At 68.8% G+C, this 55,100-nt stretch carries 54 protein-coding genes and 1 riboswitch (1 of these 55 running past the window's edge); of the genes, 21 read left to right on the plus strand and 33 right to left on the minus strand.

All coding sequences use genetic code 11. The features are described 5' to 3' along the window. Positions 1-462: 462 nt before the first annotated feature. From parC to crcB, 11 genes are all read right to left on the minus strand, one after another. The gene (parC, locus tag J7I44_RS00005; RefSeq protein ID WP_209614407.1) at positions 463-2,703 is read right to left on the minus strand and encodes a DNA topoisomerase IV subunit A; all 2,241 of its coding nucleotides are present in this window, start codon (positions 2,701-2,703) and stop codon (positions 463-465) included. An 88-nt stretch (positions 2,704-2,791) separates the two neighbouring features. Continuing rightward, positions 2,792-3,175, minus strand: a complete 384-nt coding sequence (locus J7I44_RS00010) for a DUF3887 domain-containing protein (protein ID WP_209614408.1) — start codon at positions 3,173-3,175, stop codon at positions 2,792-2,794. 132 nt (positions 3,176-3,307) lie between these two features. Then, positions 3,308-3,700, minus strand: a complete 393-nt coding sequence (locus tag J7I44_RS00015) for a hypothetical protein (protein WP_209614409.1) — start codon at positions 3,698-3,700, stop codon at positions 3,308-3,310. Next, on the minus strand, positions 3,697-4,479 hold the full coding sequence (locus tag J7I44_RS00020; RefSeq protein WP_209614410.1) for a M15 family metallopeptidase: 783 nt from the start codon (positions 4,477-4,479) through the stop codon (positions 3,697-3,699). The genes J7I44_RS00015 and J7I44_RS00020 overlap by 4 nt, the downstream gene beginning before the upstream one ends. Before the next feature lie 2 nt (positions 4,480-4,481). Beyond that, on the minus strand, positions 4,482-5,417 hold the full coding sequence (locus J7I44_RS00025; protein ID WP_209614411.1) for a hypothetical protein: 936 nt from the start codon (positions 5,415-5,417) through the stop codon (positions 4,482-4,484). Between the two features lie 187 nt (positions 5,418-5,604). After that, positions 5,605-6,552, minus strand: a complete 948-nt coding sequence (locus tag J7I44_RS00030; RefSeq protein ID WP_209614412.1) for a TraB/GumN family protein — start codon at positions 6,550-6,552, stop codon at positions 5,605-5,607. An 81-nt stretch (positions 6,553-6,633) separates the two neighbouring features. Further along, positions 6,634-8,955 carry a winged helix-turn-helix domain-containing protein gene (locus J7I44_RS00035; protein ID WP_209614413.1) on the minus strand — a complete coding sequence of 774 codons (2,322 nt, stop codon included), beginning with the start codon at positions 8,953-8,955 and terminating at the stop codon, positions 6,634-6,636. A 147-nt stretch (positions 8,956-9,102) separates the two neighbouring features. Further along, on the minus strand, positions 9,103-9,246 hold the full coding sequence (locus J7I44_RS00040; RefSeq protein ID WP_209614414.1) for a hypothetical protein: 144 nt from the start codon (positions 9,244-9,246) through the stop codon (positions 9,103-9,105). A 77-nt stretch (positions 9,247-9,323) separates the two neighbouring features. Then, positions 9,324-10,448 carry a cyclopropane fatty acyl phospholipid synthase gene (gene cfa / locus J7I44_RS00045; protein WP_209614415.1) on the minus strand — a complete coding sequence of 375 codons (1,125 nt, stop codon included), beginning with the start codon at positions 10,446-10,448 and terminating at the stop codon, positions 9,324-9,326. Between the two features lie 29 nt (positions 10,449-10,477). Next, complete coding sequence (locus J7I44_RS00050; protein ID WP_245187815.1) at positions 10,478-10,804, minus strand: DUF190 domain-containing protein; 327 nt, start codon at positions 10,802-10,804, stop codon at positions 10,478-10,480. 19 nt (positions 10,805-10,823) lie between these two features. Continuing rightward, a complete protein-coding gene (gene crcB, locus J7I44_RS00055; RefSeq protein ID WP_342451855.1) occupies positions 10,824-11,213 on the minus strand; it encodes a fluoride efflux transporter CrcB in 390 nt (129 codons plus the stop codon). 73 nt (positions 11,214-11,286) lie between these two features. Continuing rightward, a riboswitch (Fluoride riboswitch) is annotated at positions 11,287-11,367 on the minus strand. A gap of 171 nt (positions 11,368-11,538) precedes the next feature. Between crcB and J7I44_RS00060 the strand changes: the two genes are divergently transcribed. From J7I44_RS00060 to chaB, 4 genes are all read left to right on the plus strand, one after another. Beyond that, positions 11,539-12,795 (plus strand): multidrug effflux MFS transporter, encoded by a 1,257-nt coding sequence (locus J7I44_RS00060; RefSeq protein WP_209614417.1) that lies wholly within the window; start codon positions 11,539-11,541, stop codon positions 12,793-12,795. Between the two features lie 146 nt (positions 12,796-12,941). Continuing rightward, positions 12,942-15,161, plus strand: a complete 2,220-nt coding sequence (locus J7I44_RS00065; protein WP_209614418.1) for a DUF5916 domain-containing protein — start codon at positions 12,942-12,944, stop codon at positions 15,159-15,161. Positions 15,162-15,568: 407 nt separating this feature from the next. Further along, on the plus strand, positions 15,569-16,192 hold the full coding sequence (locus tag J7I44_RS00070) for a DNA-3-methyladenine glycosylase (protein WP_209614419.1): 624 nt from the start codon (positions 15,569-15,571) through the stop codon (positions 16,190-16,192). 58 nt (positions 16,193-16,250) lie between these two features. Beyond that, positions 16,251-16,478 (plus strand): putative cation transport regulator ChaB, encoded by a 228-nt coding sequence (gene chaB, locus J7I44_RS00075; protein WP_209614420.1) that lies wholly within the window; start codon positions 16,251-16,253, stop codon positions 16,476-16,478. 169 nt (positions 16,479-16,647) lie between these two features. On the opposite strand, the gene J7I44_RS00080 is transcribed toward chaB, so the two are convergent. The 5 genes from J7I44_RS00080 to J7I44_RS00100 all read right to left on the minus strand — a co-directional run bounded on the left by J7I44_RS00080 (position 16,648) and on the right by J7I44_RS00100 (position 19,976). Beyond that, complete coding sequence (locus tag J7I44_RS00080) at positions 16,648-17,115, minus strand: hypothetical protein (RefSeq protein ID WP_209614421.1); 468 nt, start codon at positions 17,113-17,115, stop codon at positions 16,648-16,650. A gap of 62 nt (positions 17,116-17,177) precedes the next feature. Then, positions 17,178-17,447: a cell division topological specificity factor MinE gene (minE, locus tag J7I44_RS00085; protein ID WP_209614422.1), complete on the minus strand. Its 270-nt coding sequence runs from the start codon at positions 17,445-17,447 to the stop codon at positions 17,178-17,180. Between the two features lies 1 nt (position 17,448). Then, on the minus strand, positions 17,449-18,264 hold the full coding sequence (gene minD, locus J7I44_RS00090; RefSeq protein WP_245187811.1) for a septum site-determining protein MinD: 816 nt from the start codon (positions 18,262-18,264) through the stop codon (positions 17,449-17,451). 37 nt (positions 18,265-18,301) lie between these two features. Next, positions 18,302-19,087, minus strand: coding sequence for a septum site-determining protein MinC (gene minC / locus J7I44_RS00095; protein ID WP_245187812.1), 786 nt, complete (start codon positions 19,085-19,087; stop codon positions 18,302-18,304). A 256-nt stretch (positions 19,088-19,343) separates the two neighbouring features. Next, positions 19,344-19,976, minus strand: coding sequence for a GNAT family N-acetyltransferase (locus tag J7I44_RS00100; RefSeq protein ID WP_209614424.1), 633 nt, complete (start codon positions 19,974-19,976; stop codon positions 19,344-19,346). A gap of 195 nt (positions 19,977-20,171) precedes the next feature. On the opposite strand from J7I44_RS00100, the gene J7I44_RS00105 reads away from it, so the two are divergent. The 7 genes from J7I44_RS00105 (at position 20,172) to J7I44_RS00135 (ending at position 29,627) form a co-directional block, all read left to right on the plus strand. Continuing rightward, a complete protein-coding gene (locus tag J7I44_RS00105; protein ID WP_209614425.1) occupies positions 20,172-21,401 on the plus strand; it encodes a sensor histidine kinase in 1,230 nt (409 codons plus the stop codon). 88 nt (positions 21,402-21,489) lie between these two features. Then, positions 21,490-22,131 (plus strand): response regulator, encoded by a 642-nt coding sequence (locus J7I44_RS00110; protein WP_091333901.1) that lies wholly within the window; start codon positions 21,490-21,492, stop codon positions 22,129-22,131. Between the two features lie 375 nt (positions 22,132-22,506). Further along, entirely contained in the window at positions 22,507-23,892 is a 1,386-nt protein-coding gene (locus J7I44_RS00115; RefSeq protein ID WP_209614426.1) for an SRPBCC family protein, read from the plus strand. A gap of 676 nt (positions 23,893-24,568) precedes the next feature. Further along, positions 24,569-25,495, plus strand: a complete 927-nt coding sequence (locus J7I44_RS00120; RefSeq protein ID WP_209614427.1) for an ABC transporter ATP-binding protein — start codon at positions 24,569-24,571, stop codon at positions 25,493-25,495. A 151-nt stretch (positions 25,496-25,646) separates the two neighbouring features. Continuing rightward, positions 25,647-26,381 (plus strand): ABC transporter permease subunit, encoded by a 735-nt coding sequence (locus tag J7I44_RS00125; RefSeq protein ID WP_209614428.1) that lies wholly within the window; start codon positions 25,647-25,649, stop codon positions 26,379-26,381. A gap of 1 nt (position 26,382) precedes the next feature. Further along, positions 26,383-28,248 (plus strand): Gldg family protein, encoded by a 1,866-nt coding sequence (locus J7I44_RS00130; RefSeq protein WP_209614429.1) that lies wholly within the window; start codon positions 26,383-26,385, stop codon positions 28,246-28,248. Between the two features lie 524 nt (positions 28,249-28,772). Continuing rightward, positions 28,773-29,627, plus strand: a complete 855-nt coding sequence (locus J7I44_RS00135; RefSeq protein ID WP_342451856.1) for a cytochrome c oxidase assembly protein — start codon at positions 28,773-28,775, stop codon at positions 29,625-29,627. 73 nt (positions 29,628-29,700) lie between these two features. Here the strand turns inward: J7I44_RS00135 and J7I44_RS00140 are convergent, their stop codons facing one another. After that, a complete protein-coding gene (locus J7I44_RS00140; protein ID WP_209614431.1) occupies positions 29,701-30,141 on the minus strand; it encodes a copper chaperone PCu(A)C in 441 nt (146 codons plus the stop codon). Then, positions 30,138-30,740, minus strand: coding sequence for an SCO family protein (locus J7I44_RS00145; protein ID WP_209614432.1), 603 nt, complete (start codon positions 30,738-30,740; stop codon positions 30,138-30,140). The genes J7I44_RS00140 and J7I44_RS00145 overlap by 4 nt, the downstream gene beginning before the upstream one ends. A 71-nt stretch (positions 30,741-30,811) precedes the next feature. Here J7I44_RS00145 and J7I44_RS00150 point away from each other — a divergent pair, with 71 nt between their 5' ends. Both J7I44_RS00150 and J7I44_RS00155 read left to right on the plus strand, forming a co-directional pair. Next, on the plus strand, positions 30,812-31,207 hold the full coding sequence (locus J7I44_RS00150) for a DUF423 domain-containing protein (protein WP_245187814.1): 396 nt from the start codon (positions 30,812-30,814) through the stop codon (positions 31,205-31,207). Between the two features lie 133 nt (positions 31,208-31,340). Beyond that, entirely contained in the window at positions 31,341-31,619 is a 279-nt protein-coding gene (locus tag J7I44_RS00155; RefSeq protein WP_209614433.1) for a hypothetical protein, read from the plus strand. Between the two features lie 83 nt (positions 31,620-31,702). Here J7I44_RS00155 and J7I44_RS00160 read toward each other — a convergent pair whose 3' ends face one another. The 3 genes from J7I44_RS00160 to J7I44_RS00170 all read right to left on the minus strand — a co-directional run bounded on the left by J7I44_RS00160 (position 31,703) and on the right by J7I44_RS00170 (position 34,470). Further along, positions 31,703-31,906, minus strand: a complete 204-nt coding sequence (locus J7I44_RS00160) for a type II toxin-antitoxin system antitoxin (RefSeq protein ID WP_209614434.1) — start codon at positions 31,904-31,906, stop codon at positions 31,703-31,705. A 94-nt stretch (positions 31,907-32,000) separates the two neighbouring features. After that, positions 32,001-32,867 carry an SPFH domain-containing protein gene (locus tag J7I44_RS00165; RefSeq protein WP_209614435.1) on the minus strand — a complete coding sequence of 289 codons (867 nt, stop codon included), beginning with the start codon at positions 32,865-32,867 and terminating at the stop codon, positions 32,001-32,003. A 61-nt stretch (positions 32,868-32,928) separates the two neighbouring features. Then, positions 32,929-34,470: a transglutaminase-like domain-containing protein gene (locus J7I44_RS00170; protein WP_209614436.1), complete on the minus strand. Its 1,542-nt coding sequence runs from the start codon at positions 34,468-34,470 to the stop codon at positions 32,929-32,931. A gap of 111 nt (positions 34,471-34,581) precedes the next feature. Between J7I44_RS00170 and purT the strand changes: the two genes are divergently transcribed. Continuing rightward, a complete protein-coding gene (purT, locus tag J7I44_RS00175) occupies positions 34,582-35,763 on the plus strand; it encodes a formate-dependent phosphoribosylglycinamide formyltransferase (protein ID WP_209614437.1) in 1,182 nt (393 codons plus the stop codon). A 340-nt stretch (positions 35,764-36,103) separates the two neighbouring features. After that, entirely contained in the window at positions 36,104-37,642 is a 1,539-nt protein-coding gene (locus J7I44_RS00180) for an FMN-binding glutamate synthase family protein (RefSeq protein ID WP_209614438.1), read from the plus strand. A gap of 70 nt (positions 37,643-37,712) precedes the next feature. On the opposite strand, the gene J7I44_RS00185 is transcribed toward J7I44_RS00180, so the two are convergent. The 4 genes from J7I44_RS00185 to J7I44_RS00200 all read right to left on the minus strand — a co-directional run bounded on the left by J7I44_RS00185 (position 37,713) and on the right by J7I44_RS00200 (position 40,802). Further along, entirely contained in the window at positions 37,713-38,420 is a 708-nt protein-coding gene (locus J7I44_RS00185) for an arginyltransferase (protein ID WP_209614439.1), read from the minus strand. Positions 38,421-38,489: 69 nt separating this feature from the next. Next, a complete protein-coding gene (locus J7I44_RS00190; RefSeq protein ID WP_209614440.1) occupies positions 38,490-38,882 on the minus strand; it encodes a putative signal transducing protein in 393 nt (130 codons plus the stop codon). Between the two features lie 10 nt (positions 38,883-38,892). Further along, the gene (gene tesB, locus J7I44_RS00195; RefSeq protein ID WP_209614441.1) at positions 38,893-39,759 is read right to left on the minus strand and encodes an acyl-CoA thioesterase II; all 867 of its coding nucleotides are present in this window, start codon (positions 39,757-39,759) and stop codon (positions 38,893-38,895) included. A 488-nt stretch (positions 39,760-40,247) separates the two neighbouring features. Then, positions 40,248-40,802: an N-acetylmuramoyl-L-alanine amidase gene (locus J7I44_RS00200; RefSeq protein WP_209614442.1), complete on the minus strand. Its 555-nt coding sequence runs from the start codon at positions 40,800-40,802 to the stop codon at positions 40,248-40,250. 66 nt (positions 40,803-40,868) lie between these two features. Here J7I44_RS00200 and J7I44_RS00205 point away from each other — a divergent pair, with 66 nt between their 5' ends. Together J7I44_RS00205 and rlmKL are read left to right on the plus strand one after the other, a co-directional pair. Then, the gene (locus tag J7I44_RS00205) at positions 40,869-41,387 is read left to right on the plus strand and encodes an alpha/beta hydrolase (protein WP_245187819.1); all 519 of its coding nucleotides are present in this window, start codon (positions 40,869-40,871) and stop codon (positions 41,385-41,387) included. Further along, positions 41,384-43,573 carry a bifunctional 23S rRNA (guanine(2069)-N(7))-methyltransferase RlmK/23S rRNA (guanine(2445)-N(2))-methyltransferase RlmL gene (rlmKL, locus tag J7I44_RS00210; RefSeq protein WP_209614444.1) on the plus strand — a complete coding sequence of 730 codons (2,190 nt, stop codon included), beginning with the start codon at positions 41,384-41,386 and terminating at the stop codon, positions 43,571-43,573. The genes J7I44_RS00205 and rlmKL overlap by 4 nt, the downstream gene beginning before the upstream one ends. A gap of 3 nt (positions 43,574-43,576) precedes the next feature. On the opposite strand, the gene J7I44_RS00215 is transcribed toward rlmKL, so the two are convergent. Beyond that, complete coding sequence (locus J7I44_RS00215; RefSeq protein ID WP_209614445.1) at positions 43,577-44,599, minus strand: YncE family protein; 1,023 nt, start codon at positions 44,597-44,599, stop codon at positions 43,577-43,579. Between the two features lie 140 nt (positions 44,600-44,739). Here J7I44_RS00215 and chrA point away from each other — a divergent pair, with 140 nt between their 5' ends. Genes chrA through J7I44_RS00230 form a run of 3 tightly spaced genes read left to right on the plus strand, consistent with a single transcriptional unit; the run spans position 44,740 to position 47,207 of the window. Continuing rightward, positions 44,740-46,128, plus strand: a complete 1,389-nt coding sequence (gene chrA, locus J7I44_RS00220) for a chromate efflux transporter (RefSeq protein ID WP_209614446.1) — start codon at positions 44,740-44,742, stop codon at positions 46,126-46,128. 60 nt (positions 46,129-46,188) lie between these two features. Next, the gene (locus tag J7I44_RS00225) at positions 46,189-46,677 is read left to right on the plus strand and encodes a GNAT family N-acetyltransferase (RefSeq protein WP_209614447.1); all 489 of its coding nucleotides are present in this window, start codon (positions 46,189-46,191) and stop codon (positions 46,675-46,677) included. Positions 46,678-46,709: 32 nt separating this feature from the next. After that, entirely contained in the window at positions 46,710-47,207 is a 498-nt protein-coding gene (locus J7I44_RS00230) for an acyl-CoA thioesterase (RefSeq protein ID WP_209614448.1), read from the plus strand. Here the strand turns inward: J7I44_RS00230 and J7I44_RS00235 are convergent. Genes J7I44_RS00235 through J7I44_RS00245 form a run of 3 tightly spaced genes read right to left on the minus strand, consistent with a single transcriptional unit; the run spans position 47,179 to position 49,555 of the window. Next, on the minus strand, positions 47,179-48,297 hold the full coding sequence (locus J7I44_RS00235; protein ID WP_209614449.1) for an acyltransferase family protein: 1,119 nt from the start codon (positions 48,295-48,297) through the stop codon (positions 47,179-47,181). The genes J7I44_RS00230 and J7I44_RS00235 overlap by 29 nt on opposite strands. 59 nt (positions 48,298-48,356) lie before the next feature. After that, positions 48,357-48,947 carry an NADPH-dependent FMN reductase gene (locus tag J7I44_RS00240; RefSeq protein ID WP_209614450.1) on the minus strand — a complete coding sequence of 197 codons (591 nt, stop codon included), beginning with the start codon at positions 48,945-48,947 and terminating at the stop codon, positions 48,357-48,359. Positions 48,948-48,964: 17 nt separating this feature from the next. Beyond that, the gene (locus J7I44_RS00245; RefSeq protein ID WP_209614451.1) at positions 48,965-49,555 is read right to left on the minus strand and encodes a LysE family translocator; all 591 of its coding nucleotides are present in this window, start codon (positions 49,553-49,555) and stop codon (positions 48,965-48,967) included. Positions 49,556-49,650: 95 nt separating this feature from the next. Here J7I44_RS00245 and J7I44_RS00250 point away from each other — a divergent pair, with 95 nt between their 5' ends. Then, a complete protein-coding gene (locus J7I44_RS00250; protein WP_209614452.1) occupies positions 49,651-50,541 on the plus strand; it encodes a LysR substrate-binding domain-containing protein in 891 nt (296 codons plus the stop codon). A 6-nt stretch (positions 50,542-50,547) separates the two neighbouring features. Here the strand turns inward: J7I44_RS00250 and J7I44_RS00255 are convergent, their stop codons facing one another. The 4 genes from J7I44_RS00255 to J7I44_RS00270 form a co-directional block, all read right to left on the minus strand. Further along, the gene (locus J7I44_RS00255; RefSeq protein ID WP_209614453.1) at positions 50,548-51,828 is read right to left on the minus strand and encodes an amino acid permease; all 1,281 of its coding nucleotides are present in this window, start codon (positions 51,826-51,828) and stop codon (positions 50,548-50,550) included. 118 nt (positions 51,829-51,946) lie between these two features. Beyond that, positions 51,947-53,026, minus strand: a complete 1,080-nt coding sequence (locus tag J7I44_RS00260) for an aromatic ring-hydroxylating oxygenase subunit alpha (protein WP_209614454.1) — start codon at positions 53,024-53,026, stop codon at positions 51,947-51,949. A gap of 321 nt (positions 53,027-53,347) precedes the next feature. Beyond that, the gene (locus J7I44_RS00265) at positions 53,348-54,838 is read right to left on the minus strand and encodes a S10 family peptidase (RefSeq protein ID WP_209614455.1); all 1,491 of its coding nucleotides are present in this window, start codon (positions 54,836-54,838) and stop codon (positions 53,348-53,350) included. Between the two features lie 224 nt (positions 54,839-55,062). Further along, positions 55,063-55,100, minus strand: the end of a protein-coding gene (locus tag J7I44_RS00270) for a 3'-5' exonuclease (protein WP_209614456.1). 1,837 nt of this gene lie beyond the right edge of the window; the window shows 38 of its 1,875 coding nt (coding positions 1,838-1,875); the start codon falls outside the window, past its right edge; it ends in the stop codon at positions 55,063-55,065.

The following is a 55,100-nucleotide window of genomic DNA, read 5'->3' on the forward strand; positions in this document are numbered from 1 at the left end:
GGGGCCGGGGCTCGCGGGGGTGTCCGGTCAAGGCCTCACGCACTGGCGGAAGGCTGCCGCAAGAGTGACCCCTCACCCCAGCCCTCTCCCCGGAGGGGAGAGGGAGCACATCGCGTCAGCCGGTGGTTTCGATAGCACCTCTTCCTCTGCCCTCGGGGGAGAGGACCGAGGTGACGGGCGGAGCCTCGCGGGGATGTCCGGTCAGGCCTCACGCCCTGGCGGAAGCCTGCCACAAGAGTGGCCCCTCACCCCAGCCCTCTCCCCGGAGGGGAGAGGGAGCACATCGCCTCAGCCGGTGGTTTCGATAGCCCTTCTTCCTCTCCCCTGCGGGGAGAGGACCGAGGTGAGGGGCCGGGGCTCGCGGGGATGTTCCGATCAGGCCTCATGCACTGGCGGAAGGCTGCCGCAAGAGTGGCCCCTCACCCCAGCCTTCTCCCCGGAGAAGCGAGGGAGCGCATCGCGTCAGCCGGTGGTTTCGATGCGCTCCACGCGCCGCAGGCCACGCGGCAGCAGGCCGCCGCGGGTGGCGCGGTTGCCGCCGTATTCGACCAGGTCGTTCCAGCGCAGCGTGAGTTTGCGCTGGCCGGCGTAGAGCGTGACTTCGCCCTTGCCCTCGGCCACCACGGCAATGCCGGCCACGCGCTCTTCGCCGCTGGTGAGCTTGGTCTTGGGCACCTCGATCAGCTTGTTGCCCTTGCCCTTGTCCAGTTCCGGCAACTCGGCGACCGAGAACATCAGCAGGTGGCCTTCGGTGGTGACCACCACGATGCGGTCGCGCGCCGGGTCGGCACTGGCCTGGGGCTGCAGGATTCTGGCGCCTTCGCTCAGGCTGATGATCTGCTTGCCGGCCTTGTTGCGCCCGGTGAGCGCCTCGAAACGGGTGACGAAGCCGTAGCCGAAATCCGTGGCCAGGATCAGCCGCGTGTCGTTGTCGCCGGCGGTGAGCGCGTCGAAGCTGGCGCCGGAGGGTGGACTGAAGCGGCCGGTGAGCGGATCGCCGTTGCCGCGCGCGGAGGGCAGCGTGTGCGCCGGCGTGGAGTAGCTGCGGCCGGTGGAGTCGATGACCGCGATCTGCTGGGTGGTGCGCGCCTTCACCGCCGCGAGCAGGCCATCGCCTTCGCGGTAATTCATGCCTTCGGGATCGACGTCGTGACCCTTGGCGGCACGGATCCAGCCCTTCTGGGAAAGCACCACGGTGACCGGCTCGCTGGCGACCAGCGCGCTCTCGTCCAGTGCCTGCGCGACCTCGCGCTCGACCAGCGGCGATCGGCGCTCGTCGCCGTACTTGGCCGCGTCGGCCTGCAACTCGCCCTTGATCAGGGTCTTGAGCTTGGCCGGCGACTTCAGCAGCACGTTGATGCGTGCGCGCTCCTCTTCGAGCTGATTGCGCTCGGTCTCGATCTTCATCTCTTCCAGCCGCGCCAGCTGGCGCAGCTTCGTCTCGAGGATGTAGTCGGCCTGTTCCTCGGACAGCTTGAAGCGCTTCATCAGCACCGGCTTGGGCTCGTCCTCCGAGCGCACGATGCGGATCACCTCGTCCAGGTTGAGGTAGGCGATGTGCAGGCCTTCGAGCAGGTGCAGGCGCCGCTCGACCTTGCCCAGGCGATGGGTGAGGCGGCGGGTGACCGTGTCGGTGCGGAAGGTCAGCCACTCGGTCAGGATCTTCTTCAGGTCCTTGACCTGCGGGCGGCCGTCCAGGCCGATCATGTTGAGGTTGACGCGGTAGCTCTTCTCCAGGTCGGTGGTGGCGAACAGGTGCTGCATCACCTCGGCCGAGTCGACGCGGTTGGAGCGCGGCACCACCACCAGGCGGATCGGGTTCTCGTGGTCGGACTCGTCGCGCAGGTCCTCCACCATCGGCAGTTTCTTGGCGCGCATCTGCGCGGCGATCTGCTCGAGGATCTTCGAGGGGCTGACCTGGTGCGGCAGCGCGGTGATGACGATGTTGCCGTCTTCCACCTGGTAAACCGCGCGGGCGCGCAGCGAACCGGTGCCGGTCTGGTAGATCGACAGCAGTTCCTTGCGCGGGGTGATGATCTCCGCCGCGGTCGGATAGTCCGGCGCGGGAATGTGCTGCGCCAGGTCGGCGACGGTGGCGTCGGGGTTCTCCAGCAGGTGGATGCAGCCGGCCACCACCTCGCGCAGGTTGTGCGGCGGGATGTCGGTGGCCATGCCCACGGCGATGCCCATCGAGCCGTTGAGCAATACGTGCGGCACGCGCGCGGGCAGCCAGGAAGGCTCCTCCAGCGTGCCGTCGAAATTCGGCACCCAGTCGACCGTGCCGTGCGCCAGCTCGCCCAGCAGCGCCTCGGCGATCGGGCTCAGCTTCGACTCGGTGTAGCGCATCGCCGCGAAGCTTTTCGGGTCGTCCGGCGAGCCGAAGTTGCCCTGGCCATCGACCAGCGGGTAGCGGTACGAGAACGGCTGCGCCATCAGCACCATCGCCTCGTAGCACGAGGAGTCGCCATGCGGATGGAACTTGCCGATCACGTCGCCGATGGTGCGCGCGGACTTCTTCGGCTTGGCGGTCGCCGCCAGGCCCAGCTCGCTCATCGCGTAGATGATGCGCCGCTGCACGGGCTTCAGGCCGTCGCCCACGAACGGCAGCGCGCGGTCGAGCACCACGTACATCGAGTAGTCGAGATAGGCCCGCTCGGCGTACTCCTTGAGCGGGATCTGTTCGAAATTGGCTTGCAGGTTCATGCGGGGCGTTCTGGCACGGATAACCGGCCGATGGTGCCAGATCGGCCGCGGGCGGGACAGAGCGAGCCTTCGTCCCGCCCGTGCGACGTCACAGGAACGCCAGGCTGCCGATCTTGCCGTGGGTGTCCTTGCTGCATACGACCTGCACGGTCACGGCGTGGTGGGCGAAGGTCATCGGGGTGCGGACGAAGGCGTCCTTGCCGTCGTCCTGAAACACGGTCGGTTTGCCGTGGGAGACGTAGGCGCCGAATTCGCGGTTCATGTCGGCCCAGTCGCTCTTGAGCGACTCGGGCGACGACATGGCGCTGGCAAAGCCGTTCAGTTGCTGGTGGGCGGTGGCGTAGTCGCCGGACACGAACGCCTCGGTGAACTTCGGCGCGAGCGCGAGGCATTGGTCGCCCAGCGTCGAGGCGTGGCTGGCGCCCGCCGTGCAGCAGGCGAGGGACAGGGCGAAAAGTACGCGGGTGCGCATGGGTCGTTCTCCTGAGCGGGTAGGTCAGTGCGGACCGCGCCGAGCACGGGCCTGTTGGAAGTGGTAGCCGGCTCCGCCGTTGCAGCCGGCACCGACGTCGAGAAGGCTGGCGCCAAGGCCCGAGGTCCGTCGCTACAGCAGCGAGAACTCGACGATGGCGCCACCGGCCTTGGGATCGCAGGTAAGCGTCGAGGTGGTCGCGCCGTGGTCGAACGTCAGCGGCAGGCGGACCGTGGTGGTGTGGTCGCCGTTGGCGATTTCCTCGGGCACGCCGTGCGAGCGGTAAGGCCCCCAGTTCTGCTCGATCATGGCGTCCCACATCGGCTCCATTTGCTGCGAGTTCGACTGCAGCACGGCATCCAGGTATCGGCGGGCGCCGTCGTGGTCGTGGTTGGCGAGCGCCTCGATCGTGGCGATGGATCTGGCCGCGCAGCTGACCGGAGCCACCTGCGCATGCGACGGGATGGTGAACGCGCCGAGCGGGGCGAGCAGCGGGAGAAGCAAGTGGCGGGTGCGCATCTTCATGGGTAGGCCTGGACGATGGGGTGGTTGCGTGACGAAGCGCGGGCGAGCGTTGCGTCGAAGGCGCGCTCGGGGGTGAGTCGCGCCATAGCGTTGCCGGCCTCCTGTGGCGCGGACGATGCCTGCGCCAACCGGCGTACAGTGGTTGCCGCCGGTGGGGCGTAGCGCCAGTGCCAGGGCTCGAATGCGATGCCCTGGACATTGCCGGCCGGGTAGGACAGCGCGAAGCCGTAGTCGCCGGCGTGTCGCACCAGCCAGTCGTAAGCGGGCGTCCCCGCGAACGCCGCGTCGGCTGCTGGCACGCCGGGTGTGGTGAGGTCCAGCGCACGGCCGCTGTGGTGTTCGCTGTAACCGGGCAGGGCATTGACCTGCAGCACCGAGGCGAGAGGCTGGCCGCGATCGAGCTTGCGGCGCACCAGGCGTCGTTGGTGTTCGAAGCTGCGGAAGCCGGATATGACCTGCAGGACGACCCCATCGCGTGCAGCGGCAGCGACCATGGCGCGCATGGCGGTTGCGGCCCGGGGCGCCAGCTGAAGGGGTCGGCCGTAGACGTCCCGCCCGACGTGCACCAGGGTCGGCGCCTCGGGCTGAAGGGCCCAACCGTGTGCGGCTGCATAGCCGGGGACGCCCAGGCGTGCCGCGACATGGATCGCCCGCTGGGCGTAGGGGGCCGATCGCGCCGGCGCTTCGGCGCGGGCGCCAGCAGCACCGGCGCACAGCGCACAGGCCAGGGCCAGCGACGCCACCACGCGCCCGCCGCCGCTTCGCAGTTGCGCGCCCATGGTCAGGCCTTGCCGGGCGTGAAGGTCCAACGGATGGTCATGGTGGCGGGGACGTCGCCCGCCTCGACCTGCCGGATCTGCTGGCCGCTCTGTGGCCCCTTGCCGGTCCAGCGCAGGTCATCCAGGGAAACGTCGGGGATGGTCACTTTTGCCGTGTCCGTGTTGCCATCGGAATCGGTGGTCTGCTCGTCCACGGTCAGGCCGGGCAACTGCAGTTGCAGTGTCCGGGTATCGCCGTTCCACTCGGCGCTGGCGCGGGGCACGCTGTCCGCGGCCATGCCGTTGGCGCAGTCCCGGGTTTCCGTGCCGTGGCGCTTTTGCGAGCCGTCGACGTAGCCGCCGTAGCCCTCGCCAGCATCGATCGTGCGGAAATGGGTGGTTCCCTGCGTGAGGGCGTGCAGCGAACACCGCGGGTCGGCCGCGTCGATCGTCCAGTTGCCCAGGCCATGGTGGCTCAGCCTGTCCTTCGCTTTCGTGGCACCTTCGAGCACGCCCGGATGGTTGTGCTTCATGTCGGCCGACAGCTTCATCACCGCTGCGGTCATGCAGGCCTCGTCCTCGCCACAGGTGGCCATGGCCTGCTGGATCGCCGGTCCCATGATCTGCCGCGCAGGGGCGGTCTGTTCGATCATCTGCCGGGCGTTGTCCACGCCCGCCACCGTGCCCTGCGTACCCTTCAATTGCACGGTGCCGTCCAGGTGCCGGTGCACGGTGGTGTCGCGGAAGGTGCCCATCCTGGCGTTGGCCTCGCGGGCGTGCCCGCGGATGTCGATGGAGTAGACCAGCGTGGCCGGGTTCTCCTTCATGTCGTAGGGCGGAATGTCGCCGGCCGCCCCCGCTGGCGACAGGGCCAGGCCGGTGGTGGCGGCAAGGCAGGCGACGATCAGATGGCCGCACCGCCATGCGGCGGCGCGATGGAGGGCGTGCTGGTGGGTCATGTCCGTAGGCCTGGCTGTGTTGCGGGACGCGCCGCCGATCGCGGCGTGCCCCGTATCGCAACCGATCGGTGCCGGCACAGGCTTGATGACCCTCTGAGGGGATCGTTACGAATCCTTACTTTTCCGCCGGATCAATAACTTGCGATGCCAGGCAGTCGCGTGGCCGACTACCGGCCGCGGTCGCTTCCTACAGCCGTTGTGCCTCGATGCCGTCCCCGGCCAGCTGCGACTGCACGCTGTCCGGTCCGGCCAGGTGGGCCGCGCCGACGGCAATGAACACGGTTCCGGGCTGCTGCAACATGCCGGTGATGCGCTCGGCCCAGGCCTTGTTGCGCTCGACCAGCAGGCGTTGGTAGAGCTCCGGCGTCTCGCGACGCATCAGGTCGTTTTCCAGGCGGGCGAGCGCGGCCTCGTCGCCGTCTTTCCAGGCCCGGATGATGGCGGCCAGGTCCGCGGTGGCGCGGTCGGTGTCGCGCAGGGTCGAGCGCAGCATCGCCAGCTGCATGGTCTGGGGCATGTCGGCCAGGAAACGGATCTGCTGTTCGGCCGTCTCCAGCCCGCGCACCGGTTTGCCGGCCTTTTCCATCGTCGCGCGCAGCTGTTTGTCGACGCCTTCGGCGGGATCCAGCCCCGCCTTGGTCAGCGGTGCGACGGTGAGGGTGAGCGCGGCCAGCCAGGGACGCATCATGTTCAGCGCGGCCACGCCGCCGGGAATGTCGGCCAGGCGCGCGGCGCGTTCCAGCCGGCCGCGGTCGAACGGCGTGAGCAGATCGGAAAGCGGGTGCGCCATGTCCATGCCGTAGCGCATCACCAGTGCCGCCATGTTGGCCTGGTCGTCGTCGACGATCTCCACGTACAGCGCCTGGCTGTCGTCCAGTGCCTTGTCCAGCGCGGGAAAGTGCCAATCGGCGTCATGCGGCAGCAGGTGCACCGTGCCGAACAGATAGATCGTGGTGTCCTGGTCCTTGATCGCCCAGAGCGCCGGATGGGCCTGGACCGGCGCGGCGACGGCGAGCGCGAGCACCAGCGCGACAGAGCAGACCTGCCAGCGCCGCGGGGATGGCCGAGGTTGCCGCGGAGCACGGCAGCGGCCGAAGGCGAGCGCAGCAAGCATGCTGGCGAAGCGAGGTTTCATGGCAGTCGTCCGGTCGGTTCCGGAGCCACTATCCGTGCCTGCCGGCGATGCTTCAAGCGTTGCTGCCCGCGCGCCGCGGTCTCATGGCGTGTCGATGGGCACCTTGGCCAGGGCGGCAAGGGCGCTTGCGCGAAGCGAGGCCAGCCGCGCCCGCGCACGCCGAGCACCGGCGGCATCGCCGCGGCGGTCGGCCCAGGCGACATACAGGCGCAACGTATCGGCGGTGGTCTGGGGCGATTCGATATCGAGATCGCCCAGCCATGCCTGTGTCGCGGCGTCCTCGTGCATGGCCAACGCCAGTTGCAGTGCGAGGGCATGAAGGAAGTCGCGCGAGGCGTCCGGGCTGTGCGCGGCGGCGGCGAATGCCGCTTGCATGCCCTTGCGGTCGCCGCGCGCGGCATTCGCCAGGGTCTGCACCACGGCCCGGTTGAACTGCGCCGCGGACGGATCGGGCAGGCGTCGCGCGATCGCTTCGACGCGGCGCTCGATGGTGGCGAGCGACGCCGGGTCCACCGCGATCGCGACGAATGCTTCGATCATGCTGCTCTGGAGTGCATCCTCGGGCCCCTGCGCGGGATCGATCAGGCCACTGGCCTGGCGGCTGAGCGCCAGCGCCTTGTCCGGATGCCCGCTGAAATACTCGCCGCCCGCGCTCATGTCGAGCAGGCGCGCCTGCATGAAGGCATTGTCCTGTGCTCGCGCCAGTTGCGTGGCGGTAGCGATGAGCGGCCGCAGTTCCTCGTAGGCGCCAAGGTCGTAGAGCCCGGTCACCAGCAGGTTGGCGGTGGCGACCTGCAGTGGCGCGTCGTGGTGCTGGCTTGACCAGTTCCACGTGCGTGCCAGTAGCGGCACGCCCTCCAGGGGATGGTCGCTATTGGAGAGCGCATAGGCGAGGTTGAAGCTGGCGATGGCGCTGGAGCGCTCCCTCCCCAGCGCCTCGTCGGCGGCCAGCTCCGCGCGTGCCGCGGCGATCCCGGCGGCGGTATCGCCGCTGGCGTCTGCGATGAAGCCCATGGTGTTGTGCAGCAGGGGCTCCAGCGCACGGATGGCGCCTTGTGCGACGAGCGCGCGTGCCTGCGTGTGCTCCTGCAGTGCGAGCGTGGTCTGCTTCAGGCGCGCATGGATGTTGGCGCTGGCCAGCAGCGCACGAGCCAGCAGCTCGTCGTCCTCCGCCTCGCGCGCAGCGGTCATGGCCCGGGCGGCGATCTTCAGCGCCAACGTGTTCTGGTGCCGGTGGTCGGCCTGATTGACCTGTGCGATCAGGACACGCGCAGCCATTGCGGGCTGGTGTTGGCGTTGCGCCTGGGCGAGCACGGCGGCATAACCGGCATCGGCGTCGTCGGGTTGGTCCGTGCTGGCCTGGGCCTGGGCCAGCTGGAAACGACCGGGCAGGAAGTCCGGTGTCCCGCTGGCCAGCACGACGAAGTAGGGCTTGGCGTCGAGCCAGTCGCCATGCATCGCCAGGTCCATGCCGCGCGCGAACGTGGCGGCCAGGTAGGCGTCTTCGGGGGTGGACTTGAAGGGCGATGCGGCGGGTGGGTCGAGTTTCAGCTCGCGGCGCAGGCGCGCGGTCGCGTTGACGCCGAGCACGGCCGGATCGCTGCCGCTCAGGACGAAGGTCGCGGGCGCATGTCCGTTACCGGTATCGATCCGTAGCGTGAGCTGGTAAAGCTTGTCGGCCAGCTGGGTCAGGCGACCGCCCACCAGTACGTCGGCACCGGTGACGTAGCGCACGTGTGCGGCATGGTCACGGCCTTGCGGTGGCGTGTAGGTCCAGGCGCGCGCGGCCTCCAGCGGATCGACCACGTCGATGTCGCGGCTGGTGCCCAGCAGGCTTGCGACCAGCCCGGACAGGCCGCGCGTGGTCCAGTCCAGCGAGTGGTTGCCGGTGCCGTTTTCTATCGGCAGCAACGCAAGGCGCTGCTTTGGTGGTGCGGGCGGAGCGAAGCTGCGCGGGACGATCCAGATCGACAGCAGGCCGACCAGAACCAGCGCGCCAAGGGCGAACCAGAGCCTGCGTCGGCGCACCGGCCGTGGCGTGACGTCGAGGGGCGCCGACGGACGCTCGGGATCGACGTGGACTGGCTGGTCATGGCCCGTAGTGACCGGGGCAACCCATTGCAGGCCGCGGCCGTAGACGGTACGGATGACCGCCTGCCGGTCGCCATCGTCGTCGAGCGCGCGGCGGGCCTTGTAGAGCAACTGGCTGAGCGCCGCGTCGGTGATCGGGCGGTGACCCCAAAGGGCGGTGACGACCTCCTGTTTGCCGACGGCACGGTCGCGGTTCTCCACCAGCAGCAGGATCAGGTCGAATACCTTGGCTTCCAGATCGACCGGTTCTCCGTTGCGCAGCAGGCGCCGGCAGGCGGGCACGATCGTGTACTCGCCGCATTGCCATGACACCTGGTTTGGCCCCTCTCCCTGCATCGTGCCGCGTCTCTTTCCCTGCGGTTCCCCGCCGGGAGGTTTACCACATTCGCGCAGGGGGTTCAGCGCCGCGCGGCGTCCCGCGGCACGTCGCACCGGTACTTCGCCCGGTGCGCCCGATCGTCAGGCGACGCGGGCCGCCGGCGCGTCATCGGTCTGGTGCAGCAACTGGTCGACCAGCCGGTCGACCTGCGCTTCCGCGGCGGCGAGCGGCCGGGCCAGGGATTCGCTACCGAACTCGTCGTGCTCCGCGGCCACCTGGTGCATGCGCCCGATGCGCCGCGACGAACTGGCAACGCTGGCGGCCTGGCTGCAGGCGGAAACGAGTGGTGCCGCGGACGCGCCTAGCGCGGCACGCGGTAGCCGCCCGGCACGCCGCGGGGGCTGAGCGTGAGCTGCCACAGCTGGTCGCGCCGGCTGCGGAACACGGCGGCGGAGACGGCCAGGTAGTAGTGCCACATGCGGCGGAAGCGCTCGTCGTAGTGGTGCGACAGCGCCGGCCACGCGGCGTCGAAATTGGCGCGCCACGCGGTCAGCGTCCTGTCGTAGTCGGCGCCGAAGTTGTGCCAGTCCTCGACCACGAACAGGCCCTCGAGTGCGCTGGCGGTCTGGCTCATCGCCGGGATCATGGAGTTGGGGAAGATGTATTTCTCGATCCACGGATCCGGCCGCGAGGGCGCGCCGTTGCTGCCGATGCAGTGCAGGAGGAACAGCCCATCCTCGCGCAGGCAGCGTCGCGCCACCTCGAAGTAGGAGCGGTAGTTGAGGGCACCGACGTGCTCGAACATGCCGATCGACATGATCGCGTCGAACGGCTCGTCCAGCTCGTGGTAGTCCTGCAGGCGGATCTCCACCGGCAGGCCGGCGCACAGGGCCTGCGCGTACGCGGCCTGTTCCTGCGAGACGGTGATGCCCACGCCCTCGATGCCGTACTTCTGCGCCGCGTACTTGAGCGCCTCGCCCCAGCCGCAGCCGATGTCGAGCACGCGCTGGCCCGGCTGCAAGCGCAGCTTGCGGCAGATCAGGTCGAGCTTGGCCACCTGGGCGTCGTCCAGGTTGTCCGCCTCGGCCCAGTAGCCGCACGAATACACCAGCCGTTCGCCCAGCATCGCCTGGAACAGGTCGTTGCCCAGGTCGTAATGCGCCTTGCCGATCTCGAAGGCGTGTTCGCCGCGTTGCAGGTTCACGAAGCGCGCTTTGAGGTGGGCGATCAGCGTGTCGAGGGTTTTCAGTTCCTCGTCGATCTGCGCGCGCAGCAGGCGGGTGAACAGGCCGGGCAGGTCGTCGCTGTCCCACCAGCCGTCCATGTAGGCCTCGCCCAGCCCCAGCGAGCCGTGCGCGAACACGCGGGCGTAGAGGCGATCGTCATGCACGCACAGGTCGCAGGGTGGCTTGTCGGCGGCACGCACCCCGGCCAGGGCGAGCAGGTCGATGGCGCGTTGCTTGAGGGACTGCTGGCGGAAGGGCATTACAGCGCTCCTTCATGTGGCGGCACGCCTCACTGCGCGCCCAGAACTCCAAAGCGTATGGTCGAGGTTGCATACACCGCGTGGATGCCTGCCTCGCGCACGTGCGCGAGCAGGGCATCGGCCTGCGCCGGCACGAGCAGGAATTCGACCTTGACCGGCAGGTTGTCCGCGAGGTCGAAGAAGGCTTCCTCATGCAGTACGCCATGGCGGCCGAAACCGGCGGTGGCGCGAAAGACCGAGCCGCCGCCGATGCCCAGCCGCCGGGCCTGCTCCAGCAGCCATTCGGACAGCAGTCGGCCGTCGTGGCGTGCGCGCAGGTGTACGTAGAAGCACAGCTGCACGCCTTCGGTGGTCATGTCGCTCACGGTGAGCCTCCTAGAGGGCGCGCAACAGGCCGCGCGCGAGGGCGATGCCGAGCAGGGTCAGGGCGATCGATCCGACCAGGTGCACCAGCAGGTGGCCGGCGAACCACAGGTATTGCTGGCGCAGCAGCAAGGTGGAGGATTCGGCCGAGAACGTGGAGAAGGTCGTCAGGCCGCCCAAAAAGCCGGTGAACACGAACAGGCGAAGTTCCGGCGGCAGGGTCTGGAAGTGGTCCCACACGCCCATCGCGCCGCCCATCAGCAGGCCGCCGAGCAGGTTGGCGGCCAGCGTGCCGGGCGGCAGCGTGGGAAAGAAATGGTTGAGCAGACTGCCGAGCAGCCAGCGCAGCCAGCAGCCGATCGCACCGCCGAAGCCGATCGCAAGAAATCCGGTGTAGCCCACGAAAGCGCCTCCCCTGAAAGGTCGAAATCGCCGGAGCTCCGCGCCGCGGGCACGCGCCCGCACCCGGAGCGTCCGGTGTGCAGGCATCATCAACCCCTCGATCGGGGCGGTTCGTTCCGCAGGAAACGGGAGGCATGCCATCTCCCATCCGGCGGATGCTAGCGGATGGGGGCGTGCCAGGCCATCGCTTCCCGCCCTCTGCAGGAGCCCCACTCGTGGGCGATGCCTTTTCGCGCGGCACTGGGGAGCATCGCCCACGAGTGGGCTGCTGCAGGGGCGGCACGGGGCCCGTGGCATACTCGCCGCCGCTCCCCGGCGCCATCCGATGACCACCACTTCCTCCCCCATCCGGCGCAGCCTGCCCTGGCTGCTGGCCGCGCTGTCGATGATCGGCCCGTTCTCGATCGATGCCGTGTTTCCCGCCTTTCCGCTGATCGGCGTGCGCTTCAGCGTCGACGAGGTCGCGCTGCAGCAGTTGATCAGCGTGTACCTGCTGACCTATGCGGTGATGAGCCTGTTCCATGGCGCGATCTCCGATGCGGCCGGGCGCAAGCCGGTGATCGTGGCGGGCATGCTCGGTTACGCGCTGGCTTCGGCCGGTGCTGCCTTGTCGACCTCGTTCGGCATGCTGCTGGTCTGCCGCGGCATCCAGGGCGCCTGCGCCGGTGCCGGCCTGGTGGTGGGGCGCGCGGTGATCCGCGACAGTCTCGAAGGCGAGGCGGCGCAGCGGCTGATGTCGCAGGTGATGATGATCTTCGGCGTGGCGCCGGTGATCGCGCCGATGGTCGGTGCGCAGTTGCTCGGACTCGGTGGCTGGCACGGGATCTTCTGGGTGCTGACCGGTTTCACGCTGATACTGGCGGCGCTGCTGCTCTGGCAACTGGACGAAACGCACCCGCCGGCGGCGCGCAGCCGTTTCGCGCTCAAGCCGTTGCTCGCCGGCTACGTGGCGTTCGGGCGCGACCGGCCGTTCTGGCCGCTGCTGGTGTCCTCCTCGGTCAACTTTGCCGGGTTGTTCCTGTTCATCGCCTCGGCACCGCGGATCATCCGCGAGTTGCTGGGGCTGTCGGCGCAGGGGTTCCCCTGGCTGTTCGTCCCGGTGGTGGTCGGACTGGTGGGCGGCGCCTGGATATCCGGGCGGCTGGCCGGCCGCCGCAGCGTGGGCTTCACCGTGAACCTCGGCTACGCGGTGATGCTGCTGGCCTGTGCGCTGCACGTGGTCCTCGCGCTGGCGTTCCCGCAGCCGCAGCTGCCCTGGTCGATGCTGCCGCTGGTGCTGCACGGCGTGGGCGTGCAGCTGGCGTTTCCGACGCTGACCCTGCTGCTGCTCGATCGCTTTGCGCACAAACGGGGCGGCATCTCCTCGGTACAGGCCTTCGCCAGCCTGTTGCTCAATGGCGCCGTGGCGGGCGTGCTTTCGCCGCTGCTTTCGGTCAGCCTGTTGCGCCTGGCGCTGGGGGCGAGCGTGCTGACCGTGATCGGCGCGCTGTCGTGGCGCTGGTATCGACGCGTCACCCGGGAGCCGCGGCCGCCGCCGCCGCGCGATATCGCGCTGCAGGCGCAGATCGCCGAACCGCGGTGATCGCCGCGGGCGTGTCCGCGGACACGGGCGCTAGCGTGACTTTCGCCAGTCGGCGCTCTGGCGGCAGCTGCCTATGCTTGTCGCCATCTCCCCGGTTTGCCTTGCCGATGCGCCCATCCAACCGACGCTCGTCCCGATCCCTTGCCTTGCGTGCGCTGGTGCCGCTGGCCCTGCTGCTTGCCGCACCCGCGATGGCGGTCGACGTGGACGGGCACATTGACCCGCTCGAATGGCAGGGCGCCAAGCGCATTACCGACTTCCGCAAGACCCAGCCGCTCAACGGCGAACCGGGCAGCCTGCCGACCGAGGCCTGGGTGTTGTCCACGCCCGAAGGCCTGGCCGTGGCGTTCCGCTGCATCCAGCCGCCGGACGTGCCGCGCACCCACCAGCGCATCCGCCGCGACGAACAGGCGCAGGTCGACCGCGTGAATCTGATGGTCGACTTCGACGGCGACGGGCGCACCGGCTACAACTTCATGGTCACCCTCACCGACGACCTCAACGACGCGGTGCTGACCAACGAGAGCCGCTTCAACACCGACTGGGACGGCAACTGGAAGCACGCCGTCAGCGAAGATGCGCAGGGCTGGTCGGTGGAGATGCTGATCCCCTGGTACATCGCGCCGATGCGCAAGGCGATCGGTGGCGAGCGCACCATCGGGCTGTACCTGGACCGCGTGATCGGTTCGACCGGCGAGCGAGACGCCTGGCCGGTGGCGAGCTTCAACAAGCCGCGCTTCCTCTCCGACTTCACGCCGGTGACGCTGCCGGCGTACACGCAATCGCTGTTCGCGATCACGCCCTACGCGGTGGCCATCCGCGACCAGGTGCGCGGCGACAACACCTTCGACGGCGGCGCGGACATCTTCTGGAAACCCAACGGCCAGACCCAGCTGACCGCGACGATCAACCCGGATTTCGGCCAGGTGGAAAGCGACGACCTGGTGGTGAATTTCGGCGCGGAGGAAACCTTCTTCACCGACAAGCGCCCGTTCTTCACCGAGAACCAGGGCATCTTCGACTTCAGCATGCTGATCGACAACAGCCAGCTGATCTACACCCGCCGCGTGGGCGGCCCCTCGGACGACGGCAACGGCTCGGGCGACGTGACCGGCGCGCTCAAGCTCAACGGCAGCGTGGGCGCGACCCGCTACGGCGTGATGGCCGCGCAGGAAAGCGGCGACGCCGGGCGCACCTTCTCCGCGTTGCGCCTGATCCACGACTTCGGCTCGCAGACGCTGGGCATGGAGGCAACGCGGGTGGATCGTCCGTGGCTCGACCGCGACGCCGACGTGCTGGGCATCGACCACCGCTGGCAGCCGAACGCGAAACTCACCGTCACCAGCAACGTGGTCGGCAGCGCGATCGACCAGAACGCCACCACCACGCGCGGCTACGGTGCCACCTCGGTCGTCGAGTACGAAATGAACGAGCGCTGGACCCAGGAGTGGCTGGGCATGCACTTCGACGACAAGCTCGACCTCAACGACTTCGGCTACCTGCCGCGCAACAGCCTCAACTACCTGCACTACGAGGTGCGCCGTCGCTTTGCCGACCTGCCGGCCGACTCGCGCTACGCCTCGCACGTGTGGCACTGGCGCGTGGTCGGCATGGACAACGATCATGGCCTATCGCTGCAGCGGCAGTTCCGGGTGATCCGCGAGAGCCAGCTGCGCGACGGCGGCGAGGCGGACTGGCAGCTCAACCTCAATGCGCCCGCGCACGATGACGAACTCACCCGCGGGCACGGCGCACTGCGCACGCCACTCAATGCCGTGCTGGACTGGGAGCGCCAGAGCCCGCGCAAAGGCAACTGGGCGTGGGAATCGGAGGTCGAGCTGATGGGCAGCGACCGGGTCGGCCTGCACCGCATCGGTTATGCGGCCACCTTCCAGCCGACCTACTTCATCAACGACGCCTTCAGCGTTTTCACCGGCGTGACGTACCAGTTCAATCCCGACTGGCTGGTCTGGCAGCACGACAACCTGATCGGCAGCTTCGACAGCCACCAGGTGATGCTGGACGCGGGCGTCAACTGGAACATTGGCAGCCGCCAGGAGCTGCGCGTCAAGCTGCAGGCGTTGGGGCTGGACGCGCAATTGCTGCAGGCCTATCGCGTCAATGGCGACATGCGTGCCGTGGCCGTGGACGATCCGGTGAACGACTTCAGCGTGCGCAACCTCGGCTTCCAGATCCGCTACCGCTACGAGCTTGCGCCGCTGTCGGACCTCTACGTGGTGTACGGCCGCGGCGGTTACGCGTTCGATCCGCTCTACCGCGAAGCCGGCCGCCAGTTCAGCCGCAGCTTCGACCTGCGCGACAGCGAGCAGTTGCTGGTGAAGCTGGCGTATCGCTTCGAGCTTTGATCGGCGCGGGATGGGCTTCAGGCCAATGCACCCCGGGCCTCGCTCCCAAAGGCGCCCCCATCCGCCTGTCGGCACCTTCCCCCGCGTTCGCAGGGGAAGGCTCGGAGGCGCGGCATCAGGGACGGCGTGGAGCCGCGCGCGCTGATCCTTCCCCGTTTGACGGGGGAAGGTGCCCGAAGGGTGTTGGGGGATGCCTTGCGGAAGACTCCCACTGTCGGCACCTTCCCCCGCGTTCGCAGGGGAAGGCTCGGTGGCGCGGCATCAGGAGGCGTGGAGCTGCGCGTGCTGATCCTTCCCCCCGTTTGACGGAGGAAGGTGCCCGAAGGGCGGATGGGGATGCCTTGCGGAAGACTCCCGCTTTCCCCGCCTCGGTCGAACGTTGACGCCACGCGGAGCATGCTGCACCCATGACCCCCGACTTCATCGCCTCGCTGCTCGGCCGGCCGGCCACCGTGGTGCCGCGTGCGTTCTTTGCTCGCGATCCGCGCGCGGTGGCCCCCGAGCTTCTCAACAAGGTGCTGTTGAACGCGGACGGGCGCAGCGGGCGCATCGTCGAGACCGAGGCCTACTGCGGCGCCATTGATCCAGCCGCGCACTCGTGGCGCGGACGCACCGCGCGCAACGCCACCATGTTCGGTCCGCCCGGGTTGCTCTATGTGTACTTCACCTATGGCATGCACTGGTGCTGCAACCCGGTGTGCGGCGAGGAGGGCGAGGGCGTGGCGGTGCTCCTGCGCGCGCTGGCGCCGTTGACCGGATTGGCTGCGATGCGCGCGGCGCGACCGAACTGCAGGCACGACCGCGATCTCTGCCGTGGGCCGGCCCGCCTGTGCCAGGCACTGGGGATCGACGGGGCACGGGATGGTATCGACCTGGTCGATGGAACCGGCGGGTTCGCCGTTGTCGACGATGGCGTGCTGCCGCCCGCCGAACCGGCGGCATCGCCGCGGATCGGCATCACACGCGCGGCAGAGGAGCCCTGGCGTTGGTATGTGGCCGGCGATCGGCACGTGTCCGGCAAGCGCGGTTGACGCGCGTTTGATGCTGGCAGGCGGACGGTGGTGTCCCCCCAAACCAGGAGGCCGAGCCATGCCGTACAAATCCACCCGCGACCTGCCCGAGTCCGTGCGCGACAACCTGCCGCCGCACGCCCAGGACATTTTCAAGGAAGCGTTCAACAGCGCCTGGGACGAGTATGCGGATCCGGACAAGCGACGGGGCAAGGAATCGCAGGAAGAGGTGTCGTTCAAGGTCGCCTGGTCGGCGGTGAAGAACGAGTACGAGAAGGGCGACGACGACAAGTGGCATCGGAAGTGACACGCACCCGATCCTTCCCCCGCGCGCGGGGGAAGGTGCCCGAAGGGCGGATGGGGGAAGCCTTGCGGGGAACCTGCAAACGCAAGTTTCCGTAACGCGCAGGCAAACCTCCTCGCCAGCCCCGGCCCCTCACCCCAACCCTCTCCCCGGAGGGGAGAGGGAGCTGACATCAGGCCAGCCCGCGGCTCTTCAGGAACGCCAGCGCCTCGGCCGCATCGTGCTCGAACCACGCCCGCGTCGAGCCCAGCCGGAAGCTGTAGCCCCAGGCATCCATGTCGGTCATCAGCCGCGCGCGACCCACCCCGGGCAGCGTATCGGCGAGCAGGATCTGCAGGTAGCAGGTGGCGTCTTCTTCCTCGACCGAATCGGTGGCATCGGTATGCACCTGACTGCGCCGTTCCGCTGGCAACACCAGCAGATGGCAGGCCTCGTGCAGCAGCGAGTGCACCGGCGTGTCGTCGCGCGCGTAGACCGTGGTGCCGATGATGCCGGCCTCCTCGTCACCCCAGAAACTGCCGGGGATCGGATCGCCGGCGGGCACGCGTCGAAGCGCCAGGCCGTGGCGGGCGAGCAGGGCGGTGGGAGCCTCGTAGCCGATGTCGGCAAGGCGCAGGACGTCAGGAGCGGTCATGGGCATGGGGCGGGCTCGAGCCCGCCGCTGTGGTGGCGCAAGGTAGGCTCAAAGCCCACCCTGCGGGTTTACGGCGTGCTGGCGGCCTTGCCGTCGGGCAGGGCGACCGACAACTCGAGCACCTCGTGGCCACTGTCGCGTTCGACATTGATGTTGATCGCGTCCAGGTCGACGTTGACGTACTTCTTGATCACCTCGAGCAGCTCGTTGCGCATCAGCGGCAGGTAGTCCGGTGCGCCGCGGGTGGAGCGCTCCTGCGCCACGATGATGCGCAGGCGTTCCTTGGCGACCGTCGCGGTGGGTTCCGGCTTGCGCTTCAGGAAATCGAGAATACCCACATCAGCCTCCGAACACGCGCTGGAGAAAGCCCTTCTTGGCTACTTCGGTGAAGCGAAGCGGACGGGCCTCGCCAAGGATGCGCGCCACCGTATCGCGGTAAGCCTGCCCGGCGTGGGAGTTTTCGTCCAGGATCACCGGCACGCCGGCGTTGGAGGCGGCCAGCACGTTCTCCGACTCGGGAATCACGCCGACCACGGTGATGCCGAGGATTTCCTCGACGTCCTTGACGCTCAGCATCTCGCCGATCGCCACGCGTGCGGGGTTGTAGCGGGTCAGCAGCAGGTGCTGGGTGATACCCGATTCGCCGCGCTCGGCGCGCCGGGTCTTGCTGGCGAGCAGGCCCAGGATGCGGTCCGAGTCGCGCACCGAGGACACTTCCGGGTTGACCACCACCACCGCGTGGTCGGCGAAATACATGGCCAGGTGCGCGCCCTTCTCGATGCCGGCGGGCGAATCGCACACGACGAAGTCGAAACCGTCGTTGGAGAGGTCGTCAAGCACCTTCTCGACGCCTTCCTGGGTCAGCGCGTCCTTGTCGCGGGTCTGGCTGGCGGCGAGCACGAACAGGTTCTCGTGGCGCTTGTCTTTGATCAGCGCCTGCTTGATCGTGGCCTCGCCGTGCACGACGTTGACGAAGTCGTACACCACGCGCCGCTCGCAGCCCATGATCAGGTCCAGGTTGCGCAGGCCGACATCGAAGTCGATCACTGCAACCTTCTTGCCGGCCATCGCCAGCCCGGTGGCCAGCGAGGCGCTCGTGGTGGTCTTGCCGACACCGCCTTTGCCGGACGTGACGACGATAATCTCAGCGCTCAAGGGCTTTCTCCGGAAAATGCCTGGGTGGGATCGCCGGTCACAGCCGGGCGATCATCAATTTTTCACCATCGAGCCAGCATTGCACAGCCTGGCCTTCGAGGTCCTTGGGGATCTGTTCAAACACGCGGTAGTGGCCGGCGATGGCCACCAGTTCGGCGCGGAAGTCGGACACGAAGATGCGCGCCTTCTCGTCGCCCTGCGCACCGGCCATGGCACGGCCGCGCAGGCTGCCGTAGACGTGGATGGAGCCATCGGCGATCACCTCGGCGCCGTTGGCGATGGCGCCGGTGAGCACCAGGTCGCGCTCGCGCGCGTAGACCTGCTGGCCGGAGCGCACCGTGCCGTCGTGATGCTGCGCGCCCAGCGAGGGCCCGGCCGGCGGCGCCGCGTGGATCGGTTCGCGCACCGGCTCGGCGCGCGGCGCGGGCGTGGCGGCCGGAGCCGGAGCGGGCGGCGCGATGCTGCCGCCATCGGCCGGCTCGTAGGCGGCGCGGAACTTGGCGATCAGCGGCAGGCCCATGCGCTGGGCCAGCGCCTCGGTGGCGCTGGTGCCGTAGGCCAGGCCGACCGGCAGCATGCCGGCGCTGCGCACGGCTTCGAGCAGGGCGTCGACGGTGCCGTCGTCGGGCAGGTCCATCAGGTGCGACAGATCCAGCACCACCGCGGCGCGGGAGAACAATTGCGGTGCCGAACGCACGCGGCGCTCGAGCTCGTCGCAGAGCGCGGCGGCGTCCACGCGGCGCACGCGCACGCAGGCGATGCCGACCTGGCCGAAACGCAGGTCGCAAGCTTCAGTGGTATCCATCTTGGAGCTTGCATTCATATGCCAAGTACCTCGCGCCGGCGACTGTTTGCCCGCAGGGCAAGGAAGAACGAAGGAATGTATGTCGATACATGACTGAGTGATGACGCGGCCCTGCGGGCAAACAGCCCCGGCCCTCCGGGTTGCGCCTGGGTGGCCGCCAGGCGGCAGCGCGCGGCTTGACCTGACGGGCAGTCAGGCGCTGCGCCACGCACTACCACCTGACGGCCACCCAAGCGCAACGCGAGGCACTTGGCATACGGATGCAAGCTCCGGGTCATGGACGCCGCTCTCCGGCGAGGCGGCGCGGCTGGGACGTGGGGAGTGAGGTAGCCGGCACCGGCAGCTCGCGCTCGGCAAGCCAGGGCTCGTCCGGCAGGCCACCGTTTTCGAGCCAGGTCTCGCGCACGTACGCGTAGCTGGGAAGGTCCTTGGCCAGCAGGCTCACCTGCGGGCCGGAATCGCCCATGCGCTGCTGGCCGACTTCCTGGAAGCCGTAAGTGCCGTGGAACAGCACGACCACGTCGTCGCGCGGCTCCAGGAACACCTCGCAGGTGAGCAGCGGCACGCGCACCTCGGCATAGCTGGTGACGTCGCAATACAGGATGCGGCCCAGGCCGTGGCGGCGGAACGCGTTGCCGATCACGATGCGGTCGATGTAGACGAACGACTCGTAATGGTCGGAAAACCAGCGGTAGTTCGGGCTGTCGTAGTTGCCGCCGTCGCGCAGAGCCATCAGGAAGCCGGCCAGCTGGCCGTCGATCTCGGCAACCCGGAAGTATTCGGCGCGCTCGTAGAAGTAGCGCAGCTGCGCGGCGTCCAGGGCGAGGATGGAGCGGCCGGCGGCGTTGTTGAGCGCCAACACGGCATCCAGGTCGTGCTCGCGCACGTCGCGGATGGCTAAGGCCATTCGTTGCTCCGCAGATAAGCAGTCAATCGGTGGGTCGCCGCAGGCGTCCCGCAAGTGCGCATTATGGCATGCGGGGGCGGCACGCACACCCTGCGTCGAGCTGTAAAACCTTTGTAAAACGCGAGCCTGCGTGACCGATGGCGGGGTGACTTTCCGCGCATTGCGCGGGGCCGGCGTGGGCCTATGATGCCGGGTATGTCCTGGACCAACTTCAACCATATCCGGCTGCTGCGCCTGACCGGACTGTTCACCTACCTCTGCGTGGCGCTGCCGCTGCTGCCGGGCAGCTGGAGCCTGGCGCAGGTGAATGCGTGGTGGAGCAATCCGAACATCTCCGGCTGGATTCTTTCCTATCTGGTGTTCGGGCTGACGTATCTGTTGCTGACCGGTCGCTCGGGCATGAGTCGCCAGAGCGGCCGCGCGCAGGTGCTCAAGCTGCTGGGGCTGGTCGTGCTGACCGGCTCGGCGGTGGCGATGGGCTGGTTCAGCCAGAGCGGCCTGTCGGCGATGCTGATGCTGGTGATCGCCGTCGTCCTGCCCTGGCAGTTGCCGGTGGTCGCGGGGCTGGTATGGATGCTGGCGCAGAACCTGATGCTGATTCCGATCATCGCCAGCTACATGGGCTGGACCATCGTCACCGCGTTCCTGCAGGTGTGCATGTATCTGGGCATCTCGGCGCTGGCGTTCTTCACCTCGATGGTCGCCAGTCAGCAGACCGAGGCGCGCGAGGCCCAGCGCCGGCTCAATTCCGAACTGCGCGCAACCCGCGCGCTGCTGGCCGAATCGACCCGCATCGCCGAGCGCATGCGCATCGCACGCGAGCTGCACGACCTGATCGGCCATCATCTGACCGCGCTCAGCCTGAATCTCGAAGTGGCCAGCCACCTGGCCAACGACAGCGCAGGCGAGCACGTGCGCAAGGCGCAGGCCACCGCGCGGCACCTGCTTTCGGATGTGCGCGAGGCGGTCAGCGAACTGCGCCAGGACGACGCCATCGACCTGACCCAGGCGCTGCGCAGCCTGACCGAGGGCGTGCCGGGCCTGACCGTGCGCGTGGACATGCCGCCGCGCTTCGCCGTCGAAGATCCGCGCCGCGCGCAGGTGCTGCTGCGTTGCGCGCAGGAGATCATCACCAACTGCGCCAAGCATGCCGGTGCACGCCAGCTTTGGCTGACCTTCGCCTACGCCGACGCCAACCAGATCGGCCTGCACGCGCGCGACGATGGCCGCGGCGCAGCACACTTCAAACCCGGCAACGGCCTGTCCGGCATGCGTGAGCGGCTGGCCGAATTCGGCGGCAGCGTGGCGGTCGATACCGCCGTTAGCGAGGGATTTGCGCTGACGGTGCGCCTGCCGCTGGGCGAGGCGCTGGAGCTGGCCCATTCGCCTTCCCGGCTGGAACCGCCGGCGCTGAGCATGTCGTGACGCCAGCTCGCTGCGTCCCATGCCAGAATGGTGGGCAGCGCCCGGTGCCGCGTACTTGCAGCCATCACCGCCATCTTGAGGAACCGCGATGATTTCCGTCTGTCTCGTCGATGACCAGAACCTGGTGCGCCAGGGTGTCCGCTCGCTGCTGGATCTGGCCGAAGACATCCGCGTGGTCGCCGAATGCGCCGATGGCGCGCAGGCCGTGGCCGACATTCCGCGCATCAAGCCCGACGTGGTGCTGCTGGACCTGCGCATGCCCAACATGAGTGGGCTGGAGGTGCTGCAGGCGCTGTCGGCGCGCGGCGAACTGCCGCCGACCATCATCCTCACCACGTTCGATGACGATCAGCTGGTGCTGCAGGGCCTCAAGGCCGGCGCGCGCGGTTACCTGCTCAAGGACGTCTCGCTGGAGCAACTGGTCGAAGCCGTACGCACGGTCGCGGCCGGCGGCTCGCTGGTGGCGCCGATGGTCACCCAGCGCCTGCTGGCCGGCGTGGGGCGCATGCAGAACCAGTTCACCAGCCTGGAACAGCCCGATCCGCTCACCGAGCGTGAGACGGAGATCCTGCGGCTGCTTTCGGGCGGCTACTCCAACAAGGAGATCGCCAACTCGCTGAAGGTGGCCGAGGGCACGGTGAAGAACCACGTGTCCAACATCCTTTCCAAGCTCGGCGTGCGCGACCGGACCCGGGCGGTGCTCAAGGCGCTGGAGCTGGGGATCGTCTGATCCCGCCACCGGCGCAGATGCCTGCCGGCTTGCGTAGGACCACGCGTAGGCGATGCTTTTCGCCACAGCGTTTCTAGCTTGAAGCATCACCCGGAAGTGGGCTCCTGCAACGGCTGGGGAGGCCGGGCAAAAGGCTGAGCCGAGCCGCCGGCAGCCGCTTTCAAAGCCTTTTTCACGGCACCCAGACAGGCCCTGGTCCGCCTGATGGCGTTCCAGCCCGCGAGCAAGTACCATCCCAAGCTTCGGTATTTCGCCGACCCTCGCCGTGCCTTCCTCCGGGGTCCCCCCTGTGGTGCGGAATCCGACGGGAACCTTTAGTGCTGCGCGGAAAACGCTCGGAGAACCCAGGTAATGATGCGTGTTCTTGAATTCATTGTGGCCCTGATCATCGTCGCGGTGGTCGGTGTCGTGGTAGGCGTGATCATGCCCGGCAGCGGTCATGTGGAGCGGTCGCTGGTCTTCGGCAAGGACATGCGGCAGGTCTACGACGTCCTCAACAACTTCCGTCGCTTCGAGGACTACGCCTCGCTGCGCCAGGAGGACCCGAAGATCCAGTTCAAGCTTTCCGGCAAGGCCTACGGCCCGGGCGCGGAAATCAGCTGGACCAGCGAGCAAAGCGGCATCGGCGACGGCAAGCTGACCATCGCCAGTGCCGAGCCGGAGTTCTACAAGGTCGACAACACCGTCAACAGCGCCAAGATCATCTGGAACCTGGACAACGACTGGCGCGGCCAGGACAAGCACTTCACGCTGGACCTGGAGCGCCAGGGCAGCCGTCACCAGCTGACCAACGTGACCTGGTCCTATGACGTGGCCTATGGTTTCAACCTGGTCAACCGCTACTCCAACCTCTACATCCACGGCGATCCGGATTCGCTGATCCAGACGAGCCTGGGCAACCTGCAGAACGTGTTGGCTGCGGTGCCGAACATCGACTACGGCCCGCTGGTTCCGTACATCCGTCCGACCCAGCCCACCCCGATGCTGCTGGTGTCCAGCTCGATCCCGCGCAGCGGCGGTCTGGCCGCGCTGGACGATGCCACCGCCACTGCCGTCAAGCAGATCCAGGACGCCGCCAAGAAGCTGGGCGTGAACGTGGTCGGCCCGCGCGTCATCTTCACCACCAACTTCGGTGACCAGAACTACACGTTCGACGTCGGCATGCCGATCGACGCGACCAGCCTGACCGTCGCCGGCCAGAGCCAGGAACTGACCCCGCCGCAGCCGCCGAAGCTGGGCGAGGAAGAGGCGCCGGCCGAGGCGGCTTCCAGCGCACCGGCCAGCGCCGGCAGCACCGCGGCCGCCAAGCCGGCCGGCCCGCAGCCGGGCGACCATGATCGCTTCGGCCGCCTGATCGTCGACAACAACGTGCGCGCCACCCTGGCCTATGGCAATCCCACCCTGATGGGCGTGTGGAACGGCACCGCTGCCGGCGTGCCGCAGACCCGCGAAATGCTCAAGGCCTACGCGCAGACCCACGGTTACAAGTTCGACGAAGTGACCAACCGCCTGTACGACATCGAGGTGCAGCCGGAGGCCAAGGACAAGGACGGCAACATCACGACGTACGCCAAGTACGAGGTCTACCTGCCGCTGCTGGGCGACAACGTGCCCGAGCAGACCCCGGAGCAGGCCGCCGGCATCCCGCAGCCGACCTTGGAGCCGGCGCCGGCCGCCAGCTCTTCGGCGCCTGCCGCCGCCAGCTCGGCCGCCGGCGCGAGCTCCACCGCTGCGCCGGCCGAGGCCGCCAGCGCCGAGTAAGCACCGGCACTCTGCTTCATCGAAAATCCTGCCCGCCTCGCGCGGGCAGGATTTTTTTTGGCGCTCGGAACTACCCCGCACCCCTGCGACGGCATCGCGGACCTCGGTCGGCGAGCGGGTATCGGACGATGGTCGCGTCAACTTTCCGAACCGCGGTGAGGGACACAACGCTCCCACATCGCGCATGGCAGCCTGCGCAGCGCCGGGCAACTGCACAATGCCGGTGTGGTCGAGGTGGGGTAGGCCTTGCAAGATGCTCGAGCCGAGCTTCACTTTCTCGCGCACCCCCGGGGCTGGATTGCGGGTTCTAGGCGAAAAGCGCCCCCTTCCGCCCCTCGGGCACCTTCTCCCCGCGTTCGCGGAGGAAGGTTCGGACGCCTGTCAGCGAGCCCTTGCCGGGTCAGGACCGGATGCGAATCAATGAGTGCGTCCCTGCGCTCGCAAGGAACGGGCGGAGTGAGCTTTCCCCCGCTGGCGGGGAAAGGTGCCGAAGGCGGACGGGGGAGACCGGCCGCAGCGCCGCCGGTCTTCCGCCCTTTGGCACGTTCCCCGCGGGAGAAGGATCGCGTGCCGACTATCCAGCCTCCCCCATACGCATGGTGGGAGGTGATGCCGATCTGCCGCAGCCTTCGCGCCGGTGCGATAGAGTGACGGGCCAGTCCCAGCCCCGCATCGCATGATCGAAGCCGACCGACTCACCCGCTGCTATGGCCGCCTGATCGCGGTGGACGCGCTGTCCATCCGCGCGGAGCCCGGCCAGGTGCTGGGCCTGCTCGGCCCCAACGGCGCCGGCAAGTCCACCGCGATGCGCATGATCGCCGGCTTTCTGGCACCGACTTCCGGCACGGCGCGGGTCTGCGGACACGACGTGCAGCGCGAGCCGTTGAAGGCCAAGCGCGCGCTCGGCTACCTGCCCGAAGGCGCGCCCAGCTACGGCGAGATGACCGTGCGCGAGTTCCTCACTTTCATCCTGCGCGTGCGAGCAATGCCGGCCGAGACCGGCTTCCGCCGCTTCGACGAGGTGGTCACGCACCTGCAGTTGGAAGACGTGCTGGAGCAGTGCATCGACACGCTGTCCAAGGGGCTGCGCCGGCGCGTGGGCCTTGCGCAGGCGATCCTGCACGACCCGCCGGTGCTGATGCTGGACGAACCCACCGACGGCCTGGACCCGAACCAGAAGCATGCGGTGCGCCGGCTGATCGACTCGATGGCGCGCGAGCGCACGATCCTGATCTCCACACATCTCCTGGAGGAGGTCCATGCGCTGTGCAACCGCGTGGTGATCATCGCGCGCGGCAAGCTGTTGGCCGACGCCACGCCTGCCGAACTGGAGGCGCGCTCGCGCTACCACGGCGCGGTGTCCTTCAGCGCGCCCGGCAGCGGTGTCTCCCAGGAGATGCTCGGTCGACTGCCGCAGGTGGCGGCGATCGAGGTCGACCCGCTCGACGGGCGTATCACCGTGTTTCCCAAAGCCGGCGCGCGCATCCTGGAACCGGTCGAGGATCTGTTGCGCCAGCAGGGCCTGGAAGTGTCGGAAATCCAGCTCGAGCGCGGTCGGCTGGACGAGGTGTTTCGCCAGATCACGACGGGGGAAGGGGCGTGAGGGATGGGATGCGGGAGTGGGGATTCGGGATTCGGCAGGATGCGCCGAAGCCCACCATAGGCCGAGTCCGGACGTTCTCATACGCGATGCTTTCCCCGAGCGCGACCTGCTGTTGCCGATCCCGAATCCCGACTCCCGAATGCCCGCTCCCATGACGCCTGTCGCCGCCATCATGCGCCGCGAGCTGCGCAGCTACTTCGTCACCCCGGTGGCGTACGTGTTCCTGGTCATCTTCCTGGTGCTGGCCGGGCTGCTCACCTTTTACGCGGGTGACTTCTACGAGCGCGGGCTGGCCGACCTGCAGCCGTTCTTCGTGATGCACCCGTGGCTGTACCTGATCCTGGCGCCGGCGCTGTCGATGCGCATGTGGGCGGAGGAATCGAAGTCCGGCACGCTGGAGCTGCTGCTGACGCTGCCGGTGACGCTGGTGCAGGCGATGCTGGGCAAGTTCCTCGCCGCCTGGCTGTTCCTCGGGCTCGCGCTGGCGCTGACGTTCCCGATCTGGATCACCGTCAACTACCTGGGCGACCCGGACAACGGCGTGATCTTCGCCGGCTATCTGGGCAGCTGGCTGATGGCCGGTGCATTCCTGGCGATCGGCGCGTGCCTGTCGACGTTGACCCGCAGCCAGGTGGTGGCTTTCATCCTCACCTCGCTGGTGTGCGTGCTGCTGATCCTGGTCGGTCAGCCGCAAGTGCTGGACTTCTTCCAGGGCACGCTGCCGCGCAAGCTGGTCAACGGCGTGGCGCACTTGTCGATCCTGCGTCACTTCGAGGCCATCGCGCGCGGTGTGCTCGACCTGCGCGACCTGATGTATTTCCTGCTCACCATTCTCGCCTGGCTCACCGCCGGCGTGCTGGTGCTCGACCTGAAACGGAACCGCTGACATGCGCCGCCTGCACATCGGTCGCCGCACCTGGCTGGTCACCGCGCTGGTTGCGCTGACGCTCGCCTTCGTCGCCATCACCCTGGCCAGCAGCCGTGGTCTGCAGACCGCACGCGTCGACCTGACTGCCGACCACCTGTACACGCTCACGCCAGGGACCCAGCACATCATCGACGGCCTGCACCGGCCCTTGAAGCTCACGCTGTATTTCTCGGAGCACGCCACCCGCGATCTGCCGCAGCTGCGCAGCTACGAGCAGCGCGTGCGCGAGATGCTGCAGGAGATGGTGGCCCGCTCGCGCGGCCGCATCCGCCTCGTGGTGATCGACCCGGTGCCGTATTCGGATGACGAGGCCAGCGCCGAAGGTGGCGGGTTGACGCCGATCAACGGCGGCAGCAACGGCGAGCGGGTGTTCTTCGGCCTGGTCGGCGCCACGGTGCCGGGCGGCGAAGGGGGAGGCGAGGAGCGCAGCCTGTCGATCCCGTTCTTCGATCCGGCGCGCGAGACCTTCCTCGAATACGACATCGCCAAGCTTCTGTATGAGCTGGACCAGTCGAGCAAGCCGCACATCGGTCTGATCAGCTCGCTGCCGCTGGACGGCAACCCGGCGATCGGCGAGCCGCCGTGGGCGGTCGTGCAGCAACTGGAGCAACTGTTCGAGGTGCGCACGCTGGACGCCGACACGCTCACCCGCGTGGGCGACGACATCCAGGTGCTGCTGCTGGTGCATCCTAAGCGGTTGCCGGACGCCGCGGTCTATGCGCTGGACCAGTACGTGCTGCGCGGCGGGCACCTGGTGGTGTTCGTCGATCCGGACGCCGAGCTGGACACCACGCCCTACGTCGACAGTAACGGCCTCACCGACGATCACAACTCCGACCTGCCACGGCTGTTCGCCGCCTGGGGCGTGACCTTCGACGCGCACTCGGTGGTGCTCGACCGCTCGCGCGCGCTGCAGATTGAGCTTGCCGGCACCAACCTCAACCACCCCGCGATGCTCGGACTGGGGCCGCAGGAACTCAACCACAACGACGTGGTGACTGCCAGCTTGCAGCGCATCAACGTGTCCACCGCCGGCAGCTTCGACCTCGCGCCGAACGCGCAGACGCGCCTGCTGCCCTTGATCCAGAGCAGCGCCGAGGCGGAGAAGGTGCCCGCGCAGCGCGTGCTGGAGGCGGCCAGCGACCCGACCGCGCTGCTGCAGGGCTACCAGCCGGACAACCAGCACTACGTGATTGCCGCGCGTCTGCGCGGGACCTTCCACAGCGCTTTCCCGCAGCGTGCCGCAACGCCGGGGCACCTGGCTGAATCCAGGCCTGATTCCGAGGTCGTGCTGGTGGCCGATACCGACATCCTCAGCGACCGGCTGTGGGTGGAGATGCAGAGCTTCCTGGGCCAGCCGATGCTCTCGGCCTTTGCCAACAACGGCGACTTCGTCACCAACCTGGCCGACAACCTGAGCGGCTCTTCGGCACTGCTGTCCATCCGCGGACGCTCGGCGTCGCAGCGTCCGTTCACCCGCGTGCGGGCGTTGCAGGCGGCGGCCGACCAGAAGTTCCTGGTGAAAAAGCAGGAGCTGGAGCGGGAACTGGCCGAGACGCGGCAGCGGTTGGACGAGCTGCAGAAGAACGGGCGCTCCAGCGCGGCCAGTGCGCAGCAGAAGAGCGAGATCGAGCAGTTCCAGCAGCGGCGGCTGGCGATCAACAAGGAGCTGCGCGATGTGCAGCACCAGCTCAATGCGGAGATCGATGCGCTGGGGCTGCGGCTTAAGGTGATCAACATCGTGCTGGTGCCGGCGCTGGTGACGTTGATCGGGCTCTTGTACGGCTGGCGGCGTGTCCGGCAGAGTCGCTCGCGGCCGGGTTAGGGCGCGGTCGCGCTCGATCTAGAGCAAGAGCTTTCGGACGCCTTTGGCGCCCGAGTCACTTTCTCTTGCTTGCCCAAGAGAAAGTAACCAAAGAGAAGGGCACCCCGATGGCGCGCCCTTCGGGTCCGCGTGCGGGCGGCGGGGTTTTTCGACGGGGCTTCCTGCCCCGACGAAAAACTGGCCGGCGTCCTGCCGGCCACCCTACGGGCTGATCCGCCACCCGCCCGCCGCGCCATAGGGGACCCGGGAAGAGCAGCGCGCTTCCTGCGCGCACTTTTCAGAAGAGCCAGGGCCAGAGCGAAAGGCCGGAGCGAAAGGCCAGAGCGAAAGGCCAGAGCGAAAGCACGGACCTTGCGGTGAACCAGCTCCCTCTCCCCTCCGGGGAGAGGGTTGGGGTGAGGGGCGGGGCTCGCCTCGAGTGTCCCGCCGGGGGCTCCGGTGGCCGCCAGAGCGGCAATCTGCCGCAAGCGCCCCGGCGCCTTGCCGTGGGGTCTATCCTTGCAGGCTGGTGGTTGCGCGGGCCGGTGATGGCGCTGTTGCTCAAATGGATCGTGCCGTGGGAGTTCTCGTGGGTGTTCCTCGCGAGCTTCCTCGTGGCCGCGGTGCTGTACTGGCGTGGCTCGCGCGCGCTCGGCGTGAGCCTGGGTCGGCGCCTGTCGTTCTGGACGGGCATGGCGATCATCTACCTGTCGCTGCACACCTACCTCGATTACTACGCGGAGCACGAGTTCTTCATGCACCGCATCCAGCAGGTGCTGCTGCACCATCTCGCCCCCTTGCTGGTGGTCGCCTCCTATCCGGGGTCGGTGCTGCGCGCTGGCCTGCCGTTGAAGTGGCGTGCGCGGGTCCTGCGGCCGGCGCAGCAGTCGGCACCCTGGCGCGCTCTAAGCGCGGTGCTGTTCAACCCGGCGCTGGCGACGTTCCTGTTCATCGCCTTCATCCTGGTCTGGCTGATCCCGTCGATGCAGACGCTGGCGATGCTCGACTGGCGCATCTACCGCTTCATGAACTGGACGATGCTTGGCAGCGGTTTCATCTACTGGGCGCTGGTGCTGGATCACCGGCCGCGCCCCCCGGGGCGGATGATCCCGGGACTGCGCGTGTTGTCGCCGGCGATCACGATGTCGCCACAGATCCTGGCGGGCGCGATCATCACCTTCTCCAAGTCCGATCTGTACCCGATTTTCGAAATCTGCGGGCGCGCGTTCACTTTCAACGTGCTGACCGGCCAGATGGTCGGCGGCGTGATCACCTGGGTGCCGGCGGCGATGATCGAATCGGTCGGCGCCTTGCTGGCCCTGCGCCAGTGGCTGGCGCTGTCGCGGCGTGGGCGCATCCGGCGCGAGCACCGCGCGCCGCCGCGTCCGGCACGCACGTAGGCTGGGCTCCAGCCCACCGCCTCCTGCCGCAAACCCGAGGGGGGGCCAAACCCACCTACACCCGCGTTACGGACTACAGCGCGTTGGCCGGCTTGGCGAGGAAGTCCGTGGCCAGCGTGCTGCCGTCGGCGAAATGCAGCGTCACCTGCACGGTCTGGCCTGGCTGCACCGGCGTGGCGGCGCTCATCAGCATGAAGTGATAGCCGCCCGGCGCGAGCGCCACCTGGCCGTGCGCGGGCACGGTGAGGCGATCGACCATGCGCATCCGGCCCATGCCTGTATCGGTGGAGCTCTCGTGCAACATCACGCTGGCGTAGGCCGCGCTGCTGGCGCCATCGAGCACGGCCGGCTGATCACCCTCGTTGCGCAGGGTCACGTAGCCGCCGGCCGGCAGGCTGGCGGGCATCACGCGGATCCATGCGTTGGCGGCACGCACGTGGTCGGCCTGGCCCGCATGGGCGGCGCCGGCAGCGAGCAGTCCGGCGAGCAGCAGGGGCAGGGAGCGCAGGGTCATGTTCCGGTTTCCAGCAGCAGGTAGAGGTCGTGGACGAGATCGTCCTGCGAAGCGGCCGGCGTGGCGAGCAGACGCGCCCGGCCCTGGCGGTCGAACAGGTAGATCGCCGAACTGTGGCTGACCTCGTACTGGCCGTTCGCCTGGGACGGCTCGCGGGTAAACGCGGAGCGATAGCGCTTGCTCAGCGCTTCCAGTGCCCGTGGTGTGCCGGTCAGGCCGACCGCGCGCTTGTCGAAGGCATTGACGTAGGCGTGCATGATCGCCGGCGTGTCGCGCGCCGGGTCGACGCTGACGAACAGGATGCGCGCGCCGTCCGCCTTGGGGCCGACCCGCTGCAGCACCGCATGCAGGTGCGCCAGCGTGAGCGGGCAGACGTCCGGGCAATGGGTGTAGCCGAAGTACAGCAGCACGACCTTGCCACGGTAGTCCTCACCCGTGACCGGCTTGCCGTTGTCGTCGGTAAGCTGGAAGTCGAGGTCGGGCATGTGCCCGCTGATGTTGGTCAGCCGCCAGGGCAGGGCCTCCTCGCGGTGGCAGGCGGCCAGCAACAGGGCAACGCCCAGCAGCAGGACGAGGCGGACCAGGCGCAAGGGCTTCATGCAAGAATCCGGGCGATGCATCCTTCCAGCATACGCCACGCGGCCTTGCCGGCGCCGCCGACGAGGAACCCATGCGACAACCTGTCCGCACGATGACGCGCGCGATGCCCTGGCTGGTCGGCGTGGCCGGCGCCAGTGCGGTGCTGCTGGGCGCGTTCGGCGCGCACGCGCTGCGCGGCGTGCTCGATGCGGGTGGACGCGAGCTATGGCATACCGCCTCGCAGTACCACTTCTGGCACGCGCTGGCGCTGGCGATCGCCTGCCTGGCGCCGCCGGGGAGAGCGCGACGCTGTGCGCTGGTGGCTTTGCCCTTGGGCATCGTGTTGTTCTGCGGCAGCCTTTACGCGCTGGCGCTGGGGGCGCCACGCTGGTGCGGCGCCATCACGCCGCTGGGCGGAGTCGCCTTCATCGTCGGGTGGATCGCGCTGGGCCTGGCCTTTCATCGCACGGACAAGGCCGCGTCATAGCCGCGTCATGCCCCGGCGCGAAGCTGCGGGCATGCGCGGATATCCCTCCCTCAGGCAAACGTTGCGCCGGCTCGACGGTCGCGCAGGGTTCGCTGCCACCTTTCTGGCAGCGGCGACGCTCACCGGTGCAGTCATGCCGCCCTCGAGCGGGGCGCCCCCCAGGCAGCTGGTGCGCTGGACGGACGACAGCCACGACTGGCTGCTGGTGGCGGACCGCCAGCACGATCGCATCCAGGCCTACGACGCGCGCGACGGACGTCCGCTGACGGTGCTGGACCGGCGTTCCGGTCTTGCCGATGTCGACCGGCTGGTGCTCGAAGGGCATTGGCTGGTGGTGCTTGGCAGCGACGGAGCGAGGCGGGTGCGGCTGCCGGAACTGCGACCGCAGCCGTTGGTGCAGGCATCACGGTGAGGATTTCTCGTTCGTAGGAGCGCCCTTGGGTGCGACCGTGACATTCGCGGTCGCGCCCGAGGGCGCTCCTACGGGGTGCGCGTTCAACGGGTATCGGTGTCCGGCTCGTCGTCGGTCACCGGCCGGGTCGCGCCGGCCTTCAATCGACCCGACTTGCGCAGTGCCTCGCGCAGCACGTACTCGATCTGCGCGTTGACGCTGCGCAGCTCGTCGTCCGACCAGCGCTGCATGGCCTCGAGCACGCTCGCGCTGATCCGCAGCGGATAGGCTTTCTTTTCCGCCGGCATCGACTCAGTCGCGGTTGCGCCGCGCGGCGACGGCCACGGCGATGATCAGGATCACGACGATCACGGGAATGGCGTAGCTCATCGCTTTCCTCCCTCAGCCGTACAGCGTGCCGGTGTTGACCACCGCCTGGGTACCGCGCTCGCCGCAGAGCACCACCAGCAGGTTGCTGACCATCGCTGCCTTGCGCTCTTCGTCCAGCTCGACCACGCCGCGACGGCTCAACTGGTCCAGCGCCATCTCGACCATGCTCACCGCGCCCTCGACGATACGGGTGCGGGCGGCGATGATCGCGCCCGCCTGCTGGCGCTGCAGCATCGCCTGGGCGATTTCCTGCGCGTAGGCCAGGTGGCTGATGCGCGCCTCGATCACCTGCACGCCGGCCTGTTCCAGCCGCGCCTGGATCTCGTCGCGCAGGTGGTTGTTGATCACCTCGCCGTGGCTGCGCAGCGAGGGCTGGCCGTCGTCATGCGCATCGTAGGGATAGCTCTGCGCCATCTGGCGCAGCGCGGACTCGCTCTGGATGTGCACGAAGTTCTCGTAGTCCTCGACGCGGAACACCGCTTCGGCGGTATCGATCACCTGCCACACCACCACCGCGGCGATCTCGATCGGGTTGCCGTCGTTGTCGTTGACCTTGAGCTTGCCGCTTTCGAAATTGCGCACGCGCAGCGAGAGCCGGTGCTTGGCATAGAACGGGTTGGTCCAGCGCAGGCCCTCCTCGCGCACGCTGCCGGCGTAACGGCCGAACAGCTGCATGACCTGCGCCTCGTTGGGCGCCACCTGAAAAAATCCTTTCAGCAGGAACCCGGTAAAGGCCAGCAGCAACATGCCCGGGACCACGTGCGGCGCCGGCTGCGCCCCATCGGCGCTCACCAGCAGCAGGACGCCGATGGCCGCCAGCACCAGACAGACCCCGATGAAAGGAATGCCGGCGATCGAAAAACCCTTGCGTTCGTTCATGACGCTACCTCCCTAAGGTGCGGGAAGTAGATATCAAAAACATATCATTCTGCAAGTGCTGTCAGTGGCCGGGCCCCGCGCCGCTGCCCCCTGAGTTGCCGCCGGCACCGCCGCCCGGGCCTCCGGCCGGCCCCGACGAACCACCGCCGCCGGGCAGGCTGAGGTCGGCCCCGGGCACGGCCTGGCGGATGTGCAGATTGCCGAACAGCTGCGTGGTGGCGGCGAAATGCCAGGGGTCGCCATCGCCGCTGGCCAGCGCCAGGTGCGTGCTGTCGAAATGCTGGAGCGCCGCGTCGAAGCTCTGCCAGCGGCCCTGCACCCATGCCTGCACCCATTCGTGCGGGATGAACACCCGCGCGCCGCCGGCAAATCGATCGGCGTACACCATGCCGGTGACCACCCGCGCCGGAATGCCCTGCGCCCGCGCCATGGCCGCCAGCAGCACCGCGTATTCGGTGCAATCGCCCTCGCGGCTGTTCACCACCTCGAGCGCCGAGGCGTAGCCCACGTCCAGGCCGTGGCCGGTGATGTAGCGGCTGACGAACTGCCGCAGCCGGCGCATGCGCTGCAGGTCGTCGCGCGCACCGCCCACCGCCTGCGCGGCCAGGCGGCGGATGGCCGGTGCATCGGACTGCAGCCAGGCGTTGGGTTGCGTGTCGGTCGGCCGGGGCGGCGCCTGCCGGCCGGGGTGGGAGGTGCCCACGTCCAGCATCCAGTCGGTGCCGCCCAGCGGGGTGACCTGTTGCTCGTCGGTGGTGATGAAGGGCTGGCCGATGTTGCCGCTGATGCGGATGCGGTAGCGCATCGGCACGGCGCGGACGTAAGCGGGAAGCCAGCGCGGCGAATCGACCGTGGCCGCCCGCAGCATGTCCACCGGCTGGTTGGGAGCCAGCGCACAGGCGCGGTCGCAGGCGAGCATTTCCAGCGGCTGGCCGAGCAGACTCATCAGGCCCTTGCGTGCGACGCCCCGCTCGTCGACCCAAAGGTCCAGCGTCTGGTGCCCGCGCGCCAGCGACAGGGTCTGGCGCTGGTGGCTCAGGCGCACCGCGCCACCGGGCAGGGCCACGCTCTCCTCGCCCAGGACGTCCACCCGCACGTGCACGACCTGCTGGCTGGAGGGGTCGAACTCGTGCAGCTGGTAGTGGGTGCCTGGCGTGCGCCCGGCGGCCACGGTGGCCAGGCGCTGGCCTTCGGCAAGCAGGGCATCGCCCGGCCAGGCCATCGAGGTGATGGTGGTCTGGCCGCCCACCGTGGTGGTGACGCGGTAGCGTCCGGTGTCTTCGGGAAAGGCTTCGACCGTGCTGTCCATCGACGACATCCGTGTGCGCGAGGCGAACCCCAGGGGCTCGCCCTCCGGGCCTTCGACGCTCTGGCTCATGTTGCCCAGATGGATGGGCTTGCCGGAGCGACTGAGGTCCAGCGACAACGTCTGCGTGGTGGTGAGGATATCGCCGTCGCGCACGCGGTCGATCTGGACGTGGCCGACCTTGCGGCCCCCGAGCAGCACGACCATCCATTCGGTTTGCACCGGTACGGCCGCTTGCGCGGCACTACAGATGCCCAGCCAGATCGCAGGCACCAAGCTGAGCAGGACGCGTCGCATGGTCATTCCCGGGGATGGATGACACACCCAGTGGAACCGTTGGAGGCGCTGGCGTCAATGCGCAGTGCAGCGTAGCCCTACAATGCGCCCCAATCTTCCAGGGAGCTTTCCATGAAGCCTTTCGGCACGCCGCTTTCCGATGCCGCCGTGCGCGTCCTGCTGCTCGGTTCGGGGGAGCTGGGCAAGGAGGTCGCGATCGAACTTCAGCGCTTTGGCGTCGAAGTGATCGCGGTCGACCGATATTCCGATGCACCGGCGATGCAGGTGGCACACCGCAGCCACGTGATCGACATGCTCGATGGGGCCGCGTTGCGTGCGCTGATCGCACGCGAGAAGCCCGACCTGGTGGTGCCCGAGATCGAGGCGATCCACACGCCGACGCTGGTCGAGCTGGAAAAGGAAGGCGTGCGCGTGATCCCCACCGCGCGTGCCGCATGGCTGACGATGGACCGTGAGGGCATCCGCCGCCTCGCTGCCGAGGAGCTGGGGGTGCCGACCTCGCCCTACCGCTTCTGTGACACGCAGGCGCAGTACCGCGCGGCGGTCGAGTCGATCGGCTATCCGTTCGTGATCAAGCCGGTGATGAGTTCCTCCGGCAAGGGGCAGAGCACGGTGCGCGATGCGTCCGGACTGGACGCGGCCTGGGATTACGCGCAGTCGGGCGGGCGTGCCGGGCAGGGGCGGGTGATCGTCGAGGGCTTCGTCGACTTCGACTACGAGATCACCCTGCTTACGGTGCGCCACGTCCACGGTACCCGCTTCTGCCAGCCGATCGGCCATCGACAGGAACATGGCGACTACCGCGAGTCCTGGCAGCCGCAACCGATGAGCGAGGCGGCGCTGGCCGAGGCGCAGCGCCAGGCCGCGGCGATCACCGAAGCGCTCGGTGGCTGGGGTGTGTTCGGCATGGAATTCTTCGTCAAGGGCGACAGCGTGATCTTTTCCGAGGTCAGTCCCCGCCCGCACGACACCGGACTGGTAACACTGGTGTCGCAGGAGCTTTCGGAATTCGCGCTGCATGCGCGGGCCATTCTCGGCCTGCCGATTCCCGTCATTCGCCAATGGGGCCCATCGGCCTCGTGCGCGGTGCTGGTCGAAGGCGACGGTCGACATCCGCGATACCACGGCGTGGCCGATGCACTGTCCGAGCCGGATACCCAGTTGCGCATCTTCGGCAAGCCGGAGGTGAAAGGGCGCCGCCGCATGGCGGTGACGCTGGCGCGGGACGTCGATGTGGAGGCGGCGCGTGCCAAGGCGGTGCGGGCGGCGGGGTGCCTGCGGGTCGAATGGTGAGGGGGTGAGGCAAGGCTTCCCCCATCCGCCCTTCGGGCACCTTCCCGCGCGCGCGGGGGAAGGACCACGCTCGCGACCCCGCAGATGGAAGGAAGCCAGCTCCCGATCCTTTCTACGGTGAGGGCCACGCTCGCGATCCCATACATGAAAGGAAGCCAGCTCCGGATCCTTTCTACGGTGGAGGACCACGCTCGCGGTCCCGTAGACGGAATGGCGCCAGGTCCCGATCCTTCCCCCGTTGACGGGGGAAGGTGCCCGAAGGGCGAATGGGGGAGACCTCGCGGGGAACCACCCGCGCGAATAGGCTAGGCTCTTCGTTTCACCGAAAGAGGATCACTCGATGGCATCGGACGGCTTCGCGCACTGGCTGATCGTGCTGGTCGAGACACTGGCGGCCTTCTTCGTGCTGATGCTGGCGCTGGCCGTGGTGGTCGTGCTGGCGGTATGGATCGCCGACCGCTACCAGACCACCAACGCGGTGCTGCGCAACTTCCCGGTCATCGGCCATTTCCGCTACGGCTTCCTGCGTCTGGGCGAATTCTTCCGCCAGTACCTGTTCGCCAGCGATCGGGAGGAGTTGCCGTTCAATCGCGCCCAGCGCGTGTGGGTCTACCGCGCGGCCAAGAACGCCGACACCACGATCGGCTTCGGCACCACGCGCGATCTTTCGGCCGAAGGCATCCCGTTTTTCGTCAACGCGCCGTTCCCGCGGCTGGAAGGCCATCACGTCGAGCCCAGGCCCGTGCGGATCGGACCGTACGCACGCGAGCCCTACGACCACGCCGCCTTCTTCAACATCTCGGCGATGAGCTACGGCGCGCTGTCGGCGCCGGCGGTGCGTGCGCTCTCGCACGGCGCGGCCAAGGCCGGCATCTGGCTCGATACCGGCGAAGGCGGGCTGGCGCCTTACCACCTGGAAGGCGGCTGCGACCTGGTGTTCGAGATCGGCACGGCCAAATACGGCGTGCGCACGGCCGATGGCCAGCTCGACGACGAGCGCCTGCGCGCGATCTGCGCGCACAAGCAGGTGAAGATGGTCAGCATCAAGCTCGGCCAGGGCGCCAAGCCCGGCATGGGCGGCCTGCTGCCGGGCGTGAAGGTAACGCCGGAGATCGCCGCCATCCGCGGCATCCCGGTGGGCCAGGATTCGCAGAGTCCCAACCGCCATCTGGACATTGCCAACGTGCCGCAGCTGCTGGACGCCATCGCGCACGTGCGCGAGGTCAGTGGCAAACCGACCGGTTTCAAGGCGGTGCTGGGTGGCCCGGGCCTGATTGAGGAGCTCTGTGACGAGGTATGGAAGCGCGGCATCGAAAGCGCGCCCGACTTCATCATCGTCGACGGTTCCGAAGGTGGTACCGGCGCCGCGCCGCAGACCTTGATGGAAGGCATGGGCCTGCCGCTGCACGAGGCCTTGCCGACACTCGTCGACACCCTGATCGCCAAGGGGCTGCGCGAGCGCATCAAGGTGGTCTGCTCGGGCAAGCGCATCACGGCCTATGACGTGGCGTGGGCGCTGTCGGTGGGCGCGGATTTCGTCAACTCCGCACGCGGCTTCATGCTCGCGCTCGGCTGCATCCAGTCGCTGCAGTGCAACCGAAACACCTGCCCGACCGGCATCACCACGCAGAACCCGAAGCTGCAACGCGGCCTGGTGGTGACGGACAAGACCGAGAAAGTGGCGCACTACGCGCGCAACCTGATGTACGAAGTGGGCATCATCGCGCACAGCTGCGGCGTGGACGATCCGCGCCAGCTCGATCGCACGCACTGCCGCATCGTCGGCGACGACGGCCTGTCGATACCGTTGATCAAGCTGTTTCCGTATCCGGAAGTGGGCGCCACGCGCAACGCCGTGCCGCGGCCTTCGACTTCGTAGCTCGAGCCCTGCGCTTCACCACGCGTGAAAGAGCGGTGGGCCGAAGCCCACCCTGCATACCTGACCACGCTTACGGCGTCAGCGGCACCCAGCCCTCGCGCGTGCGCACCTGCAACGGATGGAAGCGCCGCTTGTAGTCCATCTTCTCGTGGCCTTCGATCCAGAAGCCCAGGTACACCCAGGGCAGCCCGCGGCGGCGGGCCAGCTGCACCTGCTGGAGGATGGCGTAGGTGCCCAGGCTGCGCGCGCTCTGGTCCGGATCGAAGAACGTGTAGACCGCCGACAGCCCGTTGATGCACACGTCGGTGACCGCTACCGCCAGCAGCCGTTCGCCCAGGCGGAACTCCAGGAACAGCGTGGGGCTCCACGGCGCGGTGAGAAAGCGGCGGAAGTCGCTGGCGTCGGCCTCGTCCATGCCCCCGCCGGCGTGGCGGGTACGCAGGTAGCGCTCGTACAGCGCGTGGCGCTCGGCGTTGTAGCCGGCCATGCACTCGACCACGGTCAGATCCGCGTTGCGCTTGAGGCAGCGCCGCTGTCCGCGATCGGGCACGAAATGCTCTACGTCGATGCGGCAGGGCGTGCAGGCGCGGCACTGCGGGCAGTTGGGGTAGTACAGGTGACCGCCCGCACGGCGGAAGCCGCGCTCCAGCGCGGGGCCGTAGAGCTGGTCCAGCCGCGGCGCAGCCGGATCGATCACCAGGTTCTGCGCCGTGCGTTCGGCGTAGTAGCCACAGGCGTGCGGCAGGGTCTGGAACAGGCGGACGCGTTCGGAGCGCATGAGCCTGATTCTATGACCGCGCGCGCGAACGGTTGCAAATTTTCCGAGAAGGCCGCCTTGATCGAGGCGTCAGATCTTGCCCATGTAGCGCAGCATCAGGACGATGAAGGCCGCGGCCAGCGCCAGCAGGACGATGCGGCGCACACGCGTGGCGACGCTGGCGCGACGCATCTCCGGCGTCGGATTGCGCGCCGCCGCCAGTTCCTCGCCGTGGCGAACCATCGGCTCGATGCCCAGCTCGCGCATCAGTGTGCGCGCCTGGGTGTAGTCGTCGGCGCGGTTGACCCAGACCTGCGGCCAGCTTTCGCGGCTCTCGTTGCGCTGGGAATAGCTGAAGCGCTGGTAGCTCGGCCGGTTCCAGTTCGAGCGTCCGGTAATGGTCGTCTCGATGCCGTGCTCGGCGAGCAGTGCGACCACGCGGTCGATGTTTTCCTGGCGCGGGGAGGTGTAGAGGGGACGCATGGCCGAGAGTCTAGCCCTTGCGCAGGCGGATCAGGCCTTCCTGCGCGGTGGAGGCGACCAGCCGCCCGTCGCGGCTGTAGATCTGCCCGCGCGCCAGGCCGCGGCCGCCCTGGGCGGTCGGGCTGTCGAACGAATACAGCAGCCACTCGTCCACGCGGAACGGGCGATGGAACCACATCGCGTGGTCGAGGCTGGCCATCTGCACGTTGTGGGTCAGGTAGGAGATGCCGTGCGGCAGCGTGGCGGTGCCGATCAGGTGGAAGTCCGAGGCGTAGGCGAGCAGGGCGCGGTGCAGCACCGGCGAGTCGCCGATCGGTGCGGTCAGGCGGAACCAGATGTGCTGGATCGGCGGGCGCTTGGCCGGGTGCAGCTCGTCGCGCGGCCACACCTGGCGGAACTCGAACGGCCCGTCGATGCCAAGCCAGCGCTGCAGTTTCACCGGCAGTTTGGCCAGTTCGTCCGGCGGCAGGTGGCGCATGGGTTCGAGGTCTTCGGGCGCCGGCACTTCGGGCATGGCGCTCTGGTGCTCGAAGCCTTTTTCCGGCTGCTGGAAGGAGATCGCGCCGTTGAGGATCGGCTGGCCGTGCTGGATCGCGACGACCCGTCGCACCGAGAAACTGCCGCCGTCGCGCGCGCGCTCGACCGAGTAGACGATCGGCGCCTCGATGTCGCCGGCGCGCAGGAAGTAGGCGTGCAGCGAGTGGGCCTCGCGCTGCGGATCGACGGTTTCCTGCGCCGCGGACAGCGCCTGGCCCAGGACCTGGCCGCCGAATACGAAGCGGGTGCCGATGTCGCGGCTCTGGCCGCGGAACAGGTTGTCTTCCAGTCGCTCGAGCTGGAGCAGGTCGACCAGTTCCTTGACGTGTTCTTCCCGCATGGGGTGTCCGTGGTGCGTGGGGGGACGGGGATTATAGCTGTGCTCCCTCCCGCCTCCAGGGCGAGGGCTCGCCTCGGCGGTAGAGCGCGAGCAGGAGCAGGAGCAGGAGCAGGAGCAGGAGCTTTCGGACGCCTTTGGCGCCCGAGTCACTTTCTCTTGCTTGCCCAAGAGAAAGTAACCAAAGAGAAGGGCACCCCGATGGCGCGCCCTTCGGGTGCGCGTGCGGGCGGCGGGGTTTTTCGACGGGGCTCCTGCCCCGACGAAAAACTGGCCGGCGTCCTGCCGGCCACCCTTCGGGCTGATCCGCCACCCGCCCGCCGCGCCATAGGGGACTTGGAAGAGCAGCGCGCTTGCTGCGCGCACTTTTCAGCGGAGCCAAGGCAGAGCGAAAGGCCGGAGCGAAAAGGCGTGGATGTGCGGCGAACCGGCTCCCTCTCCCCTCCGGGGAGAGGGTTGGGGTGAGGGGCCGGGGCTCGCGGGAAACCCGGTCAGGCCCGAACCCGCTCCAGCCCACAGGCGGGAACAATGGCATCCCACGGGAACAACGGGCCGGGATCGAGCTTGCGCGGCACCATCACCGCCGGATCGTCGCTGGCCGGCACGCGCGCGGTATCGAGATCCTCATGCCCGGCGACAGACCGCAGGTTGGGATATTCCCGCCGCAGCTGCGCGAGCAGGACCCGCAGCGCCTCCACCTGCACCTGCGGATAAAGCTCGCTCATCGTCTGATTGCCCGACACGAACCAGTCCGGATAGCGCCCGCGGTTGACCAGCTCGATGCCGATCGAATCGGCGTTTCGCCCACGCACGTGGTGCGCGATGCGCGTGCCTGGCACGTAACGCAGGATCGTCCCATCGCGGTCGATGTAGTAATGCCCGCTGTTGCCGGCCCCGCTCTCGTACAACACCTTCTCGCCGTATTCCCGCGCCGTCGCCAGGTCCGGCAGCTCGGTGCAGTGGATCACCACCAGCGTCACCGCCTCGACGGCGCGCTCGGGCAGGCGGTCGACGTAGGGCAGCGGCTGGTCGGTGATCGCGGGCATGAAGGGAAGTCTCGCACGGCACCGGCTATCATGCGCGGTCCCTACGGCGGTCCGGAGTTCCGAGCGATGCGCGGCACGATCCTTCTTTCGCACGGCTCCGATGCCAGCCCGGACGCCACCAAGGTCAGCGCCTTGGCGGCGCTCGCCGAGGCGCGTGGCTGGCGCGCGCAACGGCTGGACTATCGCGAGGACGACGCGCGCGGCCACGCCGGTTCGGTAGCGCCGCGACTGGCGCGCCTCAACGCCGCGATCGCGGCCTGCGATGCGCCGCCGGTGTTGGTCGGTTCCAGCATGGGGGCGTTCGTTTCGGCGTTGGCGTCGCTGGAGCACCCGGTCGCCGGCCTGTTCCTGATGGCCACGCCGCCGGCCATCCCGGGCGTCGACGATGCATTGGGCGTGCGCCAAGACGTGCCCACGTTGCTGGTCCACGGCTGGCGTGACGAGGTCTGCCCCATCGATGGCATCGTACGTTTCGCCGGACGCCATCACTTGCCCTTGCTCGCGCTCGATGACGACCACCGCCTGAGCCGCAGTCTCCCGGCGATCGAACGCCAGTTCGCCCTCTTTCTCGACAACCTGGCATGAGCCACTTCTTCGCCACCTGCCCGAAGGGCCTGGAATACCTGCTGCGCGACGAGTTGCTCGCACTCGGCGCCACCGAGGCGAACGAGTCGCTCGCCGGCGTGCGCTTCGCCGGCACGCTGGAAACCGCCTACCGCGCCTGCCTGTGGTCGCGCCTGGCCAGCCGCATCCTGCTGCCGCTGGCCGAATTCGATGCGGCGGACGACGAGTCGCTCTACGCCGGCGTGCAGTCGATCGACTGGTCCGCGCACCTGGCGCCGCATGGCACGCTGGCGGTCGATGCGCACACCGCGCTGAGCAAGCTGACACACAGCCAGTTCATCGCCCAGCGAACCAAGGACGCGGTGGTCGACCAATTCCGCCAGCGCGACGGTGCACGTCCGGGTGTCGATACTGACGAGCCGGACATCCGCGTCAACCTGCGTCTGAAGCGCGACCGCGCGACGCTCTCGCTCGATCTCGCCGGCACACCGCTGCACCGGCGCGGCTGGCGCGAGCAACAGGGCGAGGCGCCGCTGAAGGAAAACCTCGCCGCGGCCATGCTGCTGCGCGCGCACTGGCCACAGGTCTACGCCGACGGCGGCGCGCTGCTCGATCCGATGTGCGGCTCGGGCACGCTGCTGATCGAAGGCGCGTTGATGGCCGCCGACGTGGCCGCCGGCCTGCGCCGCGAGTATTTCGGCTTCCTTGGCTGGCAGCAGCACGACATTGCGCTGTGGCGCGGCCTGCTGGAGCAGGCGCGCGAGCGCGCCGAGGCCGGCCTGCGCCATCTGCGTCCGGCTTTTTTCGGCTCCGATGCCGATCCGCGCATGGTGCAGGTGGCCAAGCGCAACGCGCAGGAGGCGGGCGTGGCCGGCTTCCTCACGCTGGAGAAGCACGAGGTGGCGCATGCCGCGCCGCCGGCCGGCCAGGCGAGCGGCCTGGTCATCACCAATCCACCGTACGGCGAGCGCCTGGGCGACCGCGCGCAGATGCCGCAGCTCTACCGCGCGCTGGGCGATGCGCTGCGCGAGCGCTTCACCGGCTGGCGCGCTGCCGTGCTGGCCGGTGACGCGGAACTCGGCCGTGCGCTGGGCCTGCATGCGGACAAGCGCTACGCGCTCTACAACGGCGCGCTCGAAACCGTGCTGCTCACCTTCGACCTGAGCCCGAAGGAAACCGCACCACGCGAGCGCAAGCCGCTCTCGCCCGGCGCGCAAATGCTGAAGAACCGCCTCGAGAAGACCGTGCGCCACCAGCGCAAGCGGCTCGCGCGCGAAGGCGTCTTCTGCTGGCGCGCCTACGACCAGGACCTGCCCGAGTACGCCGCGGCGATCGATGTCTACGGCCGCCCGGACGCCGAACCCTGGCTGCACGTGCAGGAATACCGGGCGCCCGCCGACGTGCCGGTCGACGTGGCCCGCACGCGCCTGCGCGAGATCGTGCGCGTGGCCGGCGAAGTGTTCGGCGTACCGCGCGAGCGCATCGCGCTGAAGACCCGCGAACGCGGCAAGGGCGGCGCCAAGTACGGCCGTTTCGACCAGCGCGGCGAATTCCACGAGGTGGAGGAGGGCGGCCTGCGCTTCCTGGTCAACCTCACCGACTACCTCGATACCGGCCTGTTCCTCGACCACCGGCTGGTGCGCGCGAAGCTGCGCGAGCTGGCGCGCGACAAGCGCTTCCTCAACCTGTTCGCCTACACCGCCACGGCCAGCGTCTACGCCGCCGCCGGCGGCGCGCGCGACACCACCAGCGTGGATCTCTCCGGCACCTACCTGGAGTGGGCCTCGCGCAACCTGGCACTCAACGGTTTCACCGGCGCCGCGCACCGGCTGGTGCAGGCCGACGCCACGACCTTCCTGCGCCAGGACCGCGGCCACTACGGGATGATCTACGTCGATCCGCCGACCTTCTCCAACTCCAAGCGCGCCGAGGACTTCGACGTGCAGCGCGACCACGCGGCGCTGCTGCTGGCCTGCGCCGAACGGCTGGCGAGCGACGGCGTGGTGGTGTTCTCCAACAACTTCCGCCGCTTCAAGCTCGACGTCGATGCGCTGGAAGAGCGCTTCACCATCGAGGACTGGAGCGCCGCCAGCATCCCGTTCGACTTCGCCCGTCGCGCCGACATCCACGGCTGCTGGCTGCTGCGCCTGCGCGCGCAGGCCTCGCCATGGGAAGACAGCGTCCGGCACCTGCGCGGACGCCGCTAGTCGTCACTTCGGAACGGTGGGCGCGGTGATCCGCAGCACCGGCTTGCCGTTCCAGTCCTTCAGCGGGAAGTAGGCGCGATGCGTGGCCGGGTCCACCGCCACGACGTGTGCGTTCGGTCCCAGCGTGCCTCGCCCGAGCGCCCGGACGCGGCGCCCTTTGACTTCGAACAGCGCCACCTCGCCGGATTCGCTGGCAACGTACAGCCAGCCCGGCCCGGGGTCGAACGCAAGCACGTCGGGGCCGTCGCCGGTTTCGAACGAGCCCACCACGCGACGGCTGCGCAGGTCCAGCACCAGCAGCGTGGCGTTGTCCTCGCAGGCGATGAAGGCCAGTCGCGCAGGGGCGTCGATGTAGAGGCCGTGGTTGCCCCGCGCGCCCGCCAGCCGGATGCGCGCGACGACCTGGTCGGTCGCCGGGTCGATCTCGGCCAGCTCGGCGCGCGTCTGCACGTTGGCGAAGACGTGACCCGACACCGGGTCGTATTGCGTGTTGCCCACTTCGCCACCGAGCGCGATGGTGCCGACGCGCCGGTTGTTGCGCACGTCGATCACGGTATCGCTGCCGCCGTGTTCGTTGGACACATAGAGCTTGTGTGCCTCGGGTGCGTAAGCCATGCCATCGGGATAATCGCCGGTCGGCATCCGCGCGAGGACCTTCAGGCTCCTGGCGTCGATCGCCACCACCTCGTCCCTGCCGGTGGCCGAGGCGAACACCCGGTCGAGGTCGGGAATCGCCAGTACCCCGTGCACGCTGCTGATGCCGGGTATGTCGGCGACCACACGCTGGCGGTGCGTATCGAAGACGGTGACCACGCTGTCACCCAGGTGCGCCAGGAACAGGCGATGCCGCGTCGGATCCAGGCTGGCGTAGTCCCAGCGCGTGGCGCGGCCGGCCAGGGGTGCGTCGGCAACGGTGGTGAGTGGCAGAGGCGGCTGCGCCTGGCCACAGGCGGTCGAAGCGGCAGTCAACAGGATGAGGGCCAGGCCCGCCACGGCGTGCCTGCGACGAAGGGTTCCAGTCAGCATGGCCAACGCCCTCCAGGCTTCACACAGCGTAGGATGCGGCGCTTATAACACTGCCCTCGTGCACCCGCCGCGTGGCAGCCAGCGGCAAGGCGGACCGCCGGCAGACCGATCCTGTTCCCACCCATGCCGGACCTGTGCCGATGAACGAGCGGTCTCCTGCCGAGATCGACACCCTGCCGGTTTCGCTGCGCGAAGCCACCCGCGTCTGGGCGAAGATCGGCATGCTCAGCTTCGGCGGCCCGGCCGGCCAGATCGCGCTGATGCATCGCGAACTGGTGGACACGCGGCGCTGGATCAGCGACGCGCGCTTCCTGCACGCGCTCAACTACTGCATGTTGCTGCCGGGGCCCGAGGCTACGCAGCTGGCGATCTACATCGCCTGGATGCTGCACCGGACCGCCGGCGGCCTGGTCGCCGGCGTGCTGTTCGTGCTGCCGGGGTTCGTCACCATCCTGGCGCTGAGCATCGTCTACGCGCTCTACGGCCAGGTGCCGCTGGTGCTGGCGATCTTCATGGGACTGAAGGCGGCGGTCCTGGCGGTGGTGGTCGAGGCGGTCATCCGGATCGGCCGCAAGGCGCTGAAGAGCCGGATGATGGTGGCGATCGCTGCACTGGCGTTCGTGGCGATCTATTTCTTCCGCGTACCGTTTCCGTTGATCGTGCTCGGTGCCGGCCTGTGGGGCCTGCTCGGACGCTGGTGGGCGCCGGGCCGCTTTCCGGCGCCGGCGTCGTCGGCGGCCGATGCGTCGTCCGATTTCCTCATCGACCGCCTGCTGGGCCAGGGGCGGCTGACGCATACGCGGCCTTCGGGCGCGCGTGCGTGGCGGGTGGCGCTGGCCTGGCTGGCGATCTGGTGGCTGCCGGTGCTGGCGGTGATCGCCGCGTTCGGTCGCCAGAGTGTGCTGGCGCGCGAGGGGCTGTTCTTCAGCCAGACCGCGGTGGTCACCTTCGGCGGCGCCTATGCCGTGCTGGCCTACATCGCCCAGCGCGCCGTGGTCGGGTTCCATTGGATCACCCCGGGACAGATGCTTGATGGGCTGGCGCTGGCCGAGACCACGCCCGGGCCGTTGATCATGGTGGTGCAGTTCGTCGCCTTCCTCGGCGCCTACTACCACCAGGCTGGCCTGTCGCCGCTGGCCGCGGGCGTGGCCGGGTCGGTGCTGACGACCTGGGTGACCTTCGCGCCGTGCTTCCTGTGGATCTTCCTTGGCGCGCCCTACATCGAGGCGCTGCGCAGCAACCGGGCGCTGCACGCGGCGCTGTCGGCGGTCACCGCCGCGGTGGTGGGCGTGGTGTTGAACCTGTCGGTCTGGTTCACCCTGCACACCGTGTTCGGCCGCGTGGACGAGCGCCAGTTCGGCTGGCTGCGGCTGGAGCATCCCCACTGGACGACGCTGCAGTGGCCGTCGGCGGTGATCGCGGCGGCGGCGATGCTGGCCATGCTGCGCTTCAAGGTCGGCATGGGGCGCGTGTTGTTGGCAAGCGGCGTGATCGCGCTGTGCTGGAGGTGGCTCGGTGGATCGCTCTAGCGGGCGTGGCGTTCGATCCGGACGCGCCGCACACTGTCGCCCGACGCTGCCGGGGTAGCCATGTCCGACCTGCACCTTCGCCTGGGGCGCCTCGACGATGCGCCGGCCATCAGCCTGCTCGCGCGCCGGGTGGCCCGGCGCTGGATCCTGCCCGACCAGTCGCACGAGGCCGGCCAGGCATTGCTGACGCGACTGGGCACGCGGGTGCTGCGCGAGCGCATGCGGGAGGGCCAGCGATTCCATCTGGCCTGGCTGGACGGCGTGCTGGTGGGTATCGCGGGGATGCGCGACGACAGCCACCTGGTTCAGTTCTTCGTCGGCACGCGCTACCAGGGTCGCGGCATCGCCAGCCGGCTGTGGCGGCGGGCGATGGCCGATGCGCTGCGTCGCGCCGGCACGCGCCGCTTCACCCTCAACGCCACGCGCGTGGCCGTGCCGGTCTACGAGCATTTCGGTTTCGTCGTGGCCGGGCCGGAAGGCTTCTCGCCCGCCGGTGTGCTCACCACGCCGATGGCACTGGAACTCGACCGCCCGCGCGTGCGGGCATAATCGGCCGCTGATCCGAACACCACAGGACCGCCATGCCCGGCCAGCAGAACGAAGTGACCTTCCGCTTCCTCGCCCAGCCCACCGACGTCAATTTCGGCGGCAAGGTGCATGGCGGCATGGCGATGAAATGGATCGACCAGGCCGGCTACGCCTGCGCGGTCGGCTGGAGCGGCGCGTATTGCGTGACCGTGTCGGTCAGCGGCATCCAGTTCATCGCGCCGATCCTGATCGGCGACCTGGTCACCGTGCGCGCGCGGCTGATCCATACCGGCACCAGCAGCATGCACCTGGCGGTGGACGTGCTTGCGCAGGACCTGCGCAAGGGCGAGCAGCGGCTGGCGACCAGTTGCGTGATGGTCTTCGTGGCGCTGGACAGCCCCGACGGCAAGCCCACGCCGGTACCGCGCTGGGAACCGCAGACGGACGAGGACCGCCGCCTGCAGGACTACGCGCGTCGGCTGATGGCGTTGTCCAAGACGATGGAGCAGCAGGTCGCCGTGCTCAGGCCCGCGGCCGCACCGGTGATTTGAGTTCCCCGGCAGGTGGCACCCGCCACAGGAAGCGCTCCAGCCATTGCGGGCTGGTCAGCGGACCGAGCAGCCGCTCGGCTGGCACGCTGGAGAGCAGGCGTACCAGCAGCCAGGCGGCCAGCAACAGCACCAGCGCGTTGACCAGTGGCGGCTGGCCGGCCTTCAGCCAGGCGAACAGCCCCGCGGCCACCGCGAACTTCACGATGAAGCCGTGCGCGAGGTACGCCTGCAGGCTGCGCCCGCCGGCCGCCGTGACGGCGAACGCGCGGCGCGGCACCAGCGCGAGGAACGCCGCACTGCCGGCGACGCCCGCGCCCAGCCGCAGCAGGCGCCACAACGTGCCGGCCGCGTAGTCCACCCCCAGCGCGGCGTAGCCGTTGCTGCCGTACAGCCAGCGCGGGTCCGGCACCGCGCTCGCGGCCCAGCCCAGCGCGACCAGCGTAGCCAGCGCCAGCGCGCAGGCCAGCGGACCGCGCAGGCGCTCGCGCCACGCCGGTGCGTACAGATGGCCGATCAGGAAGAAGGGGAAGAACGAGGCGGTGCGCGAAAGCGACATGCGATACCCCACGTCGTCCGCCCAGCCGGCCATCAGGGCGAACAGGCAGGCCAGCAGCAGCGGATGGCGCAAGCGCATGAACAGCGGCAGCAACAGCCGCCACGCCGCCAGGCTCGGCAGATACCACAGCAGCCAGTACGGCGTGGTGACGCCCGTGGGTCCGGCATCCGGCCAGCCGGGCGTCTGCGCCGCCAGCGCGTAGAGCGCCTGGAACAGCAGGTAAGGCAGCAGCAACTGGAAGGTGATCCGCTTGAGCAGCTTCAGGTTGACGTCGGTTCCCGCCACGGCGCCGGACAGGAACGCGAAGGCCGGCATGTGGAACAGGTACAGGAAGCGGTAAAGCGCGTCGATCGAGGCGACACCGCGCAGCGGCTCCAGGCTATGGCCGAACACCACCAGCGTGATCAGGGCCAGGCGAGCGTTGTCCTTCCAGGCATCGCGCACCGGCCCCACGGACGATGCGCTGACGGGAACGTTGTCGATGGCGCGGGCAAATCCATACATCCTTTGCAGGCTAGCAATGGCTTTGTTCACGAGACGTCCCCGCCGCCCCGTTGGCGCGTCCGCTGTTCACCGTACGTTGCGTTGCAGGCTCACGCAGCGCCCGCTTCCGCACGGGATGGCGCGACGCGATGGACCCATCCGGCGAACGCGTCCATGAACCGTTGCAACGCCGCACCCGTCGCCGCATCGGCGACTGCGTTTTGCGTATCGAAGCGTTCCGCCGCGTGGGCGATGAACAGCGTGGGCGAAGGCATCACCAGCGCGCCGCAGGTATGCAGGACCTGGCGCAGCGAGGCCTGTGCCAGCCGCGTTCCCCACGGGCCGCTGCTGGCGCCGAGCACGGCCACCGGAAGATCAGCCAGGGTCGCGTCTTCGCGCGAGAGCCAGTCCAGTGCGTTCTTCAGCACGCCGGGCAACGCGTGGTTGTACTCCGGTGTGGCGATCACCAGACCGTCGGCCGCGGCGATCGCCTTGCGCAGCGCGCGCACGCCGGGCGGTCCTTCCGCTGTTGCGTGTTCCAGGTCTTCGTCGAACAGCGGCACGCTGCCCAGTGCGTCGTAGACCTCCATGGTGGTGCCGGCCGGTGCCATCGTGGCGGCGGACTGCAACAGGCGCCGGTTCCAGGATCCCTGGCGCAGGCTGCCGGCCAGGCCGAGGAGGCGAAGGGGACGGTGGGTCATGTCATTCTCTCCAGGAGTCAAAAATCGACCAGCAGCAACGCCGCGCTGGCAAGCAACAGCACGCCCATGGCGGCATCGATGCGCCGCCGCGAGCGCGGATGCGCCAGGCGCGCGGCGAGCCGCTGCCCTGCGAAGCTCCACAGCAACAGGCAGGCCAGCGGAATGGCGGTAAAGAGCACGACGAGCGGCAGGTAGCCGTCCGCATCGGCGACGGGGCGGACGGCGACGATCGCCGTGACCATCGCCCAGCTCTTGGGGTTGAGAAGCTGGAATGCGAACAGGCCCCATGCGCCTGTCGGCAGGGCGATCGCGCGCGTGGATTCCGGACCGGGAGTGCTGCCCAGCAGGCGCACGCCCAGCCATGCCATATAGGCCGCACCGAGCGCCGCGAGCGTCGCGCGCAACGCGGCGTGTGTCGACAGCAGCGTGCCGGCGCCCGCCGCGACTACGGCGAGCAGCGCCAGCCCGCCGAGCACGATGCCACCGATTGCGCCGGCGGCGGCGCGCACGCCGCCGTGGCCGGCCTCGCGCAGCACCACGAGGTTGTTCGGTCCGGGCGTGATCGCTGCGGCTAGCAGCAGGCCGGCGCAGGCGAGCAGGTCGTGCATGGCGTTCCCGTGGCGTCGCTGCCATTGGGCAGCATCCACAGACTGGCGCTTTTCGCTGGTCGGAAGGGTGCCGGCTATGGTCTAGAATTTCGACCATGGACCTGCCCCTCAACGCCCTGCGCGCCTTCGCCCTGGTCTACCAGCACCGTGGCGTGCGCGCCGCGGCGCGCGAACTGGACATGGCCCATTCGTCGGTGAGCCGCCATCTGCGCGAGCTCGACCGCTGGCTGGGCGTGCCGCTGCTGCATGCCGGCGCAGGGCGCGCGGGATTGGTGTTCACGCCGCAGGGTGAGGCGCTGGGCCGCGCCGTATGCGCAGGGCTGGCGGAGATCGAACGTGCGGTGGCAGTGCTGCGCGAGGCGCGGCCGGCGCATTCGGTCGCGCTGTCGACCACGCCCTCGTTCGCGATCCGCTGGCTGCTGCCCCGGTTGCCTGCGTTCGAGAAGGCGCATCCGAAGATCGAGCTGTCGGTGCTGGTCGAGCAGAAGCTGGAAGGTTTCGCCGACGGTCGCCTGGACGTGGCGTTGCGCATGGGACAGGGCCCCTGGCCGGAGCTGCACTGCGAGCCATGGATGGACGACACGCTGTACCCGGTGATGAGCCCTGCCTACTGGCTGGATCACGGACGCCCCACGCGGCCCGCCCAACTGGCCGGTTTGCGCCTGTTGCACGACCGCGACCCGCAGGCGGCATGGGAGTCGTGGCGGCGGGCCCACGGGCCGTCCAGGTTGTCGCTGCAGGGTGGCGCGCGCTATGCGTCTTCGGACCTGGTGCTGCGCGCCGCGCAGCAGGGACAGGGCGTGGCGCTGGCACGCCATCGCCTGGTCGCCGGGGAACTCGCGGCCGGGACGCTGGTGCGCCCGTTTGGTGCGCTGGAGGTACCACTGGGCACGGCTTACTGGATCGTCCGTGCCGACCGCACGCGACCTCTCCCCGCGCTCGCGGCGGTCATCGACTGGCTGCGCTGGCAGGCCGCAGCACCCTAGCGCCGCTTACCGGAGGGCCGAGCGCCGGCGCTGCCAAAGCAGCACTGGCAGACCCATCGTCACCAGTACGCCCGCCCACAGCAGCGACTCCACACCGGTGCCGGCCAGCGCCCACAGCGCATAGGCAAGCGCACCGGCGGCGATCAAGCGCCGCCACGGGCGGGCCGCCGGCTCGATACGCCACCAGGCCAGCACGCTCACCACGTAGGGCAGCAGCGTAGTGGCGGTGGAGAGCAGGATCGAGAAAGTGAACAGCGCCACCAGCGTGCGGCTGTAGTTGGCCACGATCAGCGCACTGGCCAGGCCGCTGCCCAGCACCAGCCCGAAGGCCGGTGTGCCGCGCGCGTCGAGCCGCGCGAAACGGGCCGGGAACAGACCGTCCTGTGCTGCCGCCAGCGGGGTCTGCGCCTGCAGCAGCACCCAGCCGTTGAGCGCCCCGAAACACGAGATCGTCGCCACCACGGCCAGCGCGGTGCCCGCCGCCGGTCCCCACACGCGCGCCGCGGCGGCCACCATTGGGGCGGCGGAGCGGCGCAGTTCGTCCAGCGGCAGCAATCCGATGACGACAGTGCAGGCGAGCATCGTGGCCAGCCCCGCGACCAGCATGCCGATCACGGTGGCGCGCGGCACCGTGCGCTCCGGATCGCGCACCACGCCGGTCGGCACGGTGGCCGCCTCGAAGCCGAGCATGGCCCACAGCGTGAGTGCGGCCACCGACGTGGCGACGCCCAGCAGCGGCAGGCCGCTGGGGTTGAACGGGTGGTAGGCGCCGGCATGCACCCAGCCCAGGCCGAGCAGGCCGAACAGCACCAGCGGTACCAGCTTGAGCAGGGTGGTGAGCATCTGCACGCGCGCCGCTTCGCGCACGCCGGCCAGGTTCACCGCGGTGCACAGCCACAACGCGCCCAGCGCGCAGGCGGCCGAGCGCAGCGGCGTGGCGGTGGCGGCCGGCCACAGCGCGCCGAGGCTGCCGGCGAAGGCCACCGCGATTGCCGCGTTGGCGCTCCAGGTGCAGACCCAGTAGCTCCATGCCACCACGAAGCCGGTGCCATCGCCGAACGCACGCCGCGCGTAGCCGTAGGCGCCGCCGTGGTTGCGGATCGCGCCCGCCAGCCACGCGTAGACCAGTGCCAGCAGCAGCGCGCCAGCCAGGGTCAGCGCCCAGCCAAGCAGGCTTGCCGCGCCGTAGGGCGCCAGCGCCGCGGGCAGCAGGAATACGCCCGAGCCGATCATGTTGCCGATGACCAGGGCGATCAGCGCGAGCTGGCCGAGCGGGCGCGAGTTCATGCCGCGCCCTTCCTGTAGGAGCGCACCCTGTGCGCGACTGCGCGTCTGCCGCTCGCGTGGAACCGTGGCAACCCGCGGTCGCGCACAGGGTGCGCTCCTGCAAGGGTGTCGGGGGTGTTCACGCGTGCTCGCGGTAGGCGCGGCGCAGCAGTTCGTGGAAGTGGTGGACCGCGTTCTCGCGCAGCGGGTTCAACCGACCGCTCTCGTACGAACCGGACGCCAGCCCGCGCTGCACGTCCTCGCAGATGGTCACGTCCTCGTCCTGCACCTCGTCGCTGAAGGCGACGTCGCGCTCGCGCCGGGCGCGCGCTTCCGGCGAGGCGTCCGGTGCGTAGTAGAAGTCGAACTCGACGCGGCAGCGGTCCACGCCCAGCGGCAGCACGCGGTTGGTCTGCAGCCGGCCGGGCAGGATGTTGAGCATCGTGTTCGGGTAGAGGAAGTAGTAGAGCGCCTCGCCGCTGCCGTAGAGCTCGTCCGCGCTGTCCAGCGGGCTGTACTGGAAGGAGTACCACCGCGCCGTCTCGGTGACGTAGCTGCGGTAGTCCAGCACGCTGTTGAGCCCCGGATGGATGTGCGGCACGTGGTAACCCTCCAGGTAGTTGTCCACGTACACCTTCCAGTTGCAGGCGACGTCCCAGCTGGCGCGATGGTGGAACTCAAAGCCGGCCAGCGAGCGGCCCTCGCCAAGGCGTGCGTCGATGCCCTCGACGACCTCGCCGAACGGCGGCGCCTCGCCGGTGGCGACGAAGACCAGGCCCTGCCACACCTGCACGCGCGCCTCGGGCAGGCGGATCGTCGAAGGATCGAAGTCGGGTGTCCGCCCCATCTCCGGGGCGCCGCGCAGCACGCCATCCAGGCCGTAGGTCCAGCCGTGGTAGCGGCAGCGCAAGGCGGTCGCGCCCTTGCCATCGCAGCTGGCGACCGGGCCGGCGCGGTGGCGGCAGACGTTGTGGAAGGCGCGGATGGTGGCGGCGTCGCTGCGCACCACGACGATCGGCAGACCGGCGATGGTGGTGACCACGTGGTGGCCCACGCCGGCCAGTTGCGACTGGTGACAGACCCACTGCCAGCTCTTCGCGAAAACGGCCCTGGCATCGAGCGCCGGCATGCGCGGGTCGGTATAGCAGCGCGCCGAAAGCGCGTGTGCATGATCGAGCGGCTGGGCGGCGAGGATGTCGGGCGTGAGCAGCTCGGTCATGGCGGCACCGGCGGTTTGGGGTGGAGAGTTGCGCTCGGCGGGTGGACCCTGCGTTACGGGCCTTCGTACCCGACCGAAACGGTCAGCGAGGTGGGCCCAAGACTACCGCCGCTGGTCGATCGCAGAACGTGGACCACGCGGATGGACCGGTTCGCCGCCAGCGGAGTCGTTGACTTCCCGCTGCACGTCTTAGGCAAAGGCTTGCGGGCGGGTGAAATAGCCGGACTTGCGGCAGAACAGCTTGCATTGGATGGAATCATCCCTGATGGCCAGGCGACAGTGTAAGGGTGCCGGCTCGCGCAGAAGCCGGCACCTTCGCACTCAGCGTGCGCCGTAGAGCGCCCTGACGTCCTTCAGCAAGGCCGCCTGGCTGTCCGGGCGCGCGTAGAACATGTGCCCGCCCGGGTAATTCTTCACCTGCACGCGGGTCGCATCGCCCATCGGCGGCATCTGGTCGACGATGAGCACCGAGGCCATGAACGGACAGGAGAGATCGTCCCAACCGTGCGCGATCAGCACGCGCAGGCCCGGGTCGTTGGCGACCGCCTCGCGCAGTTGCGAGACCGAGCCCTCGTCGGCGTCGTCGTCCTCGTGCCAGAGCTTGTTCACCTCGTAGCTCAGTGCGTTGTAGCGGCCGGCGTACTTCCAGCCCACGGTGCGGGTGACGAAATCGACCATGGCCGTGGTGGTCGGCGCGATGATGCCGTTCAGGATCGGGTCGCCGGTGCGCTGGCGCGGTGCGTAGGGGAACGGGTCCCACGCGGTGACGTTGGAGTCGTAGCGGCTGCCCAGTTTGCCTTCGGCGCGATAGACCTCGCGCAGGTAGGCCTGGGTTTCGATCCGGCCGCCGGAGCGGCGCACGAACAGCGGGTCGAGACCGGTCAGTTCGGTCACCTTCTTGATCACCCGCTCGGTGGCCTGGGGATCGGACCGGCCGCGCATCAGGTCGCTGGCGTATTCGCCGCGGGTGTATTCGATGATCTGCGCCATCGCCTCGGGCGTGAGCTTGTGCTCGCGCTCCAGGTGCGCGGCGGCGATCGAGGGCAGGGTCAGCATCCACGGCAGCGGCGAGACGTTCTCGTCGTTGAAGGCGGCCGGGTCGAGGTAGGGCGAAACCAGCACCACGCCCTTCATCGCCACGCCGAGCTGGGTCTGCAGGTAGTCGGTGATGCGCGGGCCACGGAAGCCTCCGTAGCTCTCGCCGACCAGATACTTGGGCGACTGCAGGCGGCCGTTCTTGACCAGCCAGTCGTAGACGATGCGCGAGAGGTACTTGATGTCGCTGTCGGTGCTGTAGAAGAGTTCGGTGGCCTTCTTGTCGTCGACCAGCGCGCGGCTGAAGCCGGTGCCGACCGGGTCGATGAACACCAGGTCGGTGAAGGGCAGCCAGCTGCCGGGGTTGTCGTGCAGCGTGGCCGGGTCGGACGGGTTGTCGCCTTCGACGCCGAAGTCCACGCGCTTGGGGCCGATGGCGCCCAGGTTGAGGTAGACCGACGAGGCGCCCGGGCCACCGTTGAGCGCGAAAGTCACCGGGCGGTCGGCGCCGTCCATGGTGTAGGCGGTGTAGACCACCTCGGCGACCGTGTTGCCCTTGGCGTCGCGCACTGGCAACGCGCCGACGGTCACGGTGTACTTGAGCGTGTGGCCGTCGATCTGCGCCGTCTGCCGGGCGTGCGCGTCGGCGGGGAAGGGTGGCAGGTGGTAGCCATCGTGGCTGGCGTCGGCGGCGGGCTTGTCGGCGGCGATGGCAGGGGCGGCGGAGCCGGCCAGCAGCGTGGCGGCCAGCAGCGTGGCCTGTAGGGTCTTGCGCACGGTGTTCCCCTTGTTGCGGAAACGGCCAGCCTAGCGGGTGGTTGGGGGTCGAGGGGTGTGCCCAAAGGCATGGGGCTGCGGCAAGGCTTCTCCCATCCGCCTGTCGGCACCTTCCCCCGTGAACGGGGAAGGCTTCACGTGCGACGTGGCTGCACGCCCGATCCTTCCCCCGTTCACGGGGAAAGGTGCCCGAAGGGTGGATGGGGGCGAGCGGGGCGCGATCCTCAGGCCGGCAGGGCGACGAGCTGGTCCTGCACCTGGT

The sequence above is a fragment of the Frateuria flava genome (genome assembly GCF_017837635.1).
GTDB lineage: Bacteria > Pseudomonadota > Gammaproteobacteria > Xanthomonadales > Rhodanobacteraceae > Frateuria_A > Frateuria_A flava.

What these genes read in the sequence shown, in the direction of transcription:
- parC (WP_209614407.1), bottom strand. Translation starts at nt 2,703, where the DNA reads ATGAACCTGCAAGCCAATTTCGAACAGATCCCGCTCAAGGAGTACGCC.
- J7I44_RS00010 (WP_209614408.1), bottom strand. Translation starts at nt 3,175, where the DNA reads ATGCGCACCCGCGTACTTTTCGCCCTGTCCCTCGCCTGCTGCACGGCG.
- J7I44_RS00015 (WP_209614409.1), bottom strand. Translation starts at nt 3,700, where the DNA reads ATGAAGATGCGCACCCGCCACTTGCTTCTCCCGCTGCTCGCCCCGCTC.
- J7I44_RS00020 (WP_209614410.1), bottom strand. Translation starts at nt 4,479, where the DNA reads ATGGGCGCGCAACTGCGAAGCGGCGGCGGGCGCGTGGTGGCGTCGCTG.
- J7I44_RS00025 (WP_209614411.1), bottom strand. Translation starts at nt 5,417, where the DNA reads ATGACCCACCAGCACGCCCTCCATCGCGCCGCCGCATGGCGGTGCGGC.
- J7I44_RS00030 (WP_209614412.1), bottom strand. Translation starts at nt 6,552, where the DNA reads ATGAAACCTCGCTTCGCCAGCATGCTTGCTGCGCTCGCCTTCGGCCGC.
- J7I44_RS00040 (WP_209614414.1), bottom strand. Translation starts at nt 9,246, where the DNA reads ATGCACCAGGTGGCCGCGGAGCACGACGAGTTCGGTAGCGAATCCCTG.
- cfa (WP_209614415.1), bottom strand. Translation starts at nt 10,448, where the DNA reads ATGCCCTTCCGCCAGCAGTCCCTCAAGCAACGCGCCATCGACCTGCTC.
- J7I44_RS00050 (WP_245187815.1), bottom strand. Translation starts at nt 10,804, where the DNA reads ATGACCACCGAAGGCGTGCAGCTGTGCTTCTACGTACACCTGCGCGCA.
- J7I44_RS00060 (WP_209614417.1), top strand. Translation starts at nt 11,539, where the DNA reads ATGACCACCACTTCCTCCCCCATCCGGCGCAGCCTGCCCTGGCTGCTG.
- J7I44_RS00070 (WP_209614419.1), top strand. Translation starts at nt 15,569, where the DNA reads ATGACCCCCGACTTCATCGCCTCGCTGCTCGGCCGGCCGGCCACCGTG.
- chaB (WP_209614420.1), top strand. Translation starts at nt 16,251, where the DNA reads ATGCCGTACAAATCCACCCGCGACCTGCCCGAGTCCGTGCGCGACAAC.
- J7I44_RS00080 (WP_209614421.1), bottom strand. Translation starts at nt 17,115, where the DNA reads ATGCCCATGACCGCTCCTGACGTCCTGCGCCTTGCCGACATCGGCTAC.
- minC (WP_245187812.1), bottom strand. Translation starts at nt 19,087, where the DNA reads ATGAATGCAAGCTCCAAGATGGATACCACTGAAGCTTGCGACCTGCGT.
- J7I44_RS00100 (WP_209614424.1), bottom strand. Translation starts at nt 19,976, where the DNA reads ATGGCCTTAGCCATCCGCGACGTGCGCGAGCACGACCTGGATGCCGTG.
- J7I44_RS00105 (WP_209614425.1), top strand. Translation starts at nt 20,172, where the DNA reads ATGTCCTGGACCAACTTCAACCATATCCGGCTGCTGCGCCTGACCGGA.
- J7I44_RS00110 (WP_091333901.1), top strand. Translation starts at nt 21,490, where the DNA reads ATGATTTCCGTCTGTCTCGTCGATGACCAGAACCTGGTGCGCCAGGGT.
- J7I44_RS00120 (WP_209614427.1), top strand. Translation starts at nt 24,569, where the DNA reads ATGATCGAAGCCGACCGACTCACCCGCTGCTATGGCCGCCTGATCGCG.
- J7I44_RS00125 (WP_209614428.1), top strand. Translation starts at nt 25,647, where the DNA reads ATGACGCCTGTCGCCGCCATCATGCGCCGCGAGCTGCGCAGCTACTTC.
- J7I44_RS00130 (WP_209614429.1), top strand. Translation starts at nt 26,383, where the DNA reads ATGCGCCGCCTGCACATCGGTCGCCGCACCTGGCTGGTCACCGCGCTG.
- J7I44_RS00140 (WP_209614431.1), bottom strand. Translation starts at nt 30,141, where the DNA reads ATGACCCTGCGCTCCCTGCCCCTGCTGCTCGCCGGACTGCTCGCTGCC.
- J7I44_RS00145 (WP_209614432.1), bottom strand. Translation starts at nt 30,740, where the DNA reads ATGAAGCCCTTGCGCCTGGTCCGCCTCGTCCTGCTGCTGGGCGTTGCC.
- J7I44_RS00150 (WP_245187814.1), top strand. Translation starts at nt 30,812, where the DNA reads ATGCGACAACCTGTCCGCACGATGACGCGCGCGATGCCCTGGCTGGTC.
- J7I44_RS00155 (WP_209614433.1), top strand. Translation starts at nt 31,341, where the DNA reads ATGCCGCCCTCGAGCGGGGCGCCCCCCAGGCAGCTGGTGCGCTGGACG.
- J7I44_RS00160 (WP_209614434.1), bottom strand. Translation starts at nt 31,906, where the DNA reads ATGCCGGCGGAAAAGAAAGCCTATCCGCTGCGGATCAGCGCGAGCGTG.
- J7I44_RS00165 (WP_209614435.1), bottom strand. Translation starts at nt 32,867, where the DNA reads ATGAACGAACGCAAGGGTTTTTCGATCGCCGGCATTCCTTTCATCGGG.
- J7I44_RS00170 (WP_209614436.1), bottom strand. Translation starts at nt 34,470, where the DNA reads ATGCGACGCGTCCTGCTCAGCTTGGTGCCTGCGATCTGGCTGGGCATC.
- purT (WP_209614437.1), top strand. Translation starts at nt 34,582, where the DNA reads ATGAAGCCTTTCGGCACGCCGCTTTCCGATGCCGCCGTGCGCGTCCTG.
- J7I44_RS00180 (WP_209614438.1), top strand. Translation starts at nt 36,104, where the DNA reads ATGGCATCGGACGGCTTCGCGCACTGGCTGATCGTGCTGGTCGAGACA.
- J7I44_RS00185 (WP_209614439.1), bottom strand. Translation starts at nt 38,420, where the DNA reads ATGCGCTCCGAACGCGTCCGCCTGTTCCAGACCCTGCCGCACGCCTGT.
- J7I44_RS00190 (WP_209614440.1), bottom strand. Translation starts at nt 38,882, where the DNA reads ATGCGTCCCCTCTACACCTCCCCGCGCCAGGAAAACATCGACCGCGTG.
- tesB (WP_209614441.1), bottom strand. Translation starts at nt 39,759, where the DNA reads ATGCGGGAAGAACACGTCAAGGAACTGGTCGACCTGCTCCAGCTCGAG.
- J7I44_RS00200 (WP_209614442.1), bottom strand. Translation starts at nt 40,802, where the DNA reads ATGCCCGCGATCACCGACCAGCCGCTGCCCTACGTCGACCGCCTGCCC.
- J7I44_RS00205 (WP_245187819.1), top strand. Translation starts at nt 40,869, where the DNA reads ATGCGCGGCACGATCCTTCTTTCGCACGGCTCCGATGCCAGCCCGGAC.
- rlmKL (WP_209614444.1), top strand. Translation starts at nt 41,384, where the DNA reads ATGAGCCACTTCTTCGCCACCTGCCCGAAGGGCCTGGAATACCTGCTG.
- J7I44_RS00215 (WP_209614445.1), bottom strand. Translation starts at nt 44,599, where the DNA reads ATGCTGACTGGAACCCTTCGTCGCAGGCACGCCGTGGCGGGCCTGGCC.
- chrA (WP_209614446.1), top strand. Translation starts at nt 44,740, where the DNA reads ATGAACGAGCGGTCTCCTGCCGAGATCGACACCCTGCCGGTTTCGCTG.
- J7I44_RS00225 (WP_209614447.1), top strand. Translation starts at nt 46,189, where the DNA reads ATGTCCGACCTGCACCTTCGCCTGGGGCGCCTCGACGATGCGCCGGCC.
- J7I44_RS00230 (WP_209614448.1), top strand. Translation starts at nt 46,710, where the DNA reads ATGCCCGGCCAGCAGAACGAAGTGACCTTCCGCTTCCTCGCCCAGCCC.
- J7I44_RS00240 (WP_209614450.1), bottom strand. Translation starts at nt 48,947, where the DNA reads ATGACCCACCGTCCCCTTCGCCTCCTCGGCCTGGCCGGCAGCCTGCGC.
- J7I44_RS00245 (WP_209614451.1), bottom strand. Translation starts at nt 49,555, where the DNA reads ATGCACGACCTGCTCGCCTGCGCCGGCCTGCTGCTAGCCGCAGCGATC.
- J7I44_RS00250 (WP_209614452.1), top strand. Translation starts at nt 49,651, where the DNA reads ATGGACCTGCCCCTCAACGCCCTGCGCGCCTTCGCCCTGGTCTACCAG.
- J7I44_RS00255 (WP_209614453.1), bottom strand. Translation starts at nt 51,828, where the DNA reads ATGAACTCGCGCCCGCTCGGCCAGCTCGCGCTGATCGCCCTGGTCATC.
- J7I44_RS00260 (WP_209614454.1), bottom strand. Translation starts at nt 53,026, where the DNA reads ATGACCGAGCTGCTCACGCCCGACATCCTCGCCGCCCAGCCGCTCGAT.